The sequence below is a fragment of the Microcoleus sp. PH2017_34_RAT_O_A genome (genome assembly GCF_020737885.1).
Classification (GTDB): Bacteria; Cyanobacteriota; Cyanobacteriia; order Cyanobacteriales; family Microcoleaceae; genus Microcoleus.
On the sequence record NZ_JAEQDD010000033.1, the window covers coordinates 1 to 42,408 of the forward strand.

Genomic DNA, 42,408 nt, shown 5'->3' on the forward strand with positions numbered 1-42,408 from the left:
ATAATTGCCATTCAATCAGAAGCGAGATCCCCAATGGCTCCTACACAAGTAGTTACTTTTGTCAAATTTCTTGTTAAGAAAGATGTTTATAAAGCATAGGATCGAAGGGGGACTTTGATCGGAATCTTGTCCCCCCCTTAGTAGGGGCGGTGGATGGTGCGGGCCCGCCCTCGGCTAGGGTGATCGGATTCTATGCAACCTCATAAAAAATTGCTATAAGCCATTAATAGTTAACCAAATTGGGTTAACTATTAACACTAAGTGTAATTGGGTTAGTCGAATCAGTTCATTCGGACTGTCAAGGCATCTCGTGCTTGTTCTCGATCGTCAAAATGGACTTTTTCGGTGCCCAAAATCTGATAATCTTCGTGTCCTTTGCCTGCAATCAGCACGCCATCTCCGGGTTTAGCGTCCATAATAGCAGTGCGAATGGCTGCGGCGCGATCGCACATCACGACGGGTTTTACGTCAGCGGGAATGCCTGCGAGCACATCTTCCAAAATGCGATCGGGATTTTCGGTGCGCGGATTGTCGGAGGTAACAACGGCTATATCGGCCAACTCTGCCACGATTTTACCCATGATCGGGCGTTTCGTGCGATCGCGATCGCCACCGCAACCAAACACACAAATCATTTGACCGGGAATAAACGGCCGCGAAGCCTTCAACAAGTTCTCCAAACTATCTGGAGTGTGCGCGTAATCGACAATTACACTAATATCTTGATCGGAACTAATTTGCACCCGTTCCATCCGTCCCGGCACTCCCGAAAACAAAGCTAATTTCTCCACAATTGCGGACAAATCTAAACCCAATTCTAAAACCGCACCGACAGCAGCCAGCATATTGGATAAATTGAACTGACCGACTAAAGGCAAAACAAAAGCAGTTTCGCCCTTGGGAGTGTGCAGCATTCCCTTAACTCCATTGGGCTGATACTGCAAATCAAAAGCATACAAATCAGCAGTTTTGTCCGTAGTGCTGTAACTCCATACTTGCTCGGATTTGAGGCTTTCAACAATCCGCCGTCCGTAGGAGTCGTCAATATTAATTACAGCGCGATTTTTGAGATAATTTTGACTAAACAAAAGCGATTTTGCCTCAAAATAATCCTCCATATCGCGGTGATAATCGAGATGATCTTGAGTCAAGTTGGTAAACACAGCAACTTCAAAAGTACAGCCCAAGACTCGCTGCTGTGCTAAAGCATGGGAACTGACTTCCATCACCCCGTGTTTGCATCCAGCGGTGACAGCTTCTGCTAGCTGTTTTTGCAAGTCGATCGCAAAAGGTGTAGTGTAAAGAGCAGTTTGTTGGAAACCAGGCCAGCGAGTGTAAAGCGTGCCGAAAATTGCTGTCGGCAACTGCATTTGATTGAGCAAAAATTCGATTAAATGAGTTGTTGTAGTTTTGCCGTTAGTCCCAGTAACGCCGACAAGTTTTAATTTGCTAGCAGGATTGCCGTAAAATGTGGTGGCTATTTGACCGCAAATTTGAGCCATGTCGGTTGCCACAATCACGCAGGTATCCCCGTCTTGGGGGGATGTTTTCTCGGCGGCTTGAGTGGAAATTATGGCCGCAATTGCACCGCTGGCGATCGCGCTTTGCCAAAAATCTCCGCCGTCTACCCGTGTCCCCGGCATTCCCAAAAACAAATCCCCCGCCTGACAAGCATGGGAATTAGTAGATAAACCCTTGACTTCGGCATCGAGAGCTCGATGTTGGGTGTCAAAGGAAATGCCGGGAAGTGTTGCTAATAATTCTCTCAATTTCATCTGAAAAACTCCTCACTTGGATGTTTTGAATATGACTTGCGCCAGAAATTGTTCGATCCGCTATCTACAAGCCTTTTCGGTGTAAAATCGGCACTCTCCGGGCCAAGAGTGCGGACTCGGCACCCAAAGGGCTTGATTTTTTGCGTTAAATCATATTATTCTGATTGATCGATTTGCAAATATTTCTGTAACATTTGCTCCAATTGTTGAACTGTACAGCGGGGAGAAGGACGAGGTAATTGTTCTTCTGGGGAAAATGCAGCGTCGCCACCAGAATTTTTGCGTTGGGACTCCACTTTAAACAAAACTGGCACTTCGTACTGGTAAGCTTGAAACCAGTCATCACGTTCGGTAATGTCTCGTACTTCCAATTGAAACTTGAGGCTTTCAATCTGTTCGAGTTTTTCTTGCAACCCTTCGCACAAGTGGCATCCGGGTTTGCTGTACAAAATCAATCGCATCATCAGAGTACAATTAGACTTGATATTAAATTCTCGAAAGTGTGAAAAGTGCGATCCTCTTCGAGGGCTTCGCTAACGGAAGTTGGCGAACCAGACTTCGCAAAAAGCAAGCCCCGGCATGATTGACCTCAACGCACGATCGAGGCTATCTTAGCATTGGTGGCGAACCGATTACTACAATTTGCCATCTCAATGCAAATGCCAGCCGATCGAACCCTACACTTTTTCTGTAAAAAATGCAAATTACGCCGGAAATATCTTGCCGAATTAAATTATTGCGTCTGCCTCTCATCATTGGGATTGTTACTATTCACTCGTCCATCAATTCTGTGGGATATGCTGACAAATTTTTCCAGACGTTGATTGCGGGGACTTGGGGCGGTTCTTGCGTGGCTTTTCTGTTCATGCTTTCAGGCTTCCTGTTTTTCAGGAATTTTAATTTATCGCTGAATTCTTACAAGGAAAAGCTCCAATCTCGGTTTTGGACTCTCCTGGTTCCCTATTTGTTTTGGAACTTGGCTTTATTGACACTGGTGTTAATTGTGATCAACGTACCGGCAACGAGTGGAATTATCCAAGGGCATTACAAAAAATATATTGGAGACTACAGTTTTGCCAACTTTATAGATTGTTTAACTGGATATAAAAGCCTTTATCCGATCGCATTTCATTTCTGGTACGTCCGGGATTTGATGGCGATGGTGATTCTATCTCCGGTATTTTTGCTGATCGCTAGAAAGATACCTTATCTAGGTATAGCTTTGTTTGCCGCGCCTTGGTTGCTGGATTTTCAAATTGGTTTTAGCATCCAGTGGTTGGGGCCGTTGTTCTTTTATTTGGGATGTCTGATTGCTGTTCAAAAATTGGATCTAACTTGGCTCGACCGACGAAAAAGTGCGATTATCGGTATATACTTAGGCATGGCTCTTGTGCTGACAATTACGCAAACAGCCGACATTAAAACTTTCCAGCACCAGTTAGAATGCTGCACGAGAGTAATGGGTACGGCGGCGATTTGGTGCGCTTCAGATTTGGTGTCGGGAAAGCTAGAAAAAGCCTGTTTTAATTTTTCTGGTTTGGCATTTTTTGTTTATGCTATTCACGAACCGATGGTAACAGTTTTTAAGGAAGTTTTTAACAAGTTGTCAAAGCCTTCCAGTTCGATAACTGTGATTGTATACTATTTATTGACAATCATTCTAGCAACTTTAGTGACGCTGGCGGTGGGGAGTTTTTTACAAAGGTATACGCCTAAGTTCTTTCAAACGATCACAGGTGCAAGAGGATAATCAGATGACAGTTGACAGTTGATAGTTGACAGTTGATAGTTGATAGTTGATAGTTGACAGCGACCTCTCCCTTGTGGGGAGAAATGATATCAAATCCGGTACCATCGGAATTATTCAGATCTCTATTCTCTCCCTCTGTGTCCTCTGTGTTCTCTGCGGTTAAATCATTCCCATGCAACCGGAAACAATATGAATAGTCTGATTTTAATTTCTCCCTACAAGGGTTCCGGCTTTCAACCAATTCTTTCTGGTAAATGCTGGTTTGGGTTTTCCTTGACTAATGAATCAAGCTTCAGTATAGTATTACAAGTAGCCCAACAAAAAAGGAGGCTGTATGGAGTGGATGGAATACGCAGAAGCTAAGCGAAAATCAGCCAAAAAAATTAGCGCCGATATTCGAGAACGCTGGAACAATCGCATTGTCACGCGGGGATTGCACTTGATGGGTGAAGCGGGGGCGGTGCAGTATTTAGCTGATTACGGGCGCGGCATTGGTACGGCAAAAGTTATTAGTTTTGCACTGTGTGCGGAGTCGGAAGGATACCCGGAAATGGCGATCGGCTTTTGGAAAAGAGCGTTTGAATTGGAAACCGGAGAAAAGCCGACTAAAAACACTCCAAACAAGTCTACCACCAATGCTGCTCCTGCTGCAAAATCAAAGGTTGCGGCCAAAGTTGAGACTGTCAATAATCCGATTGTCCCCGAATTACCTCCGCACTTGCAGCCGGGAAGGATTGTGACGATGCAGCCGGTTGACGCGCCCAGCGAACGTTCTTATTACATCGAAAATCCCGACTATTGGGGACAGCCAAAACGCGACGGCAATCGAGTGGTGGTCGTGGCGACGCCAGATAAAGTATACTACCAATCGCGATCGACAAACCTGCGACAACAAGCGTCAATTGCGATCGATCGCACTTTAATCGACACAGCAGCTAAAATTGGCATCTTTGTCTTAGACGGCGAACTGTATTACAAAAGCTATACGGGCAGCGAACATCGCACGGGCGCCCAAGCTGCTACAGTTAATATTGAAAGCGGTTTTCCGACAACCCAGCCAACGGCAGTTTATGCCATTTTTAAAGCTTTGTTTTCCCACGGTAAAGACTTGACTGGGTTGGCGGAATCCGAACGAATAGCCGCCGGAGTTGCAGTTGGCGAAATCTTGGCAAGTTTATCTACGGAATTTGAAATTGTACCGACATCTCGCACCGCAGGCGAAAAACTTTTACTGGCGCAGCAGCAGGAAGCTGAAAACAGAGAAGGTGAAGTTTGGGTTTTACACAACTGTCTCTATGTCGGCGGCAAAGATGTTAAGAAATTTCCGATGGTGAGGACTAAATACTGTCAGGAATATGACTTATTTATTGTCGGGTTGACTCGGACAAAAGTAGCGGGGCGGCCGTTTAGTGCGATCGAAGTTGCACAAGAAATCAATGGCAAGTTAGTACCGATCGGAACAGTGGGAACGGGCTTTAGCAGCGGGGAAATGCTAGAAATTGCCCGACTGTACGAGGCGAACCCTCGCGGAGTCAAAATCAAAGTGCGATCGCAGGGATTGACAGAAAGTGGCAAACTGTGGCACGCCCGATTCCTGGAAATTTGTTAAAATAGCACGGCGGTTGAAACCGCGTCTATACAAACGATGTCTGCCTCCGCAGACTCAAGAAAATAACATAATTTTGCCGTCCGGTATTCAGCCATGTCCTAGCCGGATCTATGAATTTCAACGGGTGCATCTGGTTTTAGCAAATATGTTTGTAGGGGCGAAGCATGACCGCAATCAATATGGGATGATAACTAATAACTTATATGCGGTCATGCTTCGCCCTCTTCAAAAGTGAAATGCACCCATTTCAACAAATATTATCGCACAAAATCAGCCGGGATAAATCAATGGTAATCAGCAAAAACAATTTCTACATTTCACCAGAAGAATACCTAGAAGGCGAACGAGTAAGTCCGATCAAACACGAATACAGACGCGGACACGTTTATGCAATGACGGGGGCAAAAAACCCTCACACTATTATTGCTAGCAATCTAATTCGCCTATTGGGAAATCATCTTCTGAATACGCCATGCTTAGTTCTTACCTCTGATGTCAAAGTCAGACTGGAAGAGGCGAATTGCTATTATTATCCTGACGTGGCGGTAACTTGCGACGAAAGAGATACAAGTTCAACTGAAGACTCCATTCTCTATCCATCTCTAATTATTGAGGTGCTATCTCCTTCAACTGCATCTTTTGACAGGGGCGATAAATTTGCCGATTACCAAACTACATCGAGTTTGCAAGAATACGTACTCATCACTCAATCGGAAATCCAAGTTGAATGTTTTCGACTCAATGGTGAGGGAAATTGGGTTTCTCAGATTTACCGACAAGGAGATGAGTTAGAATTAACAAGTATAAATTTTCGCTGCCCGATCGCCCAAATTTATCAAAAAGTTCCAGGTATTATATGATGAAAGATACAACCAGGTTCGTAATGAGGACTTTAGTCCTTCTCCAGAATCCAAAGAAGGACTGAAGTCCTCACTACAAACCTAAACTACGAACCTAAATTAAGCCCTCACGTTGAAAAGTATAGATTTTCGCCGATCGCCCAAATTTATCAAAAAGTTCCAGGTATTATATGATCGAAGATGAAAGAATTTTTTCAGCCACGAAATCCTTTGGTTCGTACCTTCGCACAAACATTGAGACGCTGCTGTCCCGAGGCGCTTAACTTGTTAAATTCCGGTGCCATCGAAACAGAAATCGACTTATTTAAAAAACGTTACCAACAATCGCTTCCCGAAACATTTTATGATTTTTATCGCTGGTATAACGGTTCGGCTTACGAGAGTTCAGAAAATCAGTGGCTGTTGCCTTTTGAACACGGCAGGAGTATTTTATCTTTGGCATCAATTGCCAATGAGAAAAAATTTTGGGACGCCCAGAGTCAAGTTAATTTTCAAGAATGGCAGCCCGGAGAATATTGGAACAAAGCATGGATTCCGTTTATGAAAGTAGATAATTTGTGGCTGCGGGTTGTGGATACACAGGGCTGTTTCGGCGGGATTCCGGGACAAATTATCAGTTTCGAGTGCAAAGGCGAACCTTTCAGAAGTATTGAATGCGATTCCTTTGATAAGTGGCTGGAAACTGCGATCGCCAAAATTGAGTTAGAATGTTTGTTTGCAGAGTTTCACGAAATCGGCTTTGAGGAAGAAAAGGCAGTATTTGCGATCGAGAAACGCATCAATCCCCACCGGCGCAGCGTCGAATTAGTACCGCGTTGAGGCAGGGCTACGGAAACGGCATTGCCCATTGGTGTCAACTTAAGGTTAAACGTAGTGCCGGTCTTCTGTCTAGCGATCAAGGCCCAGATCCCCCCTAACCCCCCTTAGGAAGGGGGGGACAAGAAGCGCTCAAAGTCCCCCTTCTTAAGGGGGATTTAGGGGGATCTGGCCTCGGCTATAAACAAGAGATACAACGGTTTTCAGGCTGGTTGTTTACACCAATGGACATTGCCGTTTCCCTAAAGATATTCACGTATAATAACTTACAAAGAAAACAATGATTAAAATTTTACACCTTTCAGACATTCACATGGGCAGCGGCTTTTCCCACGGCCGCGTCAATCCAGAAACCGGGTTAAATACGCGGCTGGAAGACTTCGCGGCGACGCTAAGTAAATGTATGGATAGAGCAATTTCTGAACCCGTAGATTTAGTTATATTCGGCGGGGATGCTTTCCCGGATTCAACGCCGCCACCGTTTGTTAAAGAGGCTTTTGCGAGCCAATTCAGCCGCTTGGTAGAGGCGCAAATTCCGACGGTTTTGCTAGTAGGAAATCACGACCAACATTCGCAAGGACAGGGCGGCGCGAGTTTGGGAATTTATCGGACTTTGGGAATACCTAAGTTTATTGTAGGCGATCGCCTGGAAACTCACCTCATACACACCCGCAGTGGCGCCGTACAGGTGGTGACGCTGCCTTGGTTGACGCGATCGACCTTAATGACGCGATCGGAGACTGAAAGCCTATCTGTAGGCGATGTTAACCAATTATTAACCGAAAAACTGACGATCGCCCTAGAAGGAGAAATCCGCCGCCTCAATCCCGAAATACCAACCGTACTATTAGCGCACTTAATGGCAGATAAAGCAAGCCTGGGTGCAGAGCGTTTTTTAGCAGTCGGTAAAGGATTCAACATACCCGTTGCCATGCTAACACGCCCTTGTTTTGACTACGTAGCCCTCGGTCACGTCCACAAACACCAAAATCTCAATGCCAACAACAATCCGCCCGTAATTTATCCCGGAAGCATCGAACGAGTTGACTTTAGCGAAGAAAAAGAAGACAAAGGCTTTGTGTTGATTAATTTGGAAAGGGGGAAAGCTGAGTGGGAATTTTGCACTTTGCCGGTGCGGGTGTTTCAGACGATTAAGGTGAACGTATCTGAATCGGAGAGTCCGCAAGCCGACTTGGTGAAAGCCATTGGGAAGAAGGAAATCCAAGATGCTGTCGTGAGATTGATCTACCAATTGCGATCGGAACAATTAGACTTAATTGATAACGCCGAATTGCACGCACTTCTCGGCGCAGCCCACAGCTACACAATTCAGCCGGAATTAGTCAGTCAGCTAGCAAGGCCGAGGTTGCCGGAACTAAATGCTAATAATAGTATAGAACCTTTAGATGCTTTGAAAACTTATTTAGCAAGTCGCGAAGATTTGAAAGATCTTACTGAGAGTATGCTAGATGCCGCGCGGGATTTGTTGGGAGTTGAAGAAGAAGTTTTAGTCGAATTTTAGTAAGTTATATCAATTCTCAGAAAGATGAGGTACGTTGTTGGGCTTCAGCCCTCTTAGTCTAAGCGGTTATAATAAGCCGTCAGTCATCTTTTTAAGAAAGGCTATATATCAATGCCGGCTGTACCGTCAGGTGATTTAACCGCAGAGAACGCAGAGAACACAGAGGAAGAGAAGAGAGAGATGAATAATTCCGATACTAACGGATTTGATATAACTAGAGGAAAAAATGAGAATCCATAAGATTTCTGTCACCAAAATTTTTGGAGTTTTTAACCATGCGGTTTCGCTCAATATGGAAGATAGAATCACGATTATTCATAGTCCGAATGGATTTGGCAAAACAGCATTATTTAGGCTCATTAATGGATTTTTCAATTCACGTTACTCAGAACTTCGGACTATTCCATTTACAGAGTTCCGGTTAGACTTTGATGATGGTAGTTGTCTACAAATAACTAAGTCTATCGATGCACCTGAACATGAAAAAGATAAAAATTTAATGTTTTACTTTGCTAAGCCTGGTGCAGCAAAAGAGATATTCTCACCGAATTTAGCAATGGACTCAATAGATTTCTCAGCGGGAATTAATGTGTCTTCGGATATCACAGATGATGCACTACAGTCATCAGGTGACATAGAAATACCAACTCAATTTTCAGAATTGGAATTAGAACGTATTCTCGTTTTTGAAGCTAGACAGTTAATATCAAGGTTAGCAAAGAGCGTTAAGCAAGAACCAAAATGGTTATCAGAACTAAGAAGTTCTATCGACATTCATTTTATAGAAACTCAGCGCTTGTTAACTACCTCAAATGTTCCTGAAGCAACGGTATACACGAAACACCATTCAATGATTCCCTCAGTTGATATCTATTCTCAGGAACTCGCAGAAGATATCCAAGCAAAGCTGACTGAATATGGTGCATTGTCTCAATCTCTAGAAAGAACGTTTCCTGCAAGAATTTTCAATAACAAAGCACCCTCATATCTAACAGAGGAAACGCTGCGTAACCAATTAAATGAAATCGAGGAAAAGCGTTCTCGTCTCAGAGAAATTGGTCTTTTGGATAACGACGAGAATCCTGATTTTCAAGTAAAACAAAATATTGATGGAGTCACAAAAAACATTCTGTCAGTTTATGTTGAAGATGTAGAACAAAAACTCATGGTTTTTAAGGAACTCGCTACTAAAATAGAACTCTTCAAAGGGATTATCAAACAGCGATTTCTCTATAAAAATATGAGCATCAGTAGAGAGAAAGGTTTTACCTTTACAACGGCGGATGGTAAACCTCTGTCGCCGACAGACTTATCTTTCGGAGAACAGCATGAATTGGTGATGCTTTACCAGTTGTTATTCAAGGTGAAACCTAACTCTCTGGTTCTGATTGATGAACCAGAAATTTCGCTGCACGTAGCGTGGGAAGTCGAGTTTCTCAAAGATTTGCAAGCAATTATTAATCTGGCAAACTTTGACGTGTTGTTAGCTACTCACTCTCCAAGCATTATAGACGATCGATGGGATTTGACAGTGGGGTTAAAAGGGCCAGTTGAATGAGAGAATACATTACCCCTAACTTCATTGCTAACCAAATCCGCCTGCTGCGAGATCGAGTTCAATATACTGAACATTCTTTTCTAATCGCTGAAGGAGACACAGATTCGCGGGTATGGAAGAATTTGGTAGACTCCACAAAGTGTCGTGTAGAAAATGCCTATAATAAAGATAAAGCTGTGCAAGTGCTAAATATCCTTGAACAAGTTAACTTTGCTGGCGTTTTGGCTGTTGTTGATGCTGATTTTGATATACTAGAAGGAAGTGTTCCACTCAGTCCGAACTTGCTGTTCACAGATACTCACGATTTGGAAACTATGCTGCTGAAGTCGCCAGCACTTGAAAAGGTGCTTTTGGAACACGGCTCGGAAGACAAAATAAAGAGTTTTGGTAAAGATATTCGCCAGACTTTACTCGAAAGTGCCAAAGTTATTGGTTATTTACGATGGGCTTCGCTGAAGTTTGATTATTGTTTAAAGTTTGAAGATTTAGCTTTTAAGAAATTTGTGGACGATCGCACATTAATATTAAATCAATCGGAGTTGATTAAAACTGTGAAGAACAACTCTCAAAAGCTGGGACTTGATGAACCAGAAATTATAGCCAAGATGGATAGCTTAAGAACAAATACTCAAGATATGTGGTATATTTGTTGCGGTCACGATATGATTTGTATTTTATCGATCGCACTTTGCAAAGCCCTAGGCACGTGCAACTCCAAGCAAGTTGAGCCAGATGTACTAGAAAAAGACCTCAGACTTGCTTACGAGTCTTCTCATTTCCGGCTGACACAACTCTACACAGCTATTCAAGACTGGGAAAAAACCAATCAACCTTTCCAGGTACTTTCTAATCCGTAACTTCAACCCTCCCAAAAACCTCACCCGCCGCCAACCGAGTACCATTGGCAAAATCCACGCCAGACTGAACTTTTTTACCAGCCAACTGCACCTCCCGCAATAATAGCAAACCATCGCCAGTTTGGACGATCGCCCCAAAGCCCTTCACAACCTTCACAACCTCCCCATTTGCGCCCGACAACCGATCCAAAAGGGGCCATTCCCGTTCCAAAACCCTCAACTCCGGCGGTAATTGCAGCCAATATTCCGGCCCCACCGGCACAGTTGCGATTACTTTCAGGGAATTACCGCGAAAAGTCGTAGTGCAATCCGGGAAAAAACCCCTAACTTGATTGTGAAGCGCGATCGCACTTTTCGACCAATCCAGCACAAAATCAGCCGCCTTAATCATCGGCGCATAAGTCGCCTCATCATCATGCTGAACAACCGGTTCAACTTCCCCATCCCTCAATTTTATCAAAGTTTCCACCAATAAATCCGCTCCAAGTTCCGCCAACCTGTCGCCCAAAGAATCAGCATTATCCAACAGCGTAATTCCCGCAAAAGCCTTCAAAAGCATCGCCCCAGTATCCATACCAGCATCCATCAGCATAGTAGTAATTCCAGTAGCCTTTTCCCCATTAAAAAGACACCGCTGAATCGGCGCCGCCCCGCGATACTTCGGCAAAATTGAACCGTGAACATTAACGCAAGCCAAACTAGGAATATCCAGAATTTCTTGAGAAAGAATCTGGCCGTAAGCCACCACCACAAACACATCAGCCTCCGCTTCCCGCAACTTAGCAAGCGTTTCCGCATCCTTCTTAATTCGGCGCGGCTGCAAAACCGGAAGACTGTGATTTAAAGCCACATCTTTTACAGGTGAAGGCATCAATTTATTCCCCCTTCCCCGGCGCTTATCCGGCTGAGTCACCACACCCACAACCTCAAATTCTGGATGACTCAGCAAACTGGATAAAGTAGCAACAGCAAATTCAGGAGTGCCAAAAAAAACAATTTTCATCGATTTTTAGTTAGTTTTTATAATAATAACAAAATTACGCCATCAACTCATCCAACACCACGCTAAAACCGGACAACACAAGCTGAGTCTTCGCCACCTCACCAGGCTTAAATAAAACTGTCGCACCTTGAGTAATTACTAACACCCAACTACTCTTCGGAAATAGCAGCCAAACTTCCAAACAACCAGACTCTAAATACTCCTGTGCTTTTGCAAAAACATCATCAGCAAAATCGTTAGGCGAAACAATCTCAGCTAGCAGCGGAAAACTCTGCGGCAAAACTGAAAACTCTCCAACTTGCGCCAACAGTTCAGGAGTAATATAAGATACATCTGGTATTCGCCCTTTTTTCAGAGTTTGACAAGTGACTTCCACATAAACCTCGCCCCCTTGCCCGCTTGAGATCATGTAACTTCTCCAGTAATAATCTAGCTTTGATTGAATGCGACGAGTCTTTGCAGTCATTCCCGGTTTCCCTACTACTTCTCCATTCACAAATTCTACAGGATGTTTGACTATCACTTTACCGTCTGCCCACTCCGTCCCGTCAGGAGGATTTTGCATCCATTCTTCCAAAGTTAAATCTAACTGTTCTACACTAAAACTTGTCATCTGATTCACCAATTTTACTGCTAGTATCGATTTTATCATATCTGCCAAAACATGAAAAAATCCTTGAATATGCGGCAGCTAGCCAGTCGCAGCTTGTTGGCAGATACCGCACAACCACAGTTGACAGTTGACAGTTGACAGTTGACAGTTGACCTAGAACGAAGAGGATTGGAGTAATGAATAGTCTGATTTTAATTTCTCCCGCTCCGGCGGGCGGGCTTTCAACCAATTCTTTCTGGTAATATATTCATAACGAACAAGTCAGCCAATGGCTATTAACCGAATTCTCGCATTCGCGCGCGTCGAAATGCCTGACTTGGCAAAAGATCGATCGCACCTGACAGCAATTTCTTGCGATCGGATGTGCCCGCAAGATACACTATATCCTTTGTCAGAAAGATGAGGTACTCATGGGCATAGGTCATAGGGCATGGGGCATAGGGCATACCTGACTTTTTTGAGAACCGCTATAGGAGGCAAATTTTTGACAATTTTGTTTCAAAATACCTCCGAATTAGAGACAAATCAACTTCGGAAAAATTCTGAGATTCAACCAGTTTCACCCACCTCTAACCACCTGCGCTTGCTAAAAAATCTTCTTCCCTCTAAGCAAAGCTAAAAAATGATTTTATCCAAACTTCTCAAAGCACTTAAAATGCAAGTCAAACGAGTTGCGTGCATTTTACTTGCCTTAAATCTACTGATATTAAGCGGCTGTCAAAATATTCCCCAAAATAGCGATAAAATTAAACTCACATTGTGGCACGGCATCAATCCCCCGCCCAATCGCGACGTATTTAAAACCCTCACCGACAAATTCAACCAAACGCATCCCCACATCCAAGTAGAACAAATTTACATCGGCCAGCCCGACCAACAACTGCCAAAAATTCTTACCTCAATAGTAGGAAATGCACCGCCAGATTTGCTGTGGAATACTGCCACAATAGCCGGCAAACTAGCAGAACTGCAAGCAATTAAACCGCTAGAGAAATGGCTCGACAAATCCCCCATCAAAACTGAAATCGATCCCTCACTGTTCGAGTCAATGGAACTCGGCGGACACACTTGGTCAATTCCCCTCGCCACCAACAATACAGGAATATTTTACCGTCCCAGTTTGTTTGCAGCAGCAGGAATTAAAGAAGTGCCACAGAATTGGGAACAATTAAAGCAAACAGCCCGATCGCTCACACAGGACACCAACGGAGACGGACGAACAGATCGACACGGCATAGTGCTCCCCCTAGGCAAAGGAGAATGGACAGTATTCACCTGGCTGCCATTCATGTTCAGCGCAGGCGGCGAACTCGTGAGAGAAACATCTCAAACTCCCGTACCCCAAATAGACAACCCGGGTTCTCTCGCGGCCTTGGAATTGTGGAAGGACTTGTTAACAGAAGGTTCGGGAATACTGTCAGCACCCGAACGCGGTTACGAACTCGATAACTTCATCGCGGGTAAAGTCGCAATGCAAATCACCGGGCCGTGGACTCTAGCACAATTGCAGCAAAGCGCGATCGACTACGCAGTGATGCCTATACCCGCCCTCAAGCGCTCCGCCACTGTTGTTGGGGGTGAAAACCTATTTTTAATGAAAACCTCGCCAGAACGCGAAAAAGCAGCCCTTGAATTCTTAGAATACGTTCTTGGCGAAGAATTCCAAACAGCCTGGGCCTTGGGTACAGGTTACTTACCAATTAACTTAAAATCGAGAGAGAGCCGAACTTATCAAAGTTTTGTGAAAAAAAATCCTGTTTTGGGAGTATTTTTAGAACAAATGAACTCAGCCCGATCGCGCCCAATTATCTCTGGTTACTCTCGCCTGTCAGAAAACCTTGGCCGCGCCATAGAAGCAACTCTTCTCGGCCGCAACCCCCAAGACGCTCTTAAAGAAGCTCAAGACCGTTTGACATTAACCTTAGATATTGCAGTCAAGTGAGATTGGGCATTGGGCATTGGGCATTGGGCATTGGGCATTGGGCATTGGGCATTGGGCATTGGTCAGTAGTCATTGGTCATTGGTCATTGGTCATTGGTCATGTTTTGCGAACTTAATAACTCGCGAACCTTATTAGTCATTAGTCATGTTTTGCGAGCGTCCCCGCTCGCGAACGTTATTAGTCATTAGTCATTAGTCATTGGTAATTAATAAGACAAATGGCGATTACTTTACGAAATTCGACAATCGCTCTCTGGCAACAATCACAGAAAAATAGAAAATGTTTTTTTGATGTAAATTCTTTGTTTTCACTGTATTCGACGAAAGACTTGAAGGCTCGATTAACGGGAGCATCTCAGTTTTGCATTTAGATAGATAGTGAGAGCGTCCCCGCTCGCGTATCGTATAATACGCCAGCTCGCGACAGCTCGCACTATAAGAAAAAAATGCTTTTTACAAAAATGAGATGCTCCCCGATTAACGATTAACGATTAACTCGATTAATTAGTTGAAAATCTCATGAAAATCATTCCAACCTGCACTTACAATCAGAAACCGAGTTTCTTGCCCCGCACTTACCTGAAAGCTCAGATGTTGCGTGGGTGTTATCGGTTCGTTAGATATTATTGACCATGGTGCAAGATGTTAGAGTGAATAGAGTTGCGATCGCCCGACACGAACAGACACCCGCAGTCGCTCGGTCATAAATCTTTAGCGAAAACCAAAAATTAACAGACCGAATGCTTAGCCATCACAGATATATTGGCAAAAAACAGAGGCTCCCGAAATTTATGCCCAGATGCGATCGCACAGCAAAAAAAACCGAACCCTCAACGGCTCCACAAAAAATTATCTCAACAGGTTATTCCCTACCTACCACCCATGACCAAGAAGTTCACAGATGGTACCCGCCACGTGATTTATCCGTGGAATCAATCCCAAATCTAAAATCGAAAATCCTCTCTTCCCCCGAATTTATCCATGAGGTCGCCTCTAAAATCTAAAATCTAAAATCTAAAATCTAAAATCTAAAATCTAAAATCTAAAATCTAAAATCTAAAATCTAAAATCGATTGACCTACGATCGCCTAATAGAAAGATTTTTCCTACCCCGTGCCTGTCCCGTGCCACCTACTGATACCAAAACCAGCATCCACCTTTTCCCCAAACGACAATGCAGAAAAAGTTCCTTAACGCAATCAAAGGACATTCCTGGCGGTACTTCTTCGCAGTAGGGGCGATCGCCCTGATCTACTATTTGGCATCGCAATTCGCCATTGCCACTCTCACCCTGAGTTCAGAAATTTACCCCATGTGGCCAGCAGCAGGAATTGCTCAAGTCGCTCTGCTGCTGTTTGGGCGGCAACTGTGGCCGGGAATTGCGATCGGCGCCTTCCTGTTCATCATGAGCGCACCGGCGGCCAGCATCGGCACTGCTTTGATCTCAGCGGGCGCCAGAGCCTTGCAAGCGTGGACGGGAACTTATCTGCTACAGCGCATTAACTTTAGCGCCGGACTCGATCGACTCAAAGACGTTTTAGGAATAGTCGGACTAGCAGCCTTAGCATCTACCCTAATCAACTCCACCATCGGCAGCATCATCGTGTGCGTAAGTGGTTTCTCTAGCTGGAGCAATTTTGGCACGATTTGGGGTACTTGGTGGGTAGGAGACGCGATGGGAATTTTGCTCGTCGCCCCCCTGCTGCTGACGTGGCACAAATTACCCAAAAGCCCCACCCATCGCAAACAGATAGCTGAACGAGTGATTTGGCTGCTGCTGCTGCTAGCGATCGGCTGGCTCGTCTTCTGTTCCCGCACCCGCGCGGCCTACGCTCGCTATCCCCTAGAATACTTACCATTTCCCCTAGTAGTTTGGGCTGCCTTTCGATTCGGCCAGCGCTACACGGCCCTCGCCAACTTCATCCTCTGCGGCTTCGCCATCTGGGGCATCGCCCGAGGCAGCGGCCCCTTTCTCAAACACGCCAGCAGCATCCCCCAAGCACTGTTATCCCTGCAAGCCTTCATCGCCGTCATCGCCGTTACCGGCCTAGTCTTAGCCGCCACCGTCGCCGAACGCCACCAAGCAGAAGTCTCCCTGCGCGCCAGCGAAGCCAGCCTCGCCAACGCCCAGCGCATCGCCCAGCTAGGCAACTGGGACTTAGATCGCAACACGGAGCAATTGCGTTGGTCAGAAGAAATTTATCGCATCCTGGGAGAACGCCCGGGAACTTTCGATCCCAGCCTCGAAGCCTTCTTGAAATACGTGCATCCCGAAGATAGAGAATTGGTCAAAAGGTCGATCGAAGCTGCTATATTTCAGCAACAGCCTTACAGCATCGACTACAGGCTGCTACTACCCGACGGGAGGAGCCGCACAGTCTGCGAACAAGCCGCCATCAACTCCCTCTACATCACCAGCACCGTCCAAGACATCACAGATAGAAAGCGCGCCGAAGCCGCCCTGAATTCTTCAGAAGAAAGATTTTCCAAGGCTTTTCACGCTTCTCCTGTTGGGATCGGCATCTGCACCCTCACAGACGCCCGCTTCCTCGATGCCAACGACAGCTTTTTGCGATCCTTAGGCTGGTTGCGGGAGGAATGTATCGGCCGCACCCCCACCGATTTAGGAATGTGGGTCAATTCAGAAGACGAGCGACGGCTAGCCAACGTGTTGCGGGAAGAAAATTCGATCGGCAACCAAGAAATCAAAATTCGCACCAAAGCCGGCGAAGTGCGCGACTGGCTGATGTCAGGGGAACTCATCGACCTCGGCAGCACTCAGTGCGTTTTAATCATGACCAGCGACATCACCGAACGGTTGCGTTCCGAAGAATTCCGTCGCGCCGCATTAGCAGCCGAAACTGCCAATCGATCTAAAACCATCTTTCTCGCCAACATGAGTCACGAACTCAGAACCCCCCTCAATGCGATCATCGGCTACAGCGAGCTCCTGCAAGAAGATGCCCGAGACCTCGATGCCGAAGAGTTCATCGACGACCTCCAAAAAATTAACACTGCCGGCCAGCACTTGCTAGGGCTGATTAAAGATATTCTCGACTTCACTAAAATTGAAGCAGGTCACATCGACTTGCACATCGAAACCTTCACCATTTTAAATCTGGTGCAGGAAGTTGTCGGCACGATCGCGCCGATGGCAAACAAAAATAGCAATATCTTAGAAATACAATGCCCTGAGGATATTGGCTCGATGCAGAGCGACTTAACTAAACTCCGCCAGTCCTTGCTCAACCTCCTCAGTAATGCCTCGAAGTTTACTTCCTCGGGCGCGATTAGTTTCACCGTTACCCGCTGCGCCGAAACCCCCGCCGAGGCTGCCCAGAGACGCAAAAAACAAGGAGCCTATAGAGGACTTAACCCCTTAGAAAATAGCTCGTATTCCTGGTCTGCCTCTCAAGATTGGATTGTTTTTACAGTCAAAGATACTGGTATTGGCATGAGTTCCGAACAGTTAGTCAGAATCTTCGAGCCTTTCACCCAAGCCGATTCCTCAACTACTAAGAGGTTCGGTGGCACTGGTTTGGGGCTGACGATTACTAAGAAATTCTGCGAAATGATGGGCGGAGATATTACCGCTTCCAGCGAGTTGGAAAAAGGTTCTACTTTTACAATTCGGCTGCCAGCTATCATCAACTAAATTTTATTTTTCCCGGAAAAGTATGATCGATAAGAAATTTTGTGAGTTGTTGTTGGCTGCTGCCAATTTTATTAATGACACGCTCTCGCTCCCAAAACCCGGTTGCTTCACCTGAGTCGAGCAGTCAGTCGATTTGAGACTTGAAATTTGAGATTTACTCTACAGATGAATCTGGGAGCAGGAACAGGAGTATAAAATTTTGATCTCTCCACGACAGGAGTACCTCGGACTTTATCAGTTTTTGGTGGCTCAAAAAACCTAGTTCTGGCAGAAACCGAGGTTGTCAGCGTCAGTTCACTGTGATAATATGATACAATTTTTAAGTAGGTGGCAGACATTTAGAGCATGGGTTTGTTGACGATGTAATTTTTTTAGACTAAATATAACTTAGGGCGATTTAAAAGATTTTGGATAACGCAGATGACAGCTATGGTTCTCGATAGAACCTGTGATAGAGTTAGATTGCGTATTCTTCCAGTCACTAGATAGCTGCACATATATACTATTAATTAAAAATATATACTGTAAAAAGTTGCCTACAAAGCGCCAGAAATTATGCATCCCTACCTCCAGCGCCAACTCGAACAGCTCGGTTTAGCCGGCGAGTCTCCCCCTCCCACAGCCGAGCAGTGGCAGCTATTCTTAGAGCAGGTAAGTTGTAGCTACGACGGCGATCCCAGTCAGGAGCAACCCTTGGCACTAAAGGATTTTGCCTCTTCGCCCCCATCCCCTCAAGACTCTCCAACCGCTTCAGAATTCGATCGACTGCGATCGACCGTCAACAGTTTGGGGGTGGGATTGTGCATCCTTGACGGCAAGGGGTTGGTCATCTCGGTGAATCCAGCAGCCGAACGCTTGTTGGGCTGGCGAGAGTCGGAACTTGCAGGCATTTCGCTGCTAAATCGCATTGCCCCCCAGCAAAAGCAAGGCAAAAAATCCCCCGTTTTGAAGGCTCGGAAACAAAAAAACCACAAAAATGAAGATGGGGCGATCGCACATACACTATCTTTACAAGAGGCGATCGCCAACCGTCAACCTTGTAGCAATTGGGACTATGAGTTTCTATGTAGCGACGGGAAAATTTTACCAGTTTCCTATTTTTTCAATCCTGTAATTGAGGGTGGCGAAATATCAGTCTTGGTATTTTTTGAGCAGGGAGAACACCAGCAGCTCTCGATGCTGCAAGCCGTTTTGGACTCAACAGATGCGGGAATTATCGCGGTTGACACCAAAGGCAATGTATGCAATTACAATCAGAAATTTGTCGAGATGTGGGGTTTGTCTCACGCAGCAGGAAACTTGAGCCGATCGCCCGCAGGCAATAGTGAAAAAAACATCGCCACAGAATTCCCCTTCGCTAGGGAACAATTAAAAGACCCCCAAAGATTTCTCGAACGCGCGATGCAAGTGTCGGCCCAACCAGATGCGAAAATCAGCGACTTATTAGAATTTAAAGACGGAAGAGTTATCGAATTAAATTCACTGCCATCAAAAGTTGGAGCAAACACAGTTGGCAGAATATGGAGCTTTCGAGACGTTACCGATCGCCAAAAAATAGCACAATCTTTGCAGGAACGAGTAGAATTTGAGGCATTGATTGCTACTTTGTCAACCTATGCGATCGCTCTGCCCGGAGCGGACATAGATGAAGGGTTCGATCGCACTCTCCAAGCAATCGCCCAGTTCAGCCACTGCGACCGCAGTTACATATACTTGTTATCGGCAGACAAAACTCGCGCTCACAAAACCTACGAATGGTGCGCCGAGGGTGTTCCGACCCAAATTAAAGACCGCGCCCCCCAACAAATAGACATCGCCCAAATCCCTTGGATTGCAGAAAAGCTCGATCGCGCCGAATGCCTGCACATCAGAGAAATCCGCGAACTCCCGCCCCCAAATCAAGCCGAAATAGCTTGGTTGACAGGCAAAAATTTAGCAACATTCCTGACAAACTCCTCCTCGGAAACAGCAACCGCTTCCGCAGGTACGATCGCACATTCGGGCAAAACCAAATTAAACAAACCTCAAAAAAATCTGCGATCGCTAATCGTGATTCCCCTAATTTGCAGTGAAAACCTACTAGGATTTCTCGGATGCGACAGTTACAAACCTGCTGCGAGTCGATCGACCGAAATATCAACTCATCTAAAAATGGTAGGAGAAATGCTCGCCAATGTCCTAGAACGCCAACGCGCAGAAACAGCTTTGAGAGCAGCCGAAACCAAATACCGCAGCATCTTTGAAAACGCAGCCGAAGGCATCTTCCAGACAACCCCAGACGGACGTTACCTCACCGCCAACCCAGCACTAGCCGGGATTTACGGCTACGAAACAGTCGCCCAAATGGTCGGCGAACTAGCAAACATCAGCAGCCAACTTTACGTTGACTCCAACCGGCGCGCTGAGTTTATAGCCCAATTGGCCGCGCGCCACCAAGTATCAAAATTTGAATCCCAAATATACCGCCGGGACGGCAGCACGATCTGGATTTCCGAAAACGCCCGCAGCGTCTGCGACGAAAGCGGCAGCATTTTGTACTTTGAAGGCACTGTCACCGACATCACCCATCGCAAACTTGCAGAATCCGCCATGCAGTCGGCCCTAGAAGCAGCAGAATCCGCCAACAGGGCAAAAAGTACATTTCTCGCCAACATGAGCCACGAACTGCGGACGCCCCTGAATGCCATCATCGGCTACAGCGAAATGCTCCAAGAAGAAGCCGAAGACTCCGGCGATGAAACCTTCGTCCCAGACCTCGAAAAAATTCGCGGCGCAGGCAAACACCTGTTATCGATGATCGATGACATCCTAGATATCTCTAAAATTGAAGCAGGTCGAATGGATCTCTACTTAGAAAACTTCGACATTCATGCCTTGATTGAAAGTGCTGTGGAGACAGCGAAGCCGCTAGTGGAAAAAAACGGCAACACGGTAGAAGTCTACTGTCCAGAAAATCTCGATACGATGCACGCCGATATGACCAAAGTCCGGCAAGTGCTGCTGAACCTACTCAGCAACGCTGCGAAGTTCACCAAAAACGGGAAAATTGCGATCGGAGTTGAAAGAATTACCAATGAACAATTAAGAATGAAAAATCAAGAGGAATCTGCCCAAATTTTAATTTCTAACTCAGAATTTTTAAGTTTTCGCGTCACCGACACCGGCATCGGCATGACAAAAGATCAATTGCAGCGAGTTTTCCAACCTTTTACCCAAGCTGACGCCTCGACTACCAAGCAGTATGGCGGCACCGGTTTGGGACTAGCTATCAGCCAGCGCTTCTGCCAGATGATGGGCGGCAGCATTGAAGCAAGCAGCACGTTGGGCATAGGCACTACTTTCACCGTACTCTTGCCCAGCGCCATCAAAGAACCGGAAATCCCCAACAAAGTCGGCGACAGCACTAGGACTGCGGACGCACCTGCTGTCGGCACGGTGCTGGTAGTTGACGATGACCCCATCTCCCAGGATTTGATCGAGCGCGCCCTCGCTCGCCAAGGACTGCACATAGAAGTCGCAGGTAACGGCGAGGAAGCCCTCAGGCTCGCGAAGCAACTGCGGCCAGACGCCATTACCCTCGACGTGATCATGCCCGGAATGGACGGCTGGGCGGTGCTGTCGGCCCTCAAGGCAGATCCTGACCTTGCCGAGATTCCCGTAATCCTGCTATCCTTTGTTGGCAACAAAAGCCTCGGCTTTGCATTGGGCGCTTCGGACTACCTCACCAAACCAGTGGACGGCAAACGGCTGGTTGCTTTGTTGAACAAGTACCGACGCGACCAAGAAGGCGTTGCGGCTCACAGTTTGCCCTGTCAGATATTAGTTGTGGAAGATGACGATGCCACCCGCAAAATACTGCGGCGGATATTAGAAAAACAAGGCTGGGCTGTGGCGGAAGCTGACAGCGGACGCACTGCTCTCGAACAGCTAGAAGTCGATCGCCCGCAATTGATTTTGCTGGATTTGATGCTGCCAGAAATGGATGGTTTTGAGTTGATCGCCGAACTTCGCAAGTCGCATTCAGAAGATCCTATACCGATCGTCGTAATTACCGCCAAAGACCTGACGACCGCAGAAAGTCAGCAACTCAACGGCTATGTCGATCGGGTTCTGCAAAAGGGAGTCTACAGTTGCGATACTTTGCTGCGCGATGTTCGTTCTATAGTGAATGACAGGCTCGATCGCAGGTATGACTCGAAAGGCAAGGAGAACACCAATGGCTAAAATCCTGTTGGTCGAAGATAACGAAATGAACAGGGATATGCTGTCGAGGCGTCTGGCCCGCAAGGGACATGAGGTCTTTATTGCTGTGGACGGTGCTGAGGGAGTGTCGATGGCCCTCGACAAAGTACCGGATTTAATTCTGATGGATATGAGTCTACCAGTGCTCGACGGCTGGCAAGCAACCCAGCAAATTAAGGCAGCTCCTCAAACTAAAACGATCCCGGTGATTGCGCTAACGGCTCACGCAATGGCGGGCGATCGTGAAAAGTGTATCGCAGCCGGCTGCGACGACTACGACACCAAACCCGTGGAGTTTCCCCGACTTCTGGGTAAGATTGAATTGCTTCTGAAAGAGGCCATGACTTGAGAGTCCCCGCCGTAACACCGATCGGGATTCTTAAGACATTAAAGCCTCAGTAGACTTTGAGTCGGACTTAAGTACCAAATAGTTTGCTAAACTTATCCACAGTTAATTACCTAGACGAGGTTTAACCATGTTTGCCGTCAAACGAGCGCTCAAATTGAATAATAGGGAAGCGACCTTGATGGCGAAACACGCAGGATTTCGGCGCGTGGTATTTAACATGGGGTTAAGTTTGCGGACTCAAATGTACAGTGAGGGGAAACTTACAGACTCAAAGGTGATTAACGAAATTAAAAAAGTTCTCACTAATTACGTCAAAAAGCACCCTGAATTCGCTTGGATGAACCAATTGTCTAGCCGAGTTTACCAAAACGCTTTGATTGACTTGAAAGATGCTTTTAGCCGATATCGTTCTGGTTCTTCAGGTCATCCAAAATTCGCCAGTCGTGGAGACGGTCAATCTTTTACGGTTGATTCATCTAACGGCAAAGTTTTGTTAAACGCTGGCAACACTATTAAGATTCCTACTCTGGGAACTTTTCGGCTTTACGAAGCCCTAGATTGTAGTTTTATTTCTCAAACTTTCACGATTTCAAAAGAAGGGAATCGCTGGTTTGTTTCTATCTGCGTTGATGCAGAGCGTATCCCGGTTCAGCAGTCTGAAAGTTCTGTGGGAATCGATGTTGGTATCAAGTCATTTGCCACTCTGTCAAAAGGGCAGTTTTTTGATGCACCGAAGCCGTTAATAGCCCGTGCGAAAACAAAGCTTGCTACTTTACAGCGCCAAGCATCAAAGCAGGTAAAAGGCTCTCGAAATCAGCGTAAAACTTACAATAAGATTAGCCAGATTCATGCAAAGATAGCTCGTATTCGCCTAGATTTCCTTCACAAGTTAACAACTTATTTAGCTAAAACTTTTAAGTTAATTAAGATTGAAAATTTGAACGTCAAAGGAATGATGGCAAATCACAAGTTAGCGGGAGCAATATCTGACCTTGGTTTTTATGAGTTTAAACGTCAACTCGACTATAAATGTCAAATGTATGGAGCTAACTTGGTATTGGTAGACCAGTGGTTTCCTAGTACCAAAACTTGCTCAAATTGCGGCACAAAAAAAGATATGCCACTAAGCATACGGACTTTTGACTGTCCTGTTTGTGGCAGATATTTGGATCGCGATTGGAACGCCAGCATTAACATTTTAAATTGGGAACCCTCGGCTTGAGGGGGATAGCCTACTTATCTTGGGATAGCCGACTACCCAACAGCGTAGGAAGTAAACTCGTAATTGTATCTAAAGATGGCTTTAGATAGGTTTAGGTAAGTTTTATGAAGCAGGCAAGCAATGGCTAAAATCCTGTTGGTAGAAGATAACGAAATGAACAGGGATATGCTGTCGAGGCGCCTCGCCCGCAAAGGGTATGAGGTGTCGATTGCTGTTGATGGCGCGGAGGGGGTATCGATGGCGAAGACAAAAGTACCGGATTTGATTTTGATGGATATGAGCCTGCCGGTGCTCGACGGATGGCGAGCAACCCAGCAAATTAAAGCGGATCCCGAAACTAAAATGATTCCGGTGATTGCGCTGACGGCTAACGCTATGGCGGGCGATCGTGAAAAGTGTTTGGCGGCAGGCTGCGACGATTACGACACCAAACCTGTGGAATTTCCGCGACTTTTGAGTAAAATCGAAATGCTTCTGAAAGAGGCCATGCAATGAAAACTGACGACGGCAGCGTCCTGGTTGTTGACGATAATGAGGTAAACCGCGATTTGCTGGCCCGCCGACTTCAGCGTCAAGGCCACGCGGTGACTGTTGCTGAAGATGGTCTCCAAGCTATGGCACTGATGCGTAGTGAGCCTTTTGATTTGGTACTCCTGGACATTATGATGCCACAAATGAACGGCTATCAAGTTCTGGAACATCTGAAAGCAGACGAGCAGTTGCGCCACATCCCAGTGATTATGATTTCGGCGGTGGACGATATCGACAGTATTGTCCGCTGTATTGAATTAGGGGCGGAGGATTATCTTTCTAAACCTTTCAATCCAGTTTTGCTCAAGGCTCGGATTAGTGCGTGTCTGGAAAAGAAGCGGCTGCGGGATAAGGAACAAACTTATCTGCGGGAGTTGGCCGAGGAAAAGGAAAAGTCCGAGCGTTTGCTACTGAATATTTTGCCAGGCCCGATCGCCCAACGCCTCAAAGAAGGAGAAAATACGATCGCCGACAGTTTCGCGGAAGTTACTGTCATGTTTGCCGATTTGGTTGGTTTTACCAAGCTTTCGGCTCATTTGTCGCCAGCGGAGTTAGTGGAATTGCTCAACGAGATTTTTTCAGCTTTTGACGAGTTGGCCGATCGCTACGGACTTGAGAAAATTAAGACGATCGGCGATGCTTATATGGTGGTTGGCGGTTTGCCAAAAGTAAGCGACAACCACGCCGAGAGCATTGCAGAAATGGCGATCGACATTCTAGGAGCAATGGCTCAAATCCGCACCAAGGGAGGACAGCCGCTCAGCATCCGCATCGGCATCCACACGGGCCCCGTAGAAGCCGGAGTCATCGGCACTAAAAAATTTACTTACGATTTGTGGGGAGACACAGTAAATACAGCTTCCCGCATGGAATCTCAAGGCATTCCCGGCGGCATTCAGGTGACAGTTGCTACCTACGAGCGCCTGCGGAATAAATATGTTTTTGAGGAGCGCGGCGTGATTTCGGTGAAAGGAAAAGGCGATATGATGACTTATCTGCTTGTGGCCCGAAAAGGTGCATAATTGACAGTTGTCAGTTGGCAGTTGGCAGTTAACTATTACCAATTACCAATTACCAATTACCAATTACCAATTACCAATTACCAATTACCAATTACCAATTACCCAATTACTAAATTGAAAAATGAACGTAAATTCTAACCTTTTAATGTATGCCCAATGGGCAGGAATTCTAACAGTAGCCTTGTTTGTTTTAACCATCGTAGCATTTATCTTGAAATGGGGTTTTCGCTTCCGATTGGTAGGAGTGAGCAGCTTTATGGCCGTCATTGCTGCGAGTATATTCGGTCTCGGTTTAGGACTGTTTTCGCGCACAGAAATTCCCGGTGCAGTGCGCTATTCTTTAGTTTACGATACTGGCGGCGCCCAAACTGTAGTTACCGTGCCACCTTCAATTACTGAATCCGAGTTAGAAGCAACAATGCAGCAAGTGGCTGCTGATTTGTACTCTCCAGGGCGATCGGGAAGCGGAAGAGATTACATGACAATCCGCGTTCGGACGGTGGTACATCCTGAGCCTGGTCTGTCTCAGCCGCTGTTTTTGGGTGAGGTGCGACGATCGCTCGCGACGAGATATGATGACAAAATGGCGATCGACATCTACCCCGAAAAAGTCGCTATTCTGAAAAAGTATCAAGCCTAAAAATCAATTATTCGGCGAGTGAAACCGCTTCTACAAAAACAAAGTCCGCCTGCGCGGACTAAGATTCAGTTCAGAAACCGGGTTTTTAGGAAAAGACTTTATTGTAGCCGATAGATTCTATAAAAACCCGGTTTCTTTGGTCGAAGTGGGTAACTCCCGATCGCATACTAGATGGTTATCAAAAAAGGATATAATTATGACTCAAGATTCCGAAAAATTACTAACAAACCTCTTCAATGCTTGCAATCCATACGAGCCTTTATCGGCAGGCGATCCGCGATATGTTAACTGTGGGGAAGTCTGAGGAGATGACAATATTACCGTAGACTTAGGTCTCAATATTCAGCGTTCCCAAGAGATGACTTGTCAGTTGTATGCCGGACATTTTGGTGCAGGAAAATCAACCGAATTACGAAGACTAGAACAGTATTTGCAAGAACAAGGTTATTTTGTAGTTTATTTCGCCGCTGAGGAACAAGATATCAATACCGAAGATACGGAATATACAGATATTTTGCTGGCTTGTACCAGACATTTATTAGAAGCAATTAAAGATGCGGACTCAAAACCTTTACTCGATTGGATGAAAAACCGCTGGAACGATTTAAAAGATTTAGCCTTGACAGAAGTATCTTTTGAAACATTGAGCTTAGAAATGCAAATTGCTCAGTTTGCCAAACTGACGGCGAATGTGAGAACCGAACCTAGTCTGCGCCAAAAAATTAGAGAAAAAGTTAATCCTCACACTACCACGCTGATTGAGGCGCTGAATCAGTTTATTCGGAATGCTAAAAAAAGGTTGCCCGACAAATATTCGCAATTGGCAATAATTGCCGATAATTTAGATAAGATCGTGCAGTTTTCTAAAGACGGAGGGGAACGCAGCAATCTCGACGAAATTTTTTTAGACCGCAGCGAACAACTCAAAGCTTTAGATTGTCACATCGTTTATACAGTACCAATTTCGATGGTGCATTCCAATCGCGCGGCCGATCTGAGCAATAACTATAATAACGCTCCGCAAGTGCTGCCGATGATTATGGTAAACAATCCCAGCGGTGAAGTTAATCAAGCGGGACTTGCTAAAATGAAACAGGTGATTGAGAAACGGGTGAAACAAGTCGAACCCAATTTATCTCTAGAATTGGAAACACAATGGTTTGAAAACAGAGAAACACTAGAAAAGCTGTGTTTGATGAGTGGGGGACACGTCAGGAATTTGCTGTCGATGTTGCAAGAAGCTATAAATCGTACCCAAGATTTGCCAATTACTGCAAAAGCAGCGCAAAGGGCAATTACGAACTTGCGGAATATTTATAGAAGAACCGTTAATAAAGAAGAATGGTCAATTTTAGCGAAAGTATCTGTCTCTCACCGGATACTTAATGACAAACAGCACCGCGATTTGCTATTTAACCGCTGTATTTTGGAATATCGATACTATGATGAAGAAGAAGAAATGCAGAATTGGTATAACGTTCACCCGCTAATTAAAGGCATTCTGGAATTTAAGGAAGCAGTTGCACAACTTGAGCCATGACATCGGAAATCATTGATTGGGACGAAGATTTGCCACCAGCAACACCGGAGGAAGAATATGAATCTCTGGTACGCACTCTCAGACGGACAAATGGTTTCCGGTTGTTGTTTGTGGAGTGTGTGCCGTCGGAGGGGAAACGATTGATTGCGAAAGTTCAAACAGATTTCCCTCGGAAAAAGGTTGAGGTGTTGCCGCTGAATGAGTCGGTTTATAATTTTTATAATTTAATTGAAGAGTTGCCAAAGCGAGATGAAATTAATATTTTGTTTGTGACAGGCTTAGAATATTCGTTTGATGAATACGAACGAGAAAAAAGGGCGATCGGATGGGAAAGCAAGGATATTTATTCTTACAGTTGGCGGGGAGTGCCACCTGTTTTAATGAATATTAACCAGCAGCGAGAGCGTTTTCTAGATAATTTTAAAATTTGTTTTGTTTTTCTTTTGCCTAAGTTCGGTATTGAATATTTTATTCATCGCGCGCCGGACTTTTTTGATTGGCGATCGAGCTTATTTAAGTTTTCGATGGATCAGGAAAGCTTGCAAGCCGAATCAATGCAAGCTTGTTGGGAAAGATGGCAGTTAGAAGAATATCTAGCTTTGACTCCCGAAGCGCGGAAACGGGAATTGGTGAGGCTTCAAGGTTTAATTGATGAGGATGGGCAAACATCAGAACAAAAAGCTAAGTTGTTTTTTGAACAAGCTTTATTGTATCGCTCGGCTGAAGATTATGCAAAGGCGATCGCCTCCTACGACAAAGCCTTAGAATTCAAACCAGATGACCACGCAGCCTGGTACAATCGGGGCATTGCACTGGGTAATTTAGGCAGGCTTGAAGATGCGATCGCCTCCTACGACAAAGCCTTAGAAATCAAACCAGATAAACACGATGCCTGGAACAATCGGGGCATTGCACTGCGTAATTTAGGCAGGCTAGAAGATGCGATCGCCTCCTACGACAAAGCCTTAGAATTCAAACCAGATGACACATCTGCATTTTATAATAAAGCTTGCTGCTATGCGTTGCACAGTCAGATTGACCAAGCTATTCAGAATTTGCAGCAAGCTATCAATCTGAATCCTGATGAATGGCGAGAAATGGCAAAAACTGACTCGGATTTTGACAGTATGCGATCTGATGTTCGGTTTCAAGCCTTGATTCAAGGATAGGGATTAGCCGTTGGGTGGGGGCGGGTTTATGAGATTGTTAGTTATTGGCAGAAATTGTTGGTGAACCCGCCCCTACAGCATCACAAACACTTTATGATAGATTAATAGCGAGGTAAAAGATGACTCAACTAAATGTAACTGTAACTAATGACAGATTTCCCGAACTCATCGCCCGCGTTGAGGATACTGGAGAACGAATTGTCATAGAACAGGAAGGAAGGGCGATCGCTGCTATTATTACTTATGCCGATCTGAAGCGGCTAGAAGCATTAGAAGCCGCCCTGATTGACAAAGCAAAACTACAAGAATATGAATGGCTAAAAGCTGCGATCGCAAATCCAGCCTTTGATTCTCTGAGAGACTCAGCGGAAGATATCTACACTTTAGCTGATGGCTTGCCATTCCACGACTCAGAATGGATTAAAACAGCGATCGATCCTAATTTTGGTTCGATTCTCGACCCCCAAGAAGACATTTATACTATAGCTGACGGTAAACCATATCTAGCTTAAATATCTCCCTTATTTCTTAGTCCGCGTAGGCGGACTTGGTTTGTATAGACGCGGTTTCAACCGCCGGGTCATCTGCCGTGTCCTGATTTCGGGTTATATTAACTCCGATGCAACGGAATTGATATAACGAATAAATACTCAGAAACCTGGTTTGTTTGCAAAATCGGGTTTCTGCCGATCGCCATTACTTACTCTGTCAACCTAATTCTGTCATCTTCATCGCCCTTTCCACTCTTCTACGCAATTCCCGAAAAATTTTAGTAAAAATCCATACATCCAAATCAACACCGAAGACAAAATTACTTAGAATTCAACGATAAAAAATTGCAAAAGTTCTCCAATTTAGGTAAGATTGTCAACAATAACAAAATTAAGGTACAATCGCCACCATTAGATGGCAGATGGCGAAAAACATCGCATATAAAAGAAAAAACGACAATTTTACATACTGAGGTGAAAACCCTTGCAAAAGTTAGCTAACAGAGAAAAAGCGATCGAATCTGGAGAACAATCCATATCACCCAACGCCCAAAACGCTCAAACGTTCTACGATCGCGGAAACGCCCTAGAATCAATGGGACGCTTGTCCGCAGCGCTCGAATCTTGGTCTAAGGCGATCGAACTCGAACCAAAATTTCACGAAGCTTGGTACAACAAAGGCGTAGCCTTCAGAAAGTTGGGACAGCTACCCGAAGCAATCTCCGCTTACAACAAATCTTTAAAAATTCAACCAAAAAATGCAGAAGCGTGGTACAATCGCGCGAACGTGTTGCGGAAGCTAAACAGACTCTCAGAAGCGATCGCTTCCTACGAACAGGCGATCGAACTCAAGCCAGACTATCACGAAGCTTGGACGAACCGCGGCAACACCCTCGTCAACTTAGAAAAATTCTCAGAAGCCCTCGCATCCTATGACAAGGCGATCGCCATTCAAGCAGACTACTCGGAAGCTTGGTACAACAAGGCATTTGCGCTGAAACACTCCGGGCAAAATGCAGCCGCGATCGCTTCCTACGACAAAGCGATCGAACTAAAACCAGACTTGCATCAAGCTTGGTACAACCGCGGCTTAGCCCTAGCCGAGGAAAAACTCTACGCCGAAGCCGTTGCTTCCTACGACAAAACTCTGCAACTGCGCCCGAATTCCCCGGAAGTCTGGAACAAACGCGGCACGGCGATCGCCCAAATGGGACAATTTGAAAACGCGATCGCATCCTGGGACAAAGCGATCGAACTCAAGCCAGATGACAGCGAAACCTGGTACAACCGCGGCTTAGCTTTAGTAAACTTAAAACGCTTTCAAGAAGCAATCGCTTCCTGGGACAAAACCTTAGAGTTGCAGCCCAACAACATCGAAGCCTGGTACAACCGCGCTGTCGCCCTCAAAAAAATCGAACGCTTTACCGAAGCGATCGCTTCCTACGATCGCATTATCGCCATTACACCCGACGATCCAAATCTTTACTATCAAAAAGCCTGCGTCTACGCCCTAGAAAAAGCAGCAGGCGATCGCAAAAACAGCCCCAAAGCTGTAGAAACCAGCATTCAGAAAGCGATCCAAAACTTATCAAAGGCGATCGAACTAAATCCGGAAAAATACAGGAAACTATGCCAGAATGACTCTAAATTGCGTACAATACGGGAACAGGTGCGGTTTTTAGCTTGATTTCAGGGTAGCAAATGATTGATGGATACCGATGCCGCACTGCAACCTTTGTAGGCAAAACAGCACCACAAACCCCAATCATGCAAACCCTAGACAAAACTCAAGCAAAATTCGCTCAACTCGCAGCGCATCTCAGCGAAGTTACCGACATCGAATCAGCCTCGTCACTGTTGCATTGGGATCAGGCGACTTATATGCCCGCCAAAGGTGCAACTGCGAGAGGCCGTCAGTTGGCAACTCTCAAACAAATATCCCACGAAAAATTTACCGATCCCAAAATAGGTGAACTCCTAGAAGACTTGCGTTTCTACGAACAAACCCTCCCCTATGACTCTACCTCAGCTAGCCTGATCCGCATCGCCCGCAGAGATTACGATCGTGCCGCCAGAGTCCCCGCCACCTTCATGTCCGCACTCTGCCGCCACCAAGCCGACTGCTACGAAGTTTGGGCAACAGCCAAAGCAGCCAACAACTTCGCAGCCGTCGAGCCATATCTCGAAAAAACCTTAGAATTAAGCAGGCAGTACGCCGACTTTTTCCCCGGATACGAACACATTGCCGATCCTTTGATCGATCGCAGCGACTACGGCATGAAAGTATCCCTGCTGCGCCCGCTGTTCGCCCAACTGCGTCAAGAATTAGTACCCATAGTCGAAGCCATCACCTCACAACCTCCCGCTGACGACTCCTGCTTGCACCAAAACTTCTCCGAAGCTCAACAGCTAGAATTCACCCGCACAGTCGTACAACTCATGGGGTATGACTTCCAGCGCGGACGGCAGGACACCACCCTGCACCCCTTCATGACCAACTTCTCCATAGACGACGTACGCATCACCACCCGCGTCTACAAAGATCACCTCGATCAAGCCCTCTTCAGCAGCATCCACGAAGCCGGACACGGCCTCTACGAACTCGGCAATTCCCCCGAATTTGAAGGTACGCTACTCGCAGGTGGCATTTCCTCCGGCGTGCACGAAAGCCAGTCGCGGCTTTGGGAAAATCTAGTCGGGCGCAGCCGCGGTTTTTGGCAGTATTTTTACCCGCAACTGCAAAAAGTATTTTCGCGCCAGTTGGGCGACGTATCCCCAGACGCATTTTACCGGGCAATTAACAAAGTGTCGCGATCGCTCGTCCGCACCGATGCTGACGAAGTAACCTACAACCTCCACGTCGCCATCCGCTTTGACCTAGAATTGGCAATGGTAGAAGGCAAATTAGCAGTGCGAGACCTCCCCGAAGCCTGGAAGGATCGCTATAAAACAGACCTCGGCGTTGTCCCCGCTACCGACAGCGACGGTGCGATGCAGGATGTTCACTGGTATGTTGGGACGATCGGCGGAATGTTTCAAGGTTACACCCTCGGCAACTTGATGAGCGCTCAATTCTACGAAACCGCACTCAAAAACCATCCCGAAATTCCCGCACAAATAGAACAGGGAAACTTTAGCGTACTCCACGACTGGCTCAAACAAAACATCTACGACCACGGCCGCAAATACACTGCCGTCGAATTGATCGATCGCGTCACCGGTTCACCTTTAACTATCGATCCGTTTGTCCGTTACATTCGCCACAAATACGGCGAATTTTATGTCATTTGAGGGATAGCAATTTCACATTGCAGACTTTAAAATGAGATTAAAAAAAGTAGGCGCCTAAAAAAAGGGTGGTACTAATACAGTATCGCCCTTTTTTAGAGCGAAAATCAAAAATCTCAAATAAGGGAGTATCTATGTCTGAACTCTTTGAGGCTGTTATTGCCAGCGACGAAAAAACCGACTTGCGGCAATTTGCCAGCGATTTGCGGGCTTTGGGAAACAAATATTTACTGCGAAACGATATAGTTAGCGCTTTTGCCGCCTACTGCACCAAATACGAAAAGCCCCAACAGTTTCATCAATCCTCTCATTTGAGCAAACTGATTTACTACGTTCAGGAAATTATTCTTGAAGAGAGCAGCCTTTGCGTCCTGCTGCGACCAAAAATTGCGACAATGGAAATAGTGCGAGTTGGAGACGACTTGACACTGGAGCCGATGACAGTGCAAGAATTGCTCGACGTGCGCGATCGCTTCGTCAACCACTTTCACCCCCAAGAAGGCGACATCCTCGAACTAGATTTCGGCCCTTTTTACGACTATTCCCCCTCCATACGCGACCCCAAGAACATCGGCAAAGGAGTGCAATTCCTCAACCGCTATCTCTCCAGCAAACTGTTTCAAGACTCCAAACAGTGGCAGGAAACTCTATTTGATTTCTTGCGTATTCACCGCTACAACGGCGTACAATTACTAATTAACGATCGCATAAAATCTCAAGAACAACTTTCAGAACAAGTCAAAAAAGCCCTCACCTTTGTCAGCGAACTTTCTGAAGATGAACCCTACGAGAGATTTAAATTCGTCCTGCAAATGATGGGTTTGGATGCAGGTTGGGGAAATACCGCAGCCCGCGTGCAGGAAACTCTAGGAATTCTCGACGAATTAATTGATTCCCCCGATCCCCAAACCCTAGAAGCATTTATTTCTCGGATTCCGATGATTTTCAAAATCGTCCTAGTTTCTCCTCACGGCTGGTTCGGTCAAGAAGGAGTGTTGGGGCGTCCGGATACGGGCGGTCAAGTAGTTTACGTGCTCGATCAAGCGAAGAATTTAGAGAGACAACTGCAAGAAGACATTCATCTTGCCGGTCTCGATAGTTTAGGTGTAAAACCAAAAGTAATTATTCTCACCAGGTTAATTCCAAACAGTGATGGCACGCGCTGCAACGAACGTTTGGAAAAAGTTTACGGCACCGAAAATGCTTGGATTCTGAGGGTTCCCTTCCGCGACTTCAATCCCAAATTGACTCAAAATTGGATTTCTCGGTTCGAGATTTGGCCTTATTTGGAAACTTACGCGATCGATGCGGAAAAAGAACTGCTGGCTGAGTTTCAGGGCAAGCCAGATTTAATAATTGGTAACTATTCTGACGGAAATTTGGTGGCATTTTTGCTGTCTCGCAAACTCAAAGTTACTCAGTGCAATATTGCCCACGCCCTGGAAAAATCTAAATATTTGTTCAGCAATCTCTACTGGCAAGAATCTGAGGATAAATACCATTTTGCGCTGCAATTTACTGCGGATATCATTGCCATGAATGCGGCTAATTGTATTGTCAGCAGCACCTATCAAGAGATTGTCGGCAAACCGGATAGTGTCGGGCAGTACGAATCTTACAATTGTTTTACCATGCCGGATTTGTACCACGTCGTCAACGGGATTGAGCTGTTCAGCCCAAAATTCAATGTCGTGCCGCCGGGAGTGAACGAAAGCGTGTATTTCCCCTACACGCGCAACGAAGATAGGGTGCAGGGCGATCGCGATCGACTCAACGAACTGCTGTTTACCCTCGAAGACCCGGAACAGGTGTTCGGAACACTCGACGACCCGCAAAAGCGCCCTCTGTTTTCGATGGCCCGGCTCGATCGCATTAAAAACCTGACAGGCTTAGCAGAATTGTTTGGCAAAAGCGAGGAATTGCAAGCAAAATGCAACTTAATTTTAGTAGCCGGCAAGCTGAGAGTCGAAGAAACCGAAGACTACGAAGAAGCCGAAGAAATTAAAAAACTTTACGCAATTATCGAGCAATACAAGCTGCACGGTAAAATTCGCTGGCTGGGAGTGCGGCTGTCCAAAAGCCTGTCCGGTGAAATCTACCGGGTAATCGCCGACGGCCAAGGTATATTTGTACAGCCAGCCTTATTTGAAGCTTTCGGCTTGACAATTCTCGAAGCCATGATTACCGGGATTCCGACTTTCGGGACGCAGTTTGGCGGGCCGATAGAAATCATTCAAGATGGAGTAAATGGGTTCTATATCAACCCGACCAACCACGAGGAAACTGCCCAAGAAATTCTGGATTTTTTATCGAAATGCGAACAGAATCCCAACTATTGGTACGAAATTTCAACGCGAGGAATTGACAGAGTTTACAGCACGTATACTTGGAAAATTCACACTACCAAGCTGCTGACTCTGGCCCGGACTTACGGTTTCTGGAACTACTCGTCCAAGGAAAACCGCGAAGATATGCTCCGCTACATAGAAGCGCTGTTTTATCTGATTTACAAGCCGAGAGCGAAGGCTTTACTGGAGGAGCACGCACAGCGATAAGTGGGAAGTTTTGGTTTGTAGGGGCCGGTTGAGACAAAAAAGTGTTAGAGCGATCGACTGGGTACGTTTAGGTACGTTGTTGCGCTTCAGCGCTCTTTCGGCGTATATCGGAGCGCTCAAGCGCAACAACGTACCTTGATTTCAGGTGGATCCTAAGAAATCGACTAGGTAAGTTGTTGCGCTTCAGCGCTCTTTCTGATAGATGGGAGCGCTGAAGCGCAACAACGTACCTTGATTTCGGGTGGATGCTAAGAAACCGTTAGGACGTTCTTAATGGCCCAAACATCAGCCATTAATTCCTTCTTCCTTTCTCCTTCTATCCGTTACATTCTTTACTGGCATCTGCTGCCGAGCTTCCTTTGTGTCGTTCGCCGGCGACGGGGTTAATCAAAAAATCACCTTCAAACCATCCGTTAAATCGGTTACAGAATCGGCGGTCGAACTTCCTTCGGCATTCTACTATATTTCTCAGAAAGCTATCCGGGTAATACAATGAGATTGAGAAACATAGAAAACAGGGAAACCTTGTCAAACCTCACCAATAGGATGAAACTTATGCGTGTAACTACTGTTACGATTTTCAGCGTGCTCGCTCTGCTAGCTCCAGGGCTGACTAAAAAGGCAAATGCAGCCTTCGAGTCTAAACCCTTTGTGCAGGAACAGTACCGCAGAGACTTTACAGCTCCCGCCGATCCGGGTGCGTCAGTACAGCCCGAAGCAACTACCCAAGGAGATATGTTTAACAAGCCTTTTTATGCAGGAGAGCAAAAGCCTGTGAGAAAGGAAAAAACTATCTCCGCAGGAGCAGACGGCCCAGAAGTTGCCGCCATACAGCAGCGGTTGCTGGTTCACGGTTTCGCGATCGGGACGATCGACGGTTCCTATGGTTCTCGCACCACATCCGCTGTCAGTGCCTTTCAGCAGTCTAAGCGGTTGAACTCCGACGGCATCGTGGACAAAGAAACTTGGACAGCTTTAGCCGCAGATCCGGCGCCAGCTTCTGAAAATTTGCAGGGGAATGCTCCCACTCAGAACAGCGATCCTGTTCCCGGCAATCCTGCAACTGCTCTGACTAAAGGTGCTGCCGGTTCCAAGGTGAAGACGCTACAGGTGCGTCTGGAAATGCAGGGTTACGATCCGGGCCCCATCGACGGCATTTTTGGCGCTCGCACTGCTACGGCTGTGAAGAAATTTCAGGAGTATAAGGGTTTGACTGCTGACGGCGTGGTTGACGAAATCACCTGGAAGGCGATCGGGCAAAACTAAGTAATGAGTTAAAAATACGGAAAATTGCTGTGCCTATAACTCAATAAACCCGGCGTGCAAAAATGACCGGGTTTTTGGATGTTGACTTATCGCTATGTTGTGTGTTATAATAATCAAATGTCAAAATGCGGATATGGCGAAATTGGCAGACGCGCCAGATTTAGGTTCTGGTTCCGAAAGGAGTGAAGGTTCAAGTCCTTTTATCCGCATCGCTTTGTAAGGAATGAGAATTAAATAACTTACAATTTTTATTCTTCTTGTGGGATGGGCGTCCCGCCCGTCCATAAAGGACGGGCGGGACGCCCATCCCACAAATATGTGTAAATTATTTAATTCGCGATCCTAAGACTTATGGCTATGCCATTGAGGAGTCTCGATCGATCCTCGATTAACCGGTTTTTGCTCACAAGGAAAGGCGATCGTCTCTTTCTTCAATCAGAACACCTATCCTCGCCGCCTTTAGTCTTCCATTGGTCTGATTCAACCTCCCCCGCCGGATTCGCTTGATTTTCCATTACATTAAATCTGCATTACTTTCTGTGGTCGATTGTATGCGATTACGTGCGGGTTACACTCCGTTACAATCCCAGAAACCTTGCAAACAAGGAGTTTCGAGATTGTACAAACACATAAAAATAAAGGCGGCACCCAGATTTGAACTGGGGGTGGAGGTTTTGCAGACCTCTGCCTTACCACTTGGCTATGCCGCCGTTACGTCTGAAAATTGACGTTATACGATAATACACTAAATCCTGATTATTTCAACATATCTCTCAAAAATTTCCATCGCCCAATGTTCGTTAGCGAAGCCCGCCCCTACGGGGGCTACGCCAACGAAGAGGATCGCCCCCACAACGGCATCCCAGGCTAATCTAGAAATAGCTCGATCGCCTCCGCTTTACCCGCAACAGCAGCCATGACACCAGATTCTCCCCTACTCGTCGCCCAAATCACCGACACTCACTTGTTCGCAGAGTGCGATCGACAATGGAAAGGAATCTCGACAACCCGCACCCTGCTAGCAGTTCTCGATCGCCTGCAACAGATACAGCCGCCCCCCGACTTACTGTTGCTGACAGGCGACTTATCCCAAGACGAAACACCCAAATCTTACCAGCGCCTCATCTCCCTCATCGCCCCCCTGGGAATTCCCGCCTACTGGATACCGGGAAACCACGACAACATCCCAGTCATGGCAGAAATCTTAAATCAGCCGCCGATTTCCCCTGAAAAATCCTGGATGCTAGGAAACTGGCAGTTTGTGCTGCTTTCGAGTGTGGAAGCGGGATGCGACGGCGGGCGGCTTTCCCCAGACAGCTTGCAGTGGCTGGACTCTCAACTGCAACAAACGGGCGATCGATTTGTTACGATCGCTTTGCACCATCATCCGCTGGCGATCGACTGTGAAATCATGGATGGAATGATGCTGCACAATGCCGATGAATTTTTCGCAATTGTCGATCGATACCCTCAAATCAAAATCGTCCTTTGCGGGCACATTCACCAAGAATTTCATCAACAGCGAGACGGAGTTTCCTACTTGGGCACGCCGAGTACCTGCATCCAACTGCTACCCAAAAGCCATCCGATTGTCCTCGATACTATCGGGCCCGGATTTAGATTGCTCGAATTGGCGATCGATGGTACTTGGGAAACTAAGATTGAGCGAGTAGCCACAGAACCTGCAACAACTTGATAATTTACAGTTAAGAGGTGGTGGGTAGTTGTGCGATCGGCAAATCCAAGAATCCTCTACTAGGTTCGTAGTGAGGACTTCAGTCCGCATCAAATTGGTTAGTAGTGAGGACTTCAGTCCGCAGTAAAAATCATATAACTCAAGTCCAAACGAGCCAACCAATTTGATTGTGTTGCTTCAAACGCAAACAGCAAACAACAATATTCAGCAAGTTTCTGAACCCAAATTTACAAATCATAGAACATATTTTTTACTGAATTATATATCAAAACAGTATTAGCAAAAACACACTCAATTGTCAATCTATCAACAGATAGATATCTTTATTAAGGTCAACATTTTATGATAAGTATTGACCGTAAATTGCAGACATATTTAGAGCGCACCGACAACGAACAAAAATATATCTGACAACCTTACAAAACAGGAGAAACTTAATATGTCTCAAGTCAATGGCGTCATGATGCAGTATTTCCACTGGTACAACCCCGCTGATGGCAGCCTGTGGAATCAGCTAGCAGAATCTGCAAAAGATTTAGCAAAAATAGGCGTGACATCCCTGTGGTTGCCGCCCGCCTATAAAGGAACCGGCGGCGGGATGGATGTAGGTTACGGTGTTTACGACATATTCGACTTAGGTGAATTCGACCAAAAAGGATCGGTACGCACCAAATACGGCACAAAAGATGAATATTTGCGCGCGATCAAAGCTGCACAAGATGTAGGAATTCGGATTTATGCCGATGTTGTCTTCAACCACAAATTAGGTGCAGATGCAGAAGAAGAAGCCGAAGCCACACCCTTCAATCCAGACAACCGCAATGACACCGTAGGCGAATATCAAAAAATCAAAGCTTGGACGCATTTCACTTTCCCAGGCCGCGACAAAAAATATTCCAGCATGGAGTGGCATTGGTGGCATTTTGACGCCATTGATTACAACGTTTACAACACAGACACCCATGCCGTTTACCTGCTCAAAGACAAAGAATTCGATCGAGGGGTAGACTTAGAAAAGGGCAACTTTGACTACCTCATGGGTTGCGATTTAGATATGGACAACCCAGAAGTCACCGGCGAATTAAAATATTGGGGCGAGTGGTATGTCGATACAACAAACGTTGATGGATTTCGCTTCGATGCCGTCAAACACGTAGCAGCAGAATTTTTCCAAGAATGGTTGGAACACGTCCGCAACTATGCCAAACGCGACCTATTTGCCGTCGGTGAATATTGGTCTTACGAAGTGGAAGCTTTGCACTACTTCATCCAAGCAACGGATGGTAAAGTATCGTTATTTGACGCGCCCCTCCACTACAACTTCCACGCTGCTAGCAAAGCCGGCAATAGCTACGACTTGCGTACCATTTTTGACAACACCCTGGTAAAAGACCAACCAACCCTCGCGGTTACTTTGGTTGACAACCACGATTCGCAGCCTTTACAATCTCTTGAATCAGTTGTCGAGGCTTGGTTTAAACCCTTAGCTTACGCTTTAATCCTGCTGCGTAGCGAAGGATATCCGTGCATTTTTTACCCAGATTATTACGGCGCAAACTATAAGGACACAGCAAATGATGGCAACGAATACGAGATTTGGTTAGACAAACATCAAGGGATTCTCGATCAATTCTTGTTCGCACGCCAAACTTATTCCTACGGGAATCAGTACGATTACTTCGACCACGCCAACACGATTGGCTGGACGCGACTCGGAGATGAAGAACATCCGGGCGGTATGGCTGTGGTACTGAGTAATGGAGGCGATGGCACTAAGTTTATGGAAGTCGGACATCCAAATCAAACTTATATTGACATCACCGAACACATCAAAGAACCGATCGCAACTAATGACGATGGTTGGGCTGATTTTAGGTGCAACGCCGGTTCAGTTTCTGTCTGGGTTCCTCAGCCCTAAGCATGACCTAAATCTTGACGGCATCCTCTATCTGAAGTAGGGTGCGCGCTGCGCACCTTACGGCTACGATCGTCCTATCCAACCATTTTTTACTTGGCTATTTCTGATTTTTGCTGATTAAAGCCTGTTCGTAGTGAGGACTTCAGTCCTCTCTTTCTAATCTTACTTTTAGGCGATCGCGCCACTAAATTATTTAAATAAAAAATTATGAAACTTGCAGAAAAAGTTGCCGTGATTACGGGCGGCGGGTCGGGCATTGGACGTGCAGCAGGAATATTAATCGCCCAAGAAGGCGCAAAAGTTGCAATTATCGATCGCATTTTAGAAACAGCACAAGAAACCGTCCGCGAGTTGGTCAATCAAGGAGGTTGCGGGCTGGCGATTGCCGCAGATGTGGCTGATTCTAAGCATATGCAACAGGCATTTGAAACAATTTTTGACGAATATCAAAGAATTGATATTGTGTTCGCAAATGCGGGGATTAATGGTGTCTGGTCGCCGATAGAAGAGATAGAACCGGATGAATGGGATCGGACAATTAACATCAACCTCACAGGAACTTTTTTGACGGTTAAGTATGCTGTTCCTTATCTCAAAAAACAAGGAGGTTCCATCGTCATTACATCATCGATTAATGGCACCAGAAGCTTCAGGAAAGTTGGCGCTACAGCTTACGCTTGCAGCAAAGCAGCGCAGGTAGCTTTTGCAAAAATGCTGGCACTAGAACTTGCTCCCAGCCACATCAGAGTCAATGTGATATGTCCGGGTGGAGTGCTGACTGCGATCGATCAAAGTACCGTTAAGCGCCATCTCGATCGCATCCTAGTCCCGGCTGATTGTATTAAAGATGTGATTCCGTTGACTGATAATACCGCAGGTTCCAGCGAAGAAATCGCTCAATTAGTTTTATTTTTGGTGTCCGATGCCTCCAGCTTTATCACAGGTACTGAAGTCTGGATTGATGGCGGCGGTTCTTTGATTTAAAATCTGATATTATGCAAGTTTATAGGACTTACACATGGGTATCGAGAAACCGGGTTTCTTCCCTAATTCCTCGCTACTAAACCCTAATTTTTCTAAGAAACCCGGTTTCTAACCCGCCGCGCGCAATTCATATTTGATAAATATTCCCCCCAATTCTCCATTGTTTGACAGCAGTTTGCAATCTCTGCGGTAGCCAGTTATCGTACTGAGGATAAACAGGCAAACGCTGCACGAGTTGCCATTCGGCTGCTGCTAAAATTTCTGTTAAAGTTTGGTGTTGCAGGTGAGGATAATCTGGATTAACTTCATCCAGCGGCCCAATTCCGCCTAAATCTCTCGCACCTGCTTCTAAACAAGCTAGCAATATTTGGGGCTGTGCAACTAAATTCGGCGGAATTTGTAGGGCGATTTCAGATGGTAAAATGCTGCGGGCGATCGCAATTACTTGTGGCATTTTTGTAGCATCAAAAACTTCGCCGTCCCAACTTTGCTTGTTTCCCGGACTGTGAGGCTGCAAAATAACTTCTTGAATGTGATTGTAGCGCGAATGAATCCGGGCGATCGCCTCCAACGTCTCAATCCAATCCGCCTCAGCTTCCCCAATTCCCAACAGCAAACCAGTGGTAAACGGAATCTGCAATTCCCCAGCCCATTCTAACTGTTGCAGCCGCAGCGCCGGCACTTTACTCGGTGCGTGTCGGTGAACCGTTTTTAACAAATTGGGGGACAACTGTTCTACCATGAGCCCCATCGAGACATTCACCTGTTTTAACTGTGCCATCTCCTCAAAGCTGAGCGGCCCCACATTAGTATGCGGTAAAAATCCGAGACTAAGTGCCAGTTCGCACAAATCGTAAATCCGCTGAAACCAGGCTTTGCGCCGTTGACTCTGGGGATGTACCTCGCCGCTGAGGATCAGAATTTCAATTACACCTTGAGGAAGCAGCAATTTGAGCTGTTTTTCGGCTTCTGTGAGTGTCAGCCAAGGACTTTGCAGCGGTTCGGCCCGAAAATTGCAATAGGTGCAGCGATTGTAACACTCGTAGGTGGGAACCAACGTATAGGCAGGGCTGTAGGTGACGGTGCGGGACATTCCTTGGGATTTTTATCGATCGGACTTACGCAATAACATATATATCTCACTGGGAGTTTTGCGGTTGGCGATCGCGCTCCTTCATTTATCTTAACACTCACGCCAGTCCCGAATCTCGTTATCAGCTAAATTATGAGCATTTTTTTCTTGGTGCGATCGCCTGTAAATTCCCCAGTCTGCTTTTGAATTCCCCATACAGCAAGCTTTGGGATAAATATAAGTATGGCTTATACCAGTCATAAGAAAAACTGTGCTTAAAACCCCTTTACAAACCGAAATAAAAGCTTTATATTTATTTACATGGCGGAACACAAAGCCGTCACGAACATTGAAAACCAAATAAAGCAATCATAAAACCATGACAGCTACCTTACAGCAGCGCGAAAGCGCCAACCTGTGGTCGCAGTTTTGCAACTGGGTCACCAGCACCGACAACCGCATT

At 46.0% G+C, this 42,408-nt stretch carries 33 protein-coding genes and 2 tRNA genes; 28 read left to right on the plus strand and 7 right to left on the minus strand.

The window, feature by feature from the left end; genetic code table 11:
* Positions 1-281: 281 nt before the first annotated feature.
* Together JGK11_RS13255 and JGK11_RS13260 are read right to left on the minus strand one after the other, a co-directional pair.
* Positions 282-1,775: a UDP-N-acetylmuramoyl-L-alanyl-D-glutamate--2,6-diaminopimelate ligase gene (locus JGK11_RS13255; RefSeq protein WP_293198895.1), complete on the minus strand. Its 1,494-nt coding sequence runs from the start codon at positions 1,773-1,775 to the stop codon at positions 282-284.
* Between the two features lie 155 nt (positions 1,776-1,930).
* A complete protein-coding gene (locus JGK11_RS13260) occupies positions 1,931-2,236 on the minus strand; it encodes a glutaredoxin family protein (RefSeq protein WP_293186689.1) in 306 nt (101 codons plus the stop codon).
* A gap of 236 nt (positions 2,237-2,472) precedes the next feature.
* Here JGK11_RS13260 and JGK11_RS13265 point away from each other — a divergent pair, with 236 nt between their 5' ends.
* The 7 genes from JGK11_RS13265 to JGK11_RS13295 all read left to right on the plus strand — a co-directional run bounded on the left by JGK11_RS13265 (position 2,473) and on the right by JGK11_RS13295 (position 10,747).
* The gene (locus JGK11_RS13265) at positions 2,473-3,525 is read left to right on the plus strand and encodes an acyltransferase (protein WP_293211991.1); all 1,053 of its coding nucleotides are present in this window, start codon (positions 2,473-2,475) and stop codon (positions 3,523-3,525) included.
* 334 nt (positions 3,526-3,859) lie between these two features.
* Positions 3,860-5,134, plus strand: coding sequence for an ATP-dependent DNA ligase (locus JGK11_RS13270; RefSeq protein ID WP_293211993.1), 1,275 nt, complete (start codon positions 3,860-3,862; stop codon positions 5,132-5,134).
* Between the two features lie 287 nt (positions 5,135-5,421).
* Positions 5,422-5,994, plus strand: a complete 573-nt coding sequence (locus JGK11_RS13275; protein WP_293186679.1) for a Uma2 family endonuclease — start codon at positions 5,422-5,424, stop codon at positions 5,992-5,994.
* A gap of 180 nt (positions 5,995-6,174) precedes the next feature.
* Positions 6,175-6,813: an SMI1/KNR4 family protein gene (locus tag JGK11_RS13280; protein ID WP_293211995.1), complete on the plus strand. Its 639-nt coding sequence runs from the start codon at positions 6,175-6,177 to the stop codon at positions 6,811-6,813.
* Positions 6,814-7,090: 277 nt separating this feature from the next.
* Complete coding sequence (gene sbcD, locus JGK11_RS13285) at positions 7,091-8,332, plus strand: exonuclease subunit SbcD (protein WP_293211997.1); 1,242 nt, start codon at positions 7,091-7,093, stop codon at positions 8,330-8,332.
* 226 nt (positions 8,333-8,558) lie between these two features.
* Complete coding sequence (locus JGK11_RS13290) at positions 8,559-9,890, plus strand: AAA family ATPase (protein ID WP_293211999.1); 1,332 nt, start codon at positions 8,559-8,561, stop codon at positions 9,888-9,890.
* Positions 9,887-10,747, plus strand: coding sequence for a DUF4435 domain-containing protein (locus JGK11_RS13295; RefSeq protein ID WP_293212001.1), 861 nt, complete (start codon positions 9,887-9,889; stop codon positions 10,745-10,747). Before JGK11_RS13290 ends, JGK11_RS13295 begins: the two co-directional genes overlap by 4 nt.
* Here JGK11_RS13295 and fmt read toward each other — a convergent pair.
* A complete protein-coding gene (gene fmt, locus JGK11_RS13300; RefSeq protein ID WP_293212003.1) occupies positions 10,737-11,750 on the minus strand; it encodes a methionyl-tRNA formyltransferase in 1,014 nt (337 codons plus the stop codon). The genes JGK11_RS13295 and fmt overlap by 11 nt on opposite strands.
* A gap of 34 nt (positions 11,751-11,784) precedes the next feature.
* On the minus strand, positions 11,785-12,402 hold the full coding sequence (locus JGK11_RS13305) for a Uma2 family endonuclease (protein ID WP_366039540.1): 618 nt from the start codon (positions 12,400-12,402) through the stop codon (positions 11,785-11,787).
* A 229-nt stretch (positions 12,403-12,631) separates the two neighbouring features.
* Between JGK11_RS13305 and JGK11_RS13310 the strand changes: the two genes are divergently transcribed.
* From JGK11_RS13310 to JGK11_RS13395, 18 genes are all read left to right on the plus strand, one after another.
* Positions 12,632-12,766: a hypothetical protein gene (locus JGK11_RS13310; protein WP_293184189.1), complete on the plus strand. Its 135-nt coding sequence runs from the start codon at positions 12,632-12,634 to the stop codon at positions 12,764-12,766.
* Between the two features lie 219 nt (positions 12,767-12,985).
* On the plus strand, positions 12,986-14,305 hold the full coding sequence (locus JGK11_RS13315; protein ID WP_293212005.1) for an ABC transporter substrate-binding protein: 1,320 nt from the start codon (positions 12,986-12,988) through the stop codon (positions 14,303-14,305).
* Positions 14,306-15,479: 1,174 nt separating this feature from the next.
* Positions 15,480-17,960 carry an MASE1 domain-containing protein gene (locus JGK11_RS13320; protein WP_293212007.1) on the plus strand — a complete coding sequence of 827 codons (2,481 nt, stop codon included), beginning with the start codon at positions 15,480-15,482 and terminating at the stop codon, positions 17,958-17,960.
* Between the two features lie 555 nt (positions 17,961-18,515).
* A complete protein-coding gene (locus tag JGK11_RS13325) occupies positions 18,516-22,184 on the plus strand; it encodes a response regulator (RefSeq protein WP_293212009.1) in 3,669 nt (1,222 codons plus the stop codon).
* Positions 22,177-22,551: a response regulator gene (locus tag JGK11_RS13330; protein WP_293151805.1), complete on the plus strand. Its 375-nt coding sequence runs from the start codon at positions 22,177-22,179 to the stop codon at positions 22,549-22,551. Before JGK11_RS13325 ends, JGK11_RS13330 begins: the two co-directional genes overlap by 8 nt.
* Before the next feature lie 127 nt (positions 22,552-22,678).
* On the plus strand, positions 22,679-23,773 hold the full coding sequence (locus tag JGK11_RS13335; RefSeq protein WP_293212011.1) for an RNA-guided endonuclease TnpB family protein: 1,095 nt from the start codon (positions 22,679-22,681) through the stop codon (positions 23,771-23,773).
* Between the two features lie 120 nt (positions 23,774-23,893).
* Positions 23,894-24,268, plus strand: a complete 375-nt coding sequence (locus tag JGK11_RS13340) for a response regulator (protein ID WP_293151691.1) — start codon at positions 23,894-23,896, stop codon at positions 24,266-24,268.
* Positions 24,265-25,326, plus strand: coding sequence for an adenylate/guanylate cyclase domain-containing protein (locus tag JGK11_RS13345; protein WP_293184199.1), 1,062 nt, complete (start codon positions 24,265-24,267; stop codon positions 25,324-25,326). Before JGK11_RS13340 ends, JGK11_RS13345 begins: the two co-directional genes overlap by 4 nt.
* Positions 25,327-25,464 (plus strand): hypothetical protein, encoded by a 138-nt coding sequence (locus JGK11_RS13350; RefSeq protein WP_293184201.1) that lies wholly within the window; start codon positions 25,327-25,329, stop codon positions 25,462-25,464.
* Positions 25,448-25,966: a Ycf51 family protein gene (locus JGK11_RS13355; protein WP_293184203.1), complete on the plus strand. Its 519-nt coding sequence runs from the start codon at positions 25,448-25,450 to the stop codon at positions 25,964-25,966. Before JGK11_RS13350 ends, JGK11_RS13355 begins: the two co-directional genes overlap by 17 nt.
* Positions 25,967-26,324: 358 nt before the next feature.
* Positions 26,325-27,506: an ATP-binding protein gene (locus JGK11_RS13360; protein ID WP_366053703.1), complete on the plus strand. Its 1,182-nt coding sequence runs from the start codon at positions 26,325-26,327 to the stop codon at positions 27,504-27,506.
* On the plus strand, positions 27,503-28,675 hold the full coding sequence (locus tag JGK11_RS13365) for a tetratricopeptide repeat protein (protein ID WP_293212013.1): 1,173 nt from the start codon (positions 27,503-27,505) through the stop codon (positions 28,673-28,675). Before JGK11_RS13360 ends, JGK11_RS13365 begins: the two co-directional genes overlap by 4 nt.
* Positions 28,676-28,794: 119 nt before the next feature.
* Entirely contained in the window at positions 28,795-29,187 is a 393-nt protein-coding gene (locus tag JGK11_RS13370) for a type II toxin-antitoxin system Phd/YefM family antitoxin (RefSeq protein ID WP_293192454.1), read from the plus strand.
* A 463-nt stretch (positions 29,188-29,650) separates the two neighbouring features.
* Positions 29,651-30,853 carry a tetratricopeptide repeat protein gene (locus JGK11_RS13375; RefSeq protein WP_293184213.1) on the plus strand — a complete coding sequence of 401 codons (1,203 nt, stop codon included), beginning with the start codon at positions 29,651-29,653 and terminating at the stop codon, positions 30,851-30,853.
* 80 nt (positions 30,854-30,933) lie between these two features.
* Positions 30,934-32,457 (plus strand): carboxypeptidase M32, encoded by a 1,524-nt coding sequence (locus tag JGK11_RS13380; RefSeq protein WP_293212023.1) that lies wholly within the window; start codon positions 30,934-30,936, stop codon positions 32,455-32,457.
* Between the two features lie 131 nt (positions 32,458-32,588).
* Positions 32,589-35,009 (plus strand): sucrose synthase, encoded by a 2,421-nt coding sequence (locus JGK11_RS13385; protein WP_293212015.1) that lies wholly within the window; start codon positions 32,589-32,591, stop codon positions 35,007-35,009.
* 555 nt (positions 35,010-35,564) lie between these two features.
* The gene (locus JGK11_RS13390) at positions 35,565-36,275 is read left to right on the plus strand and encodes a peptidoglycan-binding protein (protein ID WP_293187046.1); all 711 of its coding nucleotides are present in this window, start codon (positions 35,565-35,567) and stop codon (positions 36,273-36,275) included.
* 127 nt (positions 36,276-36,402) lie between these two features.
* Positions 36,403-36,484 (plus strand) — tRNA-Leu (locus JGK11_RS13395).
* A 430-nt stretch (positions 36,485-36,914) separates the two neighbouring features.
* On the opposite strand, the gene JGK11_RS13400 is transcribed toward JGK11_RS13395, so the two are convergent.
* A tRNA-Cys gene (locus tag JGK11_RS13400) sits at positions 36,915-36,985 on the minus strand.
* Positions 36,986-37,191: 206 nt separating this feature from the next.
* Here JGK11_RS13400 and cpdA point away from each other — a divergent pair.
* The 3 genes from cpdA to JGK11_RS13415 all read left to right on the plus strand — a co-directional run bounded on the left by cpdA (position 37,192) and on the right by JGK11_RS13415 (position 40,873).
* On the plus strand, positions 37,192-37,971 hold the full coding sequence (gene cpdA, locus JGK11_RS13405; protein WP_293212017.1) for a 3',5'-cyclic-AMP phosphodiesterase: 780 nt from the start codon (positions 37,192-37,194) through the stop codon (positions 37,969-37,971).
* A 439-nt stretch (positions 37,972-38,410) separates the two neighbouring features.
* Positions 38,411-39,889 (plus strand): alpha-amylase, encoded by a 1,479-nt coding sequence (locus JGK11_RS13410; RefSeq protein WP_293187048.1) that lies wholly within the window; start codon positions 38,411-38,413, stop codon positions 39,887-39,889.
* Positions 39,890-40,096: 207 nt separating this feature from the next.
* Entirely contained in the window at positions 40,097-40,873 is a 777-nt protein-coding gene (locus JGK11_RS13415; RefSeq protein WP_293187049.1) for an SDR family NAD(P)-dependent oxidoreductase, read from the plus strand.
* 127 nt (positions 40,874-41,000) lie between these two features.
* Here JGK11_RS13415 and cofG read toward each other — a convergent pair whose 3' ends face one another.
* On the minus strand, positions 41,001-41,966 hold the full coding sequence (gene cofG / locus JGK11_RS13420; RefSeq protein ID WP_293212019.1) for a 7,8-didemethyl-8-hydroxy-5-deazariboflavin synthase subunit CofG: 966 nt from the start codon (positions 41,964-41,966) through the stop codon (positions 41,001-41,003).
* Between the two features lie 90 nt (positions 41,967-42,056).
* Complete coding sequence (locus JGK11_RS13425) at positions 42,057-42,206, minus strand: hypothetical protein (RefSeq protein WP_293187051.1); 150 nt, start codon at positions 42,204-42,206, stop codon at positions 42,057-42,059.
* Positions 42,207-42,408 lie beyond the last annotated feature (202 nt).

Coding starts and splice junctions, on each gene's coding strand:
- JGK11_RS13255 (WP_293198895.1), bottom strand. CDS start 1,775: ATGAAATTGAGAGAATTATTAGCAACACTTCCCGGCATTTCCTTTGAC.
- JGK11_RS13260 (WP_293186689.1), bottom strand. CDS start 2,236: ATGCGATTGATTTTGTACAGCAAACCCGGATGCCACTTGTGCGAAGGG.
- JGK11_RS13265 (WP_293211991.1), top strand. CDS start 2,473: ATGCAAATTACGCCGGAAATATCTTGCCGAATTAAATTATTGCGTCTG.
- JGK11_RS13270 (WP_293211993.1), top strand. CDS start 3,860: ATGGAGTGGATGGAATACGCAGAAGCTAAGCGAAAATCAGCCAAAAAA.
- JGK11_RS13275 (WP_293186679.1), top strand. CDS start 5,422: ATGGTAATCAGCAAAAACAATTTCTACATTTCACCAGAAGAATACCTA.
- JGK11_RS13280 (WP_293211995.1), top strand. CDS start 6,175: ATGAAAGAATTTTTTCAGCCACGAAATCCTTTGGTTCGTACCTTCGCA.
- sbcD (WP_293211997.1), top strand. CDS start 7,091: ATGATTAAAATTTTACACCTTTCAGACATTCACATGGGCAGCGGCTTT.
- JGK11_RS13290 (WP_293211999.1), top strand. CDS start 8,559: ATGAGAATCCATAAGATTTCTGTCACCAAAATTTTTGGAGTTTTTAAC.
- JGK11_RS13295 (WP_293212001.1), top strand. CDS start 9,887: ATGAGAGAATACATTACCCCTAACTTCATTGCTAACCAAATCCGCCTG.
- fmt (WP_293212003.1), bottom strand. CDS start 11,750: ATGAAAATTGTTTTTTTTGGCACTCCTGAATTTGCTGTTGCTACTTTA.
- JGK11_RS13305 (WP_366039540.1), bottom strand. CDS start 12,402: ATGATAAAATCGATACTAGCAGTAAAATTGGTGAATCAGATGACAAGT.
- JGK11_RS13310 (WP_293184189.1), top strand. CDS start 12,632: ATGGCTATTAACCGAATTCTCGCATTCGCGCGCGTCGAAATGCCTGAC.
- JGK11_RS13315 (WP_293212005.1), top strand. CDS start 12,986: ATGATTTTATCCAAACTTCTCAAAGCACTTAAAATGCAAGTCAAACGA.
- JGK11_RS13320 (WP_293212007.1), top strand. CDS start 15,480: ATGCAGAAAAAGTTCCTTAACGCAATCAAAGGACATTCCTGGCGGTAC.
- JGK11_RS13325 (WP_293212009.1), top strand. CDS start 18,516: ATGCATCCCTACCTCCAGCGCCAACTCGAACAGCTCGGTTTAGCCGGC.
- JGK11_RS13330 (WP_293151805.1), top strand. CDS start 22,177: ATGGCTAAAATCCTGTTGGTCGAAGATAACGAAATGAACAGGGATATG.
- JGK11_RS13335 (WP_293212011.1), top strand. CDS start 22,679: ATGTTTGCCGTCAAACGAGCGCTCAAATTGAATAATAGGGAAGCGACC.
- JGK11_RS13340 (WP_293151691.1), top strand. CDS start 23,894: ATGGCTAAAATCCTGTTGGTAGAAGATAACGAAATGAACAGGGATATG.
- JGK11_RS13345 (WP_293184199.1), top strand. CDS start 24,265: ATGAAAACTGACGACGGCAGCGTCCTGGTTGTTGACGATAATGAGGTA.
- JGK11_RS13355 (WP_293184203.1), top strand. CDS start 25,448: ATGAACGTAAATTCTAACCTTTTAATGTATGCCCAATGGGCAGGAATT.
- JGK11_RS13360 (WP_366053703.1), top strand. CDS start 26,325: ATGACTTGTCAGTTGTATGCCGGACATTTTGGTGCAGGAAAATCAACC.
- JGK11_RS13365 (WP_293212013.1), top strand. CDS start 27,503: ATGACATCGGAAATCATTGATTGGGACGAAGATTTGCCACCAGCAACA.
- JGK11_RS13370 (WP_293192454.1), top strand. CDS start 28,795: ATGACTCAACTAAATGTAACTGTAACTAATGACAGATTTCCCGAACTC.
- JGK11_RS13380 (WP_293212023.1), top strand. CDS start 30,934: ATGCAAACCCTAGACAAAACTCAAGCAAAATTCGCTCAACTCGCAGCG.
- JGK11_RS13385 (WP_293212015.1), top strand. CDS start 32,589: ATGTCTGAACTCTTTGAGGCTGTTATTGCCAGCGACGAAAAAACCGAC.
- JGK11_RS13390 (WP_293187046.1), top strand. CDS start 35,565: ATGCGTGTAACTACTGTTACGATTTTCAGCGTGCTCGCTCTGCTAGCT.
- cpdA (WP_293212017.1), top strand. CDS start 37,192: ATGACACCAGATTCTCCCCTACTCGTCGCCCAAATCACCGACACTCAC.
- JGK11_RS13410 (WP_293187048.1), top strand. CDS start 38,411: ATGTCTCAAGTCAATGGCGTCATGATGCAGTATTTCCACTGGTACAAC.
- JGK11_RS13415 (WP_293187049.1), top strand. CDS start 40,097: ATGAAACTTGCAGAAAAAGTTGCCGTGATTACGGGCGGCGGGTCGGGC.
- cofG (WP_293212019.1), bottom strand. CDS start 41,966: ATGTCCCGCACCGTCACCTACAGCCCTGCCTATACGTTGGTTCCCACC.
- JGK11_RS13425 (WP_293187051.1), bottom strand. CDS start 42,206: ATGACTGGTATAAGCCATACTTATATTTATCCCAAAGCTTGCTGTATG.